The 57,671-nt window shown below is 54.5% G+C and carries 49 protein-coding genes and 2 pseudogenes (1 of these 51 running past the window's edge); 23 read left to right on the top strand and 28 right to left on the bottom strand.

Annotated features, from left to right (window positions below; genetic code table 11):
- Together CIK95_RS00015 and metG are read right to left on the bottom strand one after the other, a co-directional pair.
- Positions 1 to 694: pseudogene (locus tag CIK95_RS00015) on the bottom strand (hypothetical protein); the annotation flags it as partial.
- Positions 695 to 947: 253 nt separating this feature from the next.
- Positions 948 to 3,014: a methionine--tRNA ligase gene (gene metG / locus CIK95_RS00020; RefSeq protein WP_094465920.1), complete on the bottom strand. Its 2,067-nt coding sequence runs from the start codon at positions 3,012 to 3,014 to the stop codon at positions 948 to 950.
- A 159-nt stretch (positions 3,015 to 3,173) separates the two neighbouring features.
- Between metG and CIK95_RS12620 the strand changes: the two genes are divergently transcribed.
- Both CIK95_RS12620 and CIK95_RS00030 read left to right on the top strand, forming a co-directional pair.
- The gene (locus tag CIK95_RS12620) at positions 3,174 to 3,620 is read left to right on the top strand and encodes a hypothetical protein (protein WP_144007654.1); all 447 of its coding nucleotides are present in this window, start codon (positions 3,174 to 3,176) and stop codon (positions 3,618 to 3,620) included.
- A gap of 139 nt (positions 3,621 to 3,759) precedes the next feature.
- Positions 3,760 to 4,947 carry a hypothetical protein gene (locus CIK95_RS00030; protein WP_094385197.1) on the top strand — a complete coding sequence of 396 codons (1,188 nt, stop codon included), beginning with the start codon at positions 3,760 to 3,762 and terminating at the stop codon, positions 4,945 to 4,947.
- Between the two features lie 563 nt (positions 4,948 to 5,510).
- Here CIK95_RS00030 and CIK95_RS00035 read toward each other — a convergent pair.
- The 3 genes from CIK95_RS00035 to CIK95_RS00045 all read right to left on the bottom strand — a co-directional run bounded on the left by CIK95_RS00035 (position 5,511) and on the right by CIK95_RS00045 (position 10,590).
- Positions 5,511 to 6,830: a PKD domain-containing protein gene (locus CIK95_RS00035; protein ID WP_094465922.1), complete on the bottom strand. Its 1,320-nt coding sequence runs from the start codon at positions 6,828 to 6,830 to the stop codon at positions 5,511 to 5,513.
- Between the two features lie 6 nt (positions 6,831 to 6,836).
- Positions 6,837 to 7,856 (bottom strand): hypothetical protein, encoded by a 1,020-nt coding sequence (locus tag CIK95_RS00040; RefSeq protein WP_094465923.1) that lies wholly within the window; start codon positions 7,854 to 7,856, stop codon positions 6,837 to 6,839.
- Between the two features lie 100 nt (positions 7,857 to 7,956).
- Positions 7,957 to 10,590 carry a leucine-rich repeat domain-containing protein gene (locus CIK95_RS00045; protein ID WP_158215039.1) on the bottom strand — a complete coding sequence of 878 codons (2,634 nt, stop codon included), beginning with the start codon at positions 10,588 to 10,590 and terminating at the stop codon, positions 7,957 to 7,959.
- 298 nt (positions 10,591 to 10,888) lie between these two features.
- Between CIK95_RS00045 and CIK95_RS00050 the strand changes: the two genes are divergently transcribed.
- From CIK95_RS00050 to CIK95_RS00080, 6 genes are all read left to right on the top strand, one after another.
- On the top strand, positions 10,889 to 11,242 hold the full coding sequence (locus CIK95_RS00050; protein WP_144007655.1) for a hypothetical protein: 354 nt from the start codon (positions 10,889 to 10,891) through the stop codon (positions 11,240 to 11,242).
- A 98-nt stretch (positions 11,243 to 11,340) separates the two neighbouring features.
- A complete protein-coding gene (locus CIK95_RS00055; protein ID WP_022310580.1) occupies positions 11,341 to 11,778 on the top strand; it encodes a hypothetical protein in 438 nt (145 codons plus the stop codon).
- 512 nt (positions 11,779 to 12,290) lie between these two features.
- Positions 12,291 to 12,509 (top strand): hypothetical protein, encoded by a 219-nt coding sequence (locus CIK95_RS00060; protein WP_094465926.1) that lies wholly within the window; start codon positions 12,291 to 12,293, stop codon positions 12,507 to 12,509.
- 52 nt (positions 12,510 to 12,561) lie between these two features.
- A complete protein-coding gene (locus CIK95_RS00065; protein ID WP_094465927.1) occupies positions 12,562 to 13,011 on the top strand; it encodes a hypothetical protein in 450 nt (149 codons plus the stop codon).
- 426 nt (positions 13,012 to 13,437) lie between these two features.
- Entirely contained in the window at positions 13,438 to 13,887 is a 450-nt protein-coding gene (locus CIK95_RS00075) for a DNA-binding protein (RefSeq protein ID WP_022310575.1), read from the top strand.
- A 343-nt stretch (positions 13,888 to 14,230) separates the two neighbouring features.
- Entirely contained in the window at positions 14,231 to 14,854 is a 624-nt protein-coding gene (locus CIK95_RS00080; protein WP_371591335.1) for a DUF4294 domain-containing protein, read from the top strand.
- 82 nt (positions 14,855 to 14,936) lie between these two features.
- Here CIK95_RS00080 and CIK95_RS00085 read toward each other — a convergent pair whose 3' ends face one another.
- From CIK95_RS00085 to CIK95_RS00105, 5 genes are all read right to left on the bottom strand, one after another.
- On the bottom strand, positions 14,937 to 15,731 hold the full coding sequence (locus CIK95_RS00085; protein ID WP_094387842.1) for an ADP-ribosylglycohydrolase family protein: 795 nt from the start codon (positions 15,729 to 15,731) through the stop codon (positions 14,937 to 14,939).
- 27 nt (positions 15,732 to 15,758) lie between these two features.
- Complete coding sequence (locus tag CIK95_RS00090; protein WP_094387850.1) at positions 15,759 to 16,784, bottom strand: M28 family peptidase; 1,026 nt, start codon at positions 16,782 to 16,784, stop codon at positions 15,759 to 15,761.
- Positions 16,784 to 18,538 carry a membrane dipeptidase gene (locus CIK95_RS00095; RefSeq protein ID WP_094465928.1) on the bottom strand — a complete coding sequence of 585 codons (1,755 nt, stop codon included), beginning with the start codon at positions 18,536 to 18,538 and terminating at the stop codon, positions 16,784 to 16,786. Before CIK95_RS00095 ends, CIK95_RS00090 begins: the two co-directional genes overlap by 1 nt.
- 64 nt (positions 18,539 to 18,602) lie before the next feature.
- Positions 18,603 to 19,070, bottom strand: a complete 468-nt coding sequence (locus CIK95_RS00100; RefSeq protein ID WP_094385224.1) for an Lrp/AsnC family transcriptional regulator — start codon at positions 19,068 to 19,070, stop codon at positions 18,603 to 18,605.
- A 127-nt stretch (positions 19,071 to 19,197) separates the two neighbouring features.
- Positions 19,198 to 19,818 carry a ribonuclease HII gene (locus tag CIK95_RS00105; RefSeq protein WP_022310569.1) on the bottom strand — a complete coding sequence of 207 codons (621 nt, stop codon included), beginning with the start codon at positions 19,816 to 19,818 and terminating at the stop codon, positions 19,198 to 19,200.
- Positions 19,819 to 19,934: 116 nt separating this feature from the next.
- Here CIK95_RS00105 and CIK95_RS13385 point away from each other — a divergent pair.
- Together CIK95_RS13385 and CIK95_RS12995 are read left to right on the top strand one after the other, a co-directional pair.
- A pseudogene (locus CIK95_RS13385) lies at positions 19,935 to 20,318 on the top strand (hypothetical protein); the annotation flags it as partial.
- A gap of 78 nt (positions 20,319 to 20,396) precedes the next feature.
- Positions 20,397 to 21,299 (top strand): TIGR02452 family protein, encoded by a 903-nt coding sequence (locus tag CIK95_RS12995; protein ID WP_254045970.1) that lies wholly within the window; start codon positions 20,397 to 20,399, stop codon positions 21,297 to 21,299.
- A gap of 202 nt (positions 21,300 to 21,501) precedes the next feature.
- Here CIK95_RS12995 and fucO read toward each other — a convergent pair whose 3' ends face one another.
- Positions 21,502 to 22,656 carry a lactaldehyde reductase gene (fucO, locus tag CIK95_RS00115; protein WP_094421490.1) on the bottom strand — a complete coding sequence of 385 codons (1,155 nt, stop codon included), beginning with the start codon at positions 22,654 to 22,656 and terminating at the stop codon, positions 21,502 to 21,504.
- Between the two features lie 501 nt (positions 22,657 to 23,157).
- On the opposite strand from fucO, the gene CIK95_RS00120 reads away from it, so the two are divergent.
- Together CIK95_RS00120 and CIK95_RS00125 are read left to right on the top strand one after the other, a co-directional pair.
- On the top strand, positions 23,158 to 23,478 hold the full coding sequence (locus tag CIK95_RS00120) for a carboxypeptidase-like regulatory domain-containing protein (protein ID WP_144007656.1): 321 nt from the start codon (positions 23,158 to 23,160) through the stop codon (positions 23,476 to 23,478).
- A complete protein-coding gene (locus tag CIK95_RS00125) occupies positions 23,479 to 25,716 on the top strand; it encodes an outer membrane beta-barrel family protein (RefSeq protein WP_094465929.1) in 2,238 nt (745 codons plus the stop codon).
- Positions 25,717 to 26,512: 796 nt separating this feature from the next.
- On the opposite strand, the gene CIK95_RS00135 is transcribed toward CIK95_RS00125, so the two are convergent.
- Positions 26,513 to 27,538, bottom strand: coding sequence for a metallophosphoesterase family protein (locus CIK95_RS00135; RefSeq protein WP_254046373.1), 1,026 nt, complete (start codon positions 27,536 to 27,538; stop codon positions 26,513 to 26,515).
- Between the two features lie 21 nt (positions 27,539 to 27,559).
- Positions 27,560 to 28,063, bottom strand: a complete 504-nt coding sequence (locus CIK95_RS00140) for a low molecular weight protein-tyrosine-phosphatase (protein WP_094465931.1) — start codon at positions 28,061 to 28,063, stop codon at positions 27,560 to 27,562.
- Positions 28,064 to 28,541: 478 nt separating this feature from the next.
- Here CIK95_RS00140 and CIK95_RS00150 point away from each other — a divergent pair, with 478 nt between their 5' ends.
- Positions 28,542 to 28,910, top strand: coding sequence for a hypothetical protein (locus CIK95_RS00150; protein WP_144007657.1), 369 nt, complete (start codon positions 28,542 to 28,544; stop codon positions 28,908 to 28,910).
- A gap of 57 nt (positions 28,911 to 28,967) precedes the next feature.
- On the opposite strand, the gene CIK95_RS00155 is transcribed toward CIK95_RS00150, so the two are convergent.
- From CIK95_RS00155 to CIK95_RS00175, 4 genes are all read right to left on the bottom strand, one after another.
- Positions 28,968 to 29,351, bottom strand: a complete 384-nt coding sequence (locus CIK95_RS00155) for a hypothetical protein (RefSeq protein ID WP_144007658.1) — start codon at positions 29,349 to 29,351, stop codon at positions 28,968 to 28,970.
- Positions 29,352 to 30,436: 1,085 nt separating this feature from the next.
- Positions 30,437 to 30,664 carry a hypothetical protein gene (locus CIK95_RS00160; protein WP_094465934.1) on the bottom strand — a complete coding sequence of 76 codons (228 nt, stop codon included), beginning with the start codon at positions 30,662 to 30,664 and terminating at the stop codon, positions 30,437 to 30,439.
- Between the two features lie 786 nt (positions 30,665 to 31,450).
- Positions 31,451 to 31,678, bottom strand: a complete 228-nt coding sequence (locus tag CIK95_RS00170; protein ID WP_094465936.1) for a hypothetical protein — start codon at positions 31,676 to 31,678, stop codon at positions 31,451 to 31,453.
- A gap of 684 nt (positions 31,679 to 32,362) precedes the next feature.
- Complete coding sequence (locus CIK95_RS00175) at positions 32,363 to 32,635, bottom strand: HU family DNA-binding protein (protein ID WP_022310559.1); 273 nt, start codon at positions 32,633 to 32,635, stop codon at positions 32,363 to 32,365.
- A 228-nt stretch (positions 32,636 to 32,863) separates the two neighbouring features.
- Here CIK95_RS00175 and CIK95_RS00180 point away from each other — a divergent pair, with 228 nt between their 5' ends.
- From CIK95_RS00180 to ettA, 5 genes are all read left to right on the top strand, one after another.
- Positions 32,864 to 33,778, top strand: coding sequence for a rhomboid family intramembrane serine protease (locus CIK95_RS00180; RefSeq protein ID WP_094385366.1), 915 nt, complete (start codon positions 32,864 to 32,866; stop codon positions 33,776 to 33,778).
- A 2-nt stretch (positions 33,779 to 33,780) separates the two neighbouring features.
- Complete coding sequence (locus CIK95_RS00185) at positions 33,781 to 34,881, top strand: endonuclease/exonuclease/phosphatase family protein (RefSeq protein WP_094465937.1); 1,101 nt, start codon at positions 33,781 to 33,783, stop codon at positions 34,879 to 34,881.
- Positions 34,882 to 35,082: 201 nt separating this feature from the next.
- A complete protein-coding gene (secDF, locus tag CIK95_RS00190; protein ID WP_094465938.1) occupies positions 35,083 to 38,082 on the top strand; it encodes a protein translocase subunit SecDF in 3,000 nt (999 codons plus the stop codon).
- A gap of 456 nt (positions 38,083 to 38,538) precedes the next feature.
- Positions 38,539 to 39,621: a trypsin-like peptidase domain-containing protein gene (locus CIK95_RS00195; RefSeq protein WP_094465939.1), complete on the top strand. Its 1,083-nt coding sequence runs from the start codon at positions 38,539 to 38,541 to the stop codon at positions 39,619 to 39,621.
- Between the two features lie 32 nt (positions 39,622 to 39,653).
- Positions 39,654 to 41,351, top strand: coding sequence for an energy-dependent translational throttle protein EttA (gene ettA, locus CIK95_RS00200; protein WP_022310555.1), 1,698 nt, complete (start codon positions 39,654 to 39,656; stop codon positions 41,349 to 41,351).
- Positions 41,352 to 41,711: 360 nt separating this feature from the next.
- Here the strand turns inward: ettA and CIK95_RS00205 are convergent, their stop codons facing one another.
- The 4 genes from CIK95_RS00205 to rbsK all read right to left on the bottom strand — a co-directional run bounded on the left by CIK95_RS00205 (position 41,712) and on the right by rbsK (position 46,839).
- The gene (locus CIK95_RS00205; protein ID WP_371591337.1) at positions 41,712 to 43,175 is read right to left on the bottom strand and encodes an ADP-ribosylglycohydrolase family protein; all 1,464 of its coding nucleotides are present in this window, start codon (positions 43,173 to 43,175) and stop codon (positions 41,712 to 41,714) included.
- 143 nt (positions 43,176 to 43,318) lie between these two features.
- Entirely contained in the window at positions 43,319 to 44,821 is a 1,503-nt protein-coding gene (locus tag CIK95_RS00210; RefSeq protein ID WP_094465940.1) for an ADP-ribosylglycohydrolase family protein, read from the bottom strand.
- Positions 44,822 to 44,845: 24 nt separating this feature from the next.
- Positions 44,846 to 45,877, bottom strand: coding sequence for a GRP family sugar transporter (locus CIK95_RS00215; RefSeq protein WP_022310552.1), 1,032 nt, complete (start codon positions 45,875 to 45,877; stop codon positions 44,846 to 44,848).
- Between the two features lie 44 nt (positions 45,878 to 45,921).
- On the bottom strand, positions 45,922 to 46,839 hold the full coding sequence (gene rbsK / locus CIK95_RS00220; RefSeq protein WP_094465941.1) for a ribokinase: 918 nt from the start codon (positions 46,837 to 46,839) through the stop codon (positions 45,922 to 45,924).
- 149 nt (positions 46,840 to 46,988) lie between these two features.
- Between rbsK and CIK95_RS00225 the strand changes: the two genes are divergently transcribed.
- From CIK95_RS00225 to CIK95_RS12625, 3 genes are all read left to right on the top strand, one after another.
- Complete coding sequence (locus tag CIK95_RS00225) at positions 46,989 to 48,032, top strand: LacI family DNA-binding transcriptional regulator (protein WP_158215040.1); 1,044 nt, start codon at positions 46,989 to 46,991, stop codon at positions 48,030 to 48,032.
- Between the two features lie 54 nt (positions 48,033 to 48,086).
- On the top strand, positions 48,087 to 48,248 hold the full coding sequence (rd, locus tag CIK95_RS00230) for a rubredoxin (RefSeq protein ID WP_022310549.1): 162 nt from the start codon (positions 48,087 to 48,089) through the stop codon (positions 48,246 to 48,248).
- A 97-nt stretch (positions 48,249 to 48,345) separates the two neighbouring features.
- Positions 48,346 to 48,525, top strand: coding sequence for a hypothetical protein (locus CIK95_RS12625; RefSeq protein ID WP_094385258.1), 180 nt, complete (start codon positions 48,346 to 48,348; stop codon positions 48,523 to 48,525).
- Positions 48,526 to 48,634: 109 nt separating this feature from the next.
- On the opposite strand, the gene CIK95_RS00235 is transcribed toward CIK95_RS12625, so the two are convergent.
- Genes CIK95_RS00235 through CIK95_RS00250 form a run of 4 tightly spaced genes read right to left on the bottom strand, consistent with a single transcriptional unit; the run spans position 48,635 to position 50,956 of the window.
- Complete coding sequence (locus CIK95_RS00235) at positions 48,635 to 49,501, bottom strand: hypothetical protein (protein ID WP_094465943.1); 867 nt, start codon at positions 49,499 to 49,501, stop codon at positions 48,635 to 48,637.
- Positions 49,502 to 49,520: 19 nt separating this feature from the next.
- Positions 49,521 to 49,979 (bottom strand): hypothetical protein, encoded by a 459-nt coding sequence (locus CIK95_RS00240; protein ID WP_022310546.1) that lies wholly within the window; start codon positions 49,977 to 49,979, stop codon positions 49,521 to 49,523.
- A gap of 18 nt (positions 49,980 to 49,997) precedes the next feature.
- The gene (locus CIK95_RS00245; protein WP_094465944.1) at positions 49,998 to 50,456 is read right to left on the bottom strand and encodes a hypothetical protein; all 459 of its coding nucleotides are present in this window, start codon (positions 50,454 to 50,456) and stop codon (positions 49,998 to 50,000) included.
- Entirely contained in the window at positions 50,453 to 50,956 is a 504-nt protein-coding gene (locus tag CIK95_RS00250) for an RNA polymerase sigma factor (protein ID WP_094465945.1), read from the bottom strand. The genes CIK95_RS00245 and CIK95_RS00250 overlap by 4 nt, the downstream gene beginning before the upstream one ends.
- 140 nt (positions 50,957 to 51,096) lie before the next feature.
- On the opposite strand from CIK95_RS00250, the gene CIK95_RS00255 reads away from it, so the two are divergent.
- Together CIK95_RS00255 and CIK95_RS00260 are read left to right on the top strand one after the other, a co-directional pair.
- Complete coding sequence (locus tag CIK95_RS00255; RefSeq protein WP_094465946.1) at positions 51,097 to 52,377, top strand: serpin family protein; 1,281 nt, start codon at positions 51,097 to 51,099, stop codon at positions 52,375 to 52,377.
- A 207-nt stretch (positions 52,378 to 52,584) separates the two neighbouring features.
- Positions 52,585 to 54,966 carry a TIM-barrel domain-containing protein gene (locus CIK95_RS00260; protein ID WP_094421526.1) on the top strand — a complete coding sequence of 794 codons (2,382 nt, stop codon included), beginning with the start codon at positions 52,585 to 52,587 and terminating at the stop codon, positions 54,964 to 54,966.
- A 175-nt stretch (positions 54,967 to 55,141) separates the two neighbouring features.
- Here CIK95_RS00260 and CIK95_RS13260 read toward each other — a convergent pair whose 3' ends face one another.
- The 3 genes in view from CIK95_RS13260 to CIK95_RS00270 are tightly spaced (at most 52 nt apart) and all read right to left on the bottom strand, a layout consistent with a single transcriptional unit that may run on beyond the window.
- The gene (locus CIK95_RS13260) at positions 55,142 to 55,297 is read right to left on the bottom strand and encodes a hypothetical protein (protein WP_022310541.1); all 156 of its coding nucleotides are present in this window, start codon (positions 55,295 to 55,297) and stop codon (positions 55,142 to 55,144) included.
- A gap of 52 nt (positions 55,298 to 55,349) precedes the next feature.
- Positions 55,350 to 56,303, bottom strand: coding sequence for a bifunctional diaminohydroxyphosphoribosylaminopyrimidine deaminase/5-amino-6-(5-phosphoribosylamino)uracil reductase RibD (ribD, locus tag CIK95_RS00265; protein ID WP_094465959.1), 954 nt, complete (start codon positions 56,301 to 56,303; stop codon positions 55,350 to 55,352).
- A gap of 7 nt (positions 56,304 to 56,310) precedes the next feature.
- On the bottom strand, positions 56,311 to 57,671 hold the 3' portion of the coding sequence (locus CIK95_RS00270) for a family 20 glycosylhydrolase (protein ID WP_254046374.1). 943 nt of this gene lie beyond the right edge of the window; the window shows 1,361 of its 2,304 coding nt (coding positions 944–2,304); its start codon lies off the right edge, out of view; the stop codon is at positions 56,311 to 56,313.

The raw sequence follows: 57,671 nt of genomic DNA on the forward strand, positions 1-57,671 counted from the left end.
GGGTGCGGTCGTCGTAGACGGGGCGTACAAGGATGCCGCGCGCGGGGAAGTCGCATGTGTCGATGCGGGGCTCTATCTTGCCTTTGGGGTTGTTGTTACACCAGAAGGAGATAATCTCGGCGGGGCCATAGCCATAGTTCATGACCTCGCTCGACCAATAGTAGCTCACCTTGCCTATATAGTATTTCTTCAGCTTGTTGTTGTCGCTATCCAGCCATCCGCCGTTGGTGAGGAAGATGTGGTTGCCGTTGGGGCCGGTCACCTTGATACACTTCCTGCCATTGACTCTGTCCCACTCAAACTTGCACTTCTCTATCAGTTCGGTCCAGTCTGCCTTGTTGGGCATGCGCCAGTGGCTGCGCAGAATGACTCTGGCGGCATCGTATTGGGGCAGAAGGATGTTGTCTTTGCCCACTCGCTCGGCCAGTTGGCTACTTATCTGGCTTCTGTATATGGTCTTGTTGGGGTCCAGCTTGGCTTGGATGGCAGGGGGATAGGCAGAGGCCTTGTAATCCTGCATCCATACTCCCTTGGGCTCACCCCATTGGAAGTAGTACTTGCTCTCCCCGTCGGCGCTGCCAAGGTCGGCATCGGCCCACTTGACCGACAGACCCAGGTCTACGGCCTTGATGTTCTGCGCCTGCAGCGCGATGGCTACCAGGGCAAGAAGTGTGGTGATGATGTATCTCTTCATCGTTGTGCGGATAGTGGATAGTTACTTTTGGGTTGGTATACAGTCTCTCCGGAGCAGCAACTGGAGCACCGGGGCGGCGGCTGACGGCTGGCGGGGTGAACACACTGGCGGCTGGCAGGGCTGACAGGGCGGGGCTGATCGGCGCTGCGGCTCTGCTCATGACCCTTCTGCTCGCGTCAGGGTAAGCGAAAAGCCTCATGAGCCTTAGACTTCCCGAGGGAATGGAAGGTACATGAGGCTCTACAGTCTATATTTATCCTACCTGGCTTCCAGGCTTGACATCCTTTGATGTGGTGGTCACAGAGAGTGTGCCGTCGTAGTTGACAGCCGAGAGTATCATGCCCTGGCTTTCCTCGCCCATCATCTTGCGTGGCGCGAAGTTGGCTACAAACAACACCTGCTTGCCCACGAGTTCCTGTGGGTCTTCATAGTAGGCAGCGATGCCGCTGAGGATGGTGCGGCCGTCCTTGGTGCCGTCGTCGATGTGGAACTTGAGCAGCTTCTTCGACTTCTTCACCTTCTCGCACGATGTGACGAGACCTACGCGGATGTCCAGCTTCTCAAAGGTGTCGAAGTCCACGGTGTCCTTGATAGGCTCGGGCTCATAGTTGGCAGCCTCGTTGGCCTTCTTGGTGTTCTCGAGCTTGAGCAGCTGAGCGTCGATGACGCTGTCTTCCAACTTCTCGAAGAGCAGCGAAGCCTCTCCCAGCTGAGTGCCGGCGGCGAGGATGTCCATGCTGCCCAGCTGTTCCCACTCGAAGCTGTCCATATTGAGCATGGCGCGCAGCTTCTTGGAAGAGAACGGCAGGAAGGGCTCGAAGGCGATGGCGAGGTTGGCGCAGAGCTGCAAGCACACGTAGAGGATGGTCTCCACACGCTTGGGGTCGGTCTTCCACACCTTCCAGGGCTCACACTCGGTGATATAGCGGTTGCCGATACGCGCCAGGTTCATGGCCTCTTTCTGCGCGTCGCGGAACTTGAAGCCGTCGAGCAGCTCCTCGACCTTGGCCTTGACGTCCTTGAACTCGGCGATAGTCTGGCGGTCAACCTCGGCCAGCTCGCCACAGGCGGGAACCACGCCGCCCCAGTATTTCTTGGTGAGCTGCAGCGCGCGGTTGACAAAGTTGCCATAGATGGCCACCAGCTCAGAGTTGTTGCGCTCCTGGAAGTCCTTCCAGGTGAAGTTGTTGTCCTTGGTCTCGGGAGCATTGGCTGTGAGGACATAGCGGAGCACGTCCTGCTTGCCGGGGAAATCGACGAGATACTCGTGGAGCCACACCGCCCAGTTGCGCGAGGTGGAAATCTTGTCGTTCTCCAGATTGAGGAACTCATTGGCAGGCACGTTGTCGGGCAGGATATATCCGCCGTGGGCTTTGAGCATGGTGGGGAAGATGAGGCAGTGGAACACGATGTTGTCCTTGCCGATGAAGTGGATGAGGCGGGTATCGTCGTCCTTCCACCACTTCTCCCAGTTGCCCCAGCGGGCCGGGTCGCTATCGCAGAGCTCCTTGGTGTTGGAGATATAGCCGATGGGCGCGTCGAACCACACGTAGAGCACTTTGCCATCGGCACCCTCTACGGGCACGGGGATACCCCAGTCCAGGTCGCGGGTCATCGCGCGTGGCTGCAAGTCCATGTCGAGCCACGACTTACACTGTCCATACACGTTGGGACGCCACTCCTTGTGTCCTTCCAGTATCCAGTCCTTGAGCCACTGCTGATAGTCGCCCAGCGGGAGATACCAGTTCTTGGTGGGACGCTTCACGAGGCCGTGGCCAGGGTTGTTCTTGTTGGTGGGGTTGATAAGCTCCTCGGGCGAGAGCGTGGCTCCGCACTTCTCGCACTGGTCACCGTAGGCACCCTCGGCACCACAGCGCGGACAGGTGCCCACGATATTGCGGTCGGTGAGGAACTCGCCGGTCACCTCGTCACAGTACTGCTCCTCGGTTATCTCTTCGAGCTTGCCGTCGTCATAGAGCTTGCGGAAGAAGTCGGATGCAAACTTGTGGTGTATCTTGCTGGTGGTGCGGCTGTAGATGTCGAACGAGATGCCGAACTCTGCAAACGAGTCCTTGATGAGCTTGTGATAGCGGTCTACCACCTCCTGCACGCTGATGCCCTCCTTGCGGGCACGTATGGTCACGGGTACGCCGTGCTCGTCGCTTCCGCCGATGAATATCACATCCTTTTTCTTCAGTCTGAGATATCTTACATAGATGTCGGCAGGCACATATACGCCGGCGAGATGGCCGATATGCACACCGCCGTTGGCGTAAGGAAGCGCCGCAGTCACGGTAGTACGCTTGAAATTCTTCTCCATATTTGTTGTGATTGTATTTATTTTGGTGCAAAGTTACAAAATTATTATTAAGTAATGTGTTTGTTTACAAACAATTGCACCCCGCCGCTGCAATTATTTGCGCTGTCGCCACCCTCACGATTGCCCCCGACGCCGCCCCACATCCCCATTCCATCGCCCATGACTCCGACCAAGATAGCCCCCGCTGGCAATATACCCGAGTCCGTTGCCGCCATGCCCGAGTCCGTTGCCGCCATACCCATACCCGCAGTCGTCATGCCAGAGGCCACAGCCATCTTGTCAGCGACCATCCCCATCTCGCTCGAGTCCATCCCCATCTCGTCCGAGCCCCATCTCATCTCGTCCGAGCCCAAGCCCATCTCGCCCGAGCCCCATCTCATCCCGTCGGAGCCCACAGTAAAGTTGGGTTCGTGGCACGAAATAGTGATTGCCAAGCCCGCAATAATGACTGCAAACCCCGCAATCACTATTTCCCACCCCGCATTCAGAATAATCACCATCTCCACCCATACAGCAAGGGTCTCAGCCTTTGCTGCATGGGTGGAGAAGGTGATGAAGGTAATGGCTGTGGCACCGCTATCGGCTTATGTATATCCTTTGTCTTAACAAATTCGAGCTATCTTTACAATATCGTTGCATAGAAATCGTTAGTTAAAGAAAGGAGTATTGAATAACTGTGACAGATGTGGCAGCTATGCTTTGTAGACGCCGTAATATAGAATGATGAACAAATAACGATACATATATGACCAAAGAAGAGTTGATGGATTGGGGCAAGGCGACCATTAAAGTTTATAATGGCATTGCTGACGAGTTGGGCAGAAATAATGTCCCTGCTTTCTATTCACAATCGGACCTAAACAATATTGTTGGCACCGACTCCGTTGATGTCTTGATAGCCGGCATCAATCCTGGCTCTGGTGGTAATTATGAAGACATGATAGCCAATCCCAACTGGGGCATTGACCCTCAACGTGGAATGACCGCCGAGCAATTGGTATCGGGTAATTTCTGCAAGAACCCTAAACATGGGAATTGCACAAGCTGGAGCCTGCATTACACATGGAATTATTTCAGAAATCTTAAAATCTATTTCAGTGGTTTAGGTCATCCCAATGTTCTGGATGATGAAAGCAGATTTGTTATGGCTAATGCTACATTCTTCAATACAGCAACAGCTGCGGAATTAAACCGATCTTTATTGACCCAGACCTTTCCTCAGACATTGGAACTGATAAGACTATGCAATCCCAAGATGATTGTTTTTCTAAGTGGAAAAGATGCCTTTAGCCGATTGGCTTCTATAAATGTTGCCGGCTTCTCATTTAGATACGACAAGGACAATAATCCCGTTTTGGGTCGCATCCTTATGGGCGAGTTTAATGACATCCCCTGTTATGGCGTCCCTCATCCTGCCGCTTACTTGACCAAGGAAGAAAAGGCACTAATAGCCAGGTTCTTTGCGTATGTATATAAAAAAGACATAGACCATATCAATATCGGCGAATTAAGAGACTTTTGTGCTAAAGAAAATCAGGCATATCACAATAAGCATGAGGTTAAACGTGAAAGAAAGGACAAATTGGATTACTGCCAGATAGAGCAAGCTGTCCTTGGCAAACTATCGTCTTATATCTATGCGCATGGAACGAGAATCAGAAAGAACGAAAATGCGCAATACGGTATAACTATAGCCAAAAGCCATTTGTACATACGCCAGGCTTATGAAGACAAATATAAGACGCCTCAATATAATCCCAATGATGACAAGGTTGCAGGTATGTTGGGAGAGAGAGGTTACGCAAAAGACCATGTCTGGCTTGGAAAGAAGCACCTTTCTGAATTTGGCAAATCAGAAGAGGAGATAATACATAATGTAATCGTCGAGATAGTAACTCTTTTCGATTTACTTGACCACTCTGCATCATTTTAATACCCTATTAAAACGATGCAAAACGCATTAAAACGAACTGACATTGAATGAGTTTTTTTTGAATAATATGCAAAGATAGTACGTTGACAAGGATTATGCCGGCGGCGACAATAGCGAGGCTGCCGGCGGCAGCGAACGGTGGCGCAGCCTACGCCTTGCCAGTCGCAGCCTTACTAAAATGTATCGTTTCATCATCATGCCGCAAAATTACCACTTCCGCGCAAGCACAGGAAACAATCACAATTAGAACCCTATCATCCAGCATTAAAGATTTCTAATCGACGGCAGGCAACGGGAAACCTGGCATCCACCCCTTCACCATCTCCATGTTTCCTGGACGGGTGGGGGACGACCGGTAGACAGCCATGTGGCAGCCCTTATATATAATAATAGGTGTAAGGGTGAATGAGGTAAAGATGGCGGGGGTGATGTAGGATATGTCTTAGTGCCGCAGTGGCAATGCGGAAAAGAGAAAGAGCTGGAGTCCTCTTGCGAGAATTCCAGCCCTAATCATGGTTATGTCAGCGGCGGTCAGGCGGCAGATGCCAATCTGCTATTTTTCTTTATTTCCACATAATCTTGCGACTGGTGCCGTCGGTATAGCGCACGATGTAAATCTGGTGGCTTTCGGGAGTGGTCACTTGTTGGCCGCAGAGGTTATAGATGGCCTTTATTTCATGCTTGGTGGAGCCAGAGGCTACAGTGTTGTCTATGCCGTTGGCTACAGATGTGTAGTTGACCACTGGGCCCATCGCCATAGAGCAATAGCCTGAGACGTTGGCTATCCATCGGTCCGAATACTGTGCCAGATCCCATGTGGCGCAGAGTCCTCCCTGGTTGCGGGTCACGCAGTAGAGGGCTATCTGGTCCTCATAGCTGCTGACACCCTGATAGGGGAATGGGCCAATGGCCACGAAGAAAGGTTTGCCTTTTGCGATGGCTACAGGTTCGGCAAACTCGAAGGTGGTCTGTACGTATTCGGAGGCATTGCTCTTGAGCTCGCTTGCTTTGAGCGATGTCTTGGCGAGCACCTTGCCAGGTCCGCCATCGGCAGCCATATCGTATATCGCCAGCTCGATGGCGGCGTCGGGTTCACGAGTCTTGGTTGAGGCGATGTAGGCGTCGACGGTCTTCACGGTAGCATCGGCCAATGGTGCAGGATATTTCTCGGCAAAGCGGTCGAGGCCGAACATATTGCTGCCAGCATAGAAGCCAAAGCTGTCGTAGCTGATGGGTTTGAGATTGTCTATCTCCTGCTCGGTGATGTTCCATATCATCATTTCGCCGCCAACCTGCAGGCACTCCGCCTTGTATGCCTGATTGGAGCCGATGGCATTGGCAGTGGTGAGAGTCACATCATAGCGACCTTCCTTGGTAAAGGTAACGGTGGGGTTCTGCTCGGTGCTGGTCAAGGTCTCGCTGTCGCTGGTGAACTTCCATTCCCAAGAGGTGGGCGCCCCCTCGCTCTTGTCGGTGAACTGTACGGGTACTCCGGCGGGAACAAATGCCATGTCGGCTGCAGTGGTGTAGGTGTCGGAGGTGATGGCAAAGGCTGAGGTGGGTGCCTTACCGATGATTTCGACAAACTGCTTGATTTCCTTCACATCCTTCTCGCTCTTGCGACTGATGGTAAGGGTGACGTCGTAGATGCCCTCTTTGGGGTAAGTCACTGTGACGCTGTTGCCGGCATACTCGTTGTTCTCGCTGCCAGGGAGCGTCCATATCGTCTTGGTGGGCTCGCCCTGGCAACGGCTGATGAAGGTGATAGGCTCGTCGACGGAGGCTGTGATGCGTGTGGCAGCCTCGGGGTTGTCGCGTACCAGACGGAAGGCGTCGATGGCCAGGTTCTCACCGTCAAAGTTGTAGTTGAGCACTATCTGCACTTTGTGTCAAGCATAGGCGGCGAGGTCTATGTCTATCTTCTTCCACTGCATGATGTCGTCGGAGACAAAGTTGTTTTCCAACGTCCAGCGATAGATGTTGAACAGGGTGGTTGTCTGTCCTGTAGTAAAGTCGGTAACGTCAATCGTCCATGGCGCCCAGTTCAAATTTTTGGTCTTGAAGTAAGCGTAGAATTCCAGACGTTGCCCCTCTTTGATGTCGAAAACGGGCGAGGTGAGCGGTGCGGCGCCGTCTCCGGCTGCGTGGGTAATGGAGATAGATTTCTTGTCGCCGTCTCTGACCTCATCGAACTTCATATCGTCTATGTGCCACTCGCTGGGTACCGTCCAGTCGGCGAGGTCCTTGCAGGACTCGAAATACTGGGCGTAGTCTGCCATCACCGACTTGTCGGTAGTGAAGTCGGCCTTGAGCGGCATGCTGATGGTGAAGTCGGCTTCTATCACGGGGCTCTTGGTGCCTCTGCCGCGCGTCATCACATAGAGCTTGCAGGAGCGGTCGATACGGATGGTTCCAGTCTGCCCAGTTATCATGTAACTGGTGTTGGTGTCGCTGTTCTTGAACTCTTCGGCGCTCTTGGCCACGGTGGAGTACCATATCTCCGTGGCGGCAGCGTCATCGGTGGTGACCTGTACCTCTACGGCGTGGTCAAAGGTGCCGCCCATAGGAGTCATCTCGGGAATCTTGAGCGGCGAGCGGGGAATGATGCCTACCTCGAGGGTGGCTGTGCCGGGGCGGTATTCGTCGTTGCCGGCAAACGAGGCGGTCACAGTCACCGTGGTGGTGGTCTCGACGAGTGCCGTGCTTATCTTACCACTCTCATCCACCTGGCAGATGGACTTGTCTGATGAGGTGTAGACTATGGGCATGAGTCCGTGGGGGTTACGCAATGGGGCTTCGAGAGCCGTGCCGGCGAGGATGCCGACAGAAGAACTGTAGAACGAGAGCTCGGGGTCTTTGCGTGTGTCTTCATCGGCAAATGCAGAAAGACCGGTGAAGATAAAGGCCATGAGGAGTAAGAGGGTCTGTTTTATAATTGTTGTTGAGTTAAAGTGAAAAAGGATGCGCCACAACTTGAGTGACGCATCCTTTGATGTATTGTTGGTTGGTTTATCTCTTGACAAACTTCATGCTTACACCGTTCTTTCTTACGATGTAGATGCCAGGAGCCAGATTGCTTTCAGACACCTTGACACCGTTCAGGGTGTAGATGCCGTCGGCAACCTTGGATGTATGTCCTGCTTCGATATTGCCGATGCCATCAACGGTGCCTTCTACGATATTGGTGAAATACTTCCAGTAGGACGCGCCCCTGTAGTTGTCGACTGAGCCAGCAGGAACATGCACTGTACATGTGGGATAGATGCCGTCTTCGAAAGTACCATAGTTGGCTGTTGGTGCCTTTTCTCTCTTGGCGAAGATGTGGGCCAGCTTCTTGCAGCCTTTGAATACGTCGCCGTCGATGTAGGTCACTGTTGTGGGGAGGGTCACCTTGGTAAGTTCGAAGCAGTCTCTGAAGGCGTTGGTTCTGATACGGGTCACACCTTCGGGGATGACGATGTCCTTCAGGGCATGGCAGCCAGAGAATACATTGGATCCGAGTTCTGGCTTGGAGAAGCTCTCATACTTCAGAGCGGCAGGCAGCACGACGTGCTCAAGAGACACGCAAGCCTCGAAAGCATAGTTACCGATGCGGGTGATGTTGTCGGGGATAGTCAGAGTGCCCTTGAGGTTGTAGCAAGAACCGAATGCTCCACCCTCGATGGCTGTAGCTGTAGCGGGGAATACGAAAGACTCCAGCTTGCAGTGGTCAAACATATACTCGCTGATGATATTGGCGGTAGTAGTGAACTCGAGATTGGTGGTAGAGTTTTTGTAGTAGCTGTCTCCACCTGCCACAATGTTGGCACCAGAGAGGTCGAGGCTGACGAGCTTGCCCGATGTCTCAACATTCATCTTGTCACGTCCAGCCATCTCGCGGAGGCAGAGAATGTCGGAACTGTTGATGTCGCCAGTAACCTTGATTTCGGTCAGGTTGAACTTGTCTGCGCCTACGAGAGTAGACAGGGTGCCGGCGGTCTTGACGTCGATGGTCTTGACACCAGTCTCGGGAGTGGTGGTGCCACCCTCTTCCTTGATTTCCTTGAAGAGACTCCAGTCGGTATCGGCCTTATACATATCTGCACAGCCTGCGGGCACATAGAGAGTGATGTTTCGCTGGTCGATGCCGTTGAAAGGCTTATACCCCTTGGGCAGAGTGGTAGCAGCGATATGTATCTCGGTAACTGATGAACAGCCGCTGAACATGCCGAAGCTCAGTTCGGTAACAGTAGCGGGGATGGTTATCTTGGTCAGTGCAGTACAGTTGGCGAGTACTGAGCCGGCAATCTTTGTTACTTTGGGGAAGTCGAAAGTGACGAGTGACGAGCAGCCTTCGAATGCGTTGTCGCCCACCTCGGTAACCTCTTCGGGGATGGTGATGGCGGTCAGCTTGTTGGACTGCTTGAACGACTCGCTCTTGATGGCGCGCAGCGACTTGGGCAGCTTGATTTCCTTCAGTGTGGTCATCTCAAAGCAGTGGCTCTGCACGGTGTTCTCTGCAGCGGCAGCGTAGTTCCACTTGTCTTTCTCATAGAAGTTACCACCTCCGGCTACGAAGTTGGCGTCGGTCAGGTCGAGTATTTCGAGCTTGCCGCTGGTGGGGTCGCTCTTGATGTCGCGGCCAGCCATCTCGCGGATGTAGAGCAGGTCGTCACCGTTGATGTCGCCCTTGATGGTAAGCGAAGTGATGGTGAGTTTCTCAGCTGCATCGATGGTCGTAGAGAGTGTGCCAGCTGCGGTGAGTTCTACAGAGCGTACTACCTCGGTAGTACCGGGCTCTCCAGGATTGACGGTGGGATCATACTCTGACTCCTTCTTTACTTCCTTGAACAATTTGCAGTTATAGTCGTCCTGATACTTCTTCAGACTCTCGTCGGGTACATACAGGGTGATGTCACTCTGGGTGATGCCGCTGAAGGCAGAATAATTTATCGAGGGAACGTTGGCAGCAGCGATGTGAATCTCGGTGAGAGCAGAGCAGTTCTTGAAGATGTAGCCCTTGAGGTCGGTCACTGTCTCGGGGATGACAACCTTGGTCAGAGCGGTACAGCCAGAAAGAACGTAGGCAGAAACTATCTTGACCTTGGGGAACTCGAATGATTTGAGTGAGGTGCATCCGCTGAAAGCGCTGGCGCCAACCTCTGTCACATCCTTGGAGAAGGTAACACTGGTAAGAGCGGCGCACTTCTCGAAGGCACTGTCCTTAATCTTGGTAACAGAGTTGGGCAGTTTTACCTCTTTTAATATGGTACCGGCAAAGCAGTAGGAGCCTACAGTGGCATCGGCGGGTGAGCCCTTCTCGGTGAAGCTCTTGTCGTAGTAGTCTCCGCCGCCAGCCACAAAGTTGGCTTCGGTCAGGTCGAGCACTTCGAGTTTGCCTTCGGTGGCTACGCCCTTCTTGTCACTGCCAGCCATCTCGCGGAGAAACAGTATGTCGGCTCCGTTGAGGTCGCCCTTGACGACAAGTGAGGTTGTGGTAAACTTCTGGTCAGAGGTGACCAGTGTGTTGAGGGTTCCAGCAGTAGTCACATTGACGGTTACTGGAGTCTGTTCGCCTGCTTTGGCCTGGGCAAACGCATCGGTAGGTGCAACAGCGAGAATGCTGGCTGCCACCATACCCAAAAGGTGAAAATTGTGTTGCATAAGCATGTATTATGTAAGTTAATTATCTCTCTCCGTGGTTAACATACCTCTTAGTCAGGGTGCATAGCATAGATACAGGATGGCTCAGAAGGCGTGTTGTAACATTAATTTGCCACAAAGGTAATGGATATATTTATAATATGTATCGTTTTTTCCTTATTTTTTTTGAGTGGCGCAATATTTTTCATGATTTTTCCAACGTTTACGCATTATTTGTGTATCTTTACGCTGAAAAATGCCCGTTTTTGGGCACTTGCCTGCAACAAAGATGCAAGATTATTCATTAAAACTCATCTATATGAAAAAACATCTACTTACGTTGGTATTAATCACATTGGTATCATTGACAGCCAATGCGCAGACCGTCTACGAGTCGCTCAAGGGGCAGCCCGTGCATGTCGTTTCGGGCAACGGGACGATTGACCATTCTCTATCTGCAGCTCAGATTTCCGTGGCGGCACCTATGTGCAAGGCTGAGGGCGAGGGCGGTACAAAGGTTCCGTTGGAGTATCTCTTCGTCAATGGCGCCGATGTTCCCTTTGGCGCCGACGGCTTCCCGAAGCTCCTGGCTCTAATGCGGTCTTTGGTCGTATCACCGCCGATAAACTCAAACCCTATGCCGATTATAGCATTGTGGGTATCGCATTTATAGTGGCTTCAGACTTGGGCTCCGTTCCCAGTATCATAGCGATGGAGCGCCGTACTGATGGATAACATACTGTAGCTGGTGGAAACATCGAGAGTTATGATGTGACCAATGCCACCAATGGCATCGTGCTCAATGAGGTGGGATGTACACAGACTTATGTCATTCCCAAGGAGCCCAAGGACATTCTCTTCGGATATGGTTATACCCAGTCGGCCACTGGTACTAATGCCGACAAACCTATCTTCCTGGGCAAGACCACTGATACGGCCAACGGATATCTGGTACTGGGTACCCTCAATGCAGCCTATGGTCGTGGCATCTATACGGTGAGTAGCGCCAAGTTCCCTTATGCCGCTTGCGTGCAACTCATTCTCTCCAATGGCAGCACGACAGAAATCGTTGGCGTTGACGGCAAGCGCGACGTCAAAGTCGTAGAGCGCTATACTCCCGACGGGCAGCGTGTTTCTGCCCCTGTGAACGGCATCAATATAGAAAAACTAAGCGACGGCACTACGCGTAAGGTGTTTGTGCAGAAGTAAAGCCATACGGATAAAGGCCCCGAAGAACGCGACACTGATGGTCGTATCTTCGGGGCTTATAGTGTCCATACTTGTTCTCCATGTCTTTCTGTTGATGTCATCGGAAGGTCGGCAGACAGCCATGTGGTCACCCCTATATATAATAATAGGTGTGAAGGTGATGGGTGGTCGTACATGGCGCATCGCTTTCTCCATATTTCTTTGGAGGGTCGCGATAAATCTCATAATTTTACCGATGTTTACACATTATTTGTGTACCTTTGCGCCGTCAAAAGTGTGTTTGGGGGTATGTTTATGCGACAACCATGCACAAGTATACATAAAAAGTTAGTCTATATGAAAAGAAATTTACTCACGTTAGTATTCATTACATTGATATCATTGACAGCCGGTGCGCAGGCCGTTTGCAAGTCGCACAAAGAGCTGCCCAAAAGGATTGATTCGGAGATAGTGGACATCGCCCCGCGCTATTTAAGACTCAGCGTATCCAGTCGGCACCAGTATGCAAGGCTATGGATGATGATAGCTATCTGTCCAAGCAGAAACATCTCTTTGTCAAGGGTGCCGACTCTCCCTATATGAAAATATGCATCGGAAATAACTTGGATGCCCGGGTCTTGGGACACCTCACTCCCGAGATGCTCAAGCCCTATGCCGGTTACAAAATAGTGGGTATATCATTCGCGGTGGGTTCGACCTTGGGTAATTCCCCCCTACGTCGTAGCCTATGAATCATACGGATATGGGTACGAATTGATAGGAGAATCAATTGTCAAGGACTATATGACAGAACCTCTGTCCTACGTGTTCAACGAGGTGGAATGTACATGGAATTATGTCATTCCTAAGGAGCCCGGACATATAATCTTCGGATATACGTTTAAGCCGATAAATTTTAGTCCTATTGAAAATAATCCTACTAATGATAACGATGTCACAGTGGGTCTTACCGTTGATACGGCCAACGGCTTTCTGGTTTGGGGTGAGTTGATAAAAGACGAAGGCTATAAGCTATATCGGTTAAGCTCTAACGAGCTTCCATATGCCGCTTGCGTGCAACTCATTCTCTCCAATGGCAGCTCGACAGAAATCGTGGGCGTCGACGGCAAGCGCGATGTCAAAGTCGTAGAGCGCTATACTCCCGACGGGCGGCGTGTCTCTGCTCCTGTGAGCGGCATCAATATAGAAAAACTAAGTGACGGCACTACGCGCAAGGTGTTTGTGCAGAAGTAAAGCCATACGGATAAAGGCCCCGAAGAACGCGACTCTGATAGTCGTATCTTCGGGGTTTATTGTGTCTATCCTTGTGCTTCCCGTCTTTAGGTTGGTGTCATCGGATGATGGTCTCCTGTCAGCCCCTATATATAATAATAGGTGTAATGGTGGCCCAGATGGGGGTGAAAGCGGTCGTGACGGCGGTGGAGATGGCGACGGGCTCGGAAGGGGTGTACTACAGGGCGTTAGAGATGACTGTGGCGATGGCGTTAACTAAAGTTGGCAGGAATGGCGGCGGCTGTTAACAAAATTTTGCAGGTTATGGCGTGCGCAGATTTGGTATCGACGAAGTGCGTGACTACCTTTGCATTGTCAAAAGTACCGGAACGGATGACAACAAGCGAACACACAAACACAATGTCAAACTAACAAAAATCAATCATTATGTTGAAGTACAAATTGTATCAAGACAATCGCAGCAATGCGCAGCACAAGGGCAACTGGTATGCCCACATGAATCTCGACGGCACTATGGGCCTTGACGAATTGGCCGCTCACATGTCTGACCATGGCACCCCTTACTCCAAAGGTGTAATCTGCGGTGTGCTGAACGATATGGTGGGATGTATCAAGGAACTTGTGCTCGAGGGCAATGCCGTGAAGCTCGACAACCTTGCCATCTTCTCGGTAGGAATTGAGAGCAAGCCTGCCAACACCAAGGAGGAATTTAATGCCCGCACCCATATCACCGGTTACAAGTTGCGGGCGCGAGCCACTGGTGGCAGTATCAATGCCCGATTGAGCCAACTTGCATCCATCAATCAGATGGGCGAGTACAGCCATGACGAGGCAGAGACGGCAGAGAACAGCCAGGACGCCAATAACGGCGAATGATGACACAGGAGGCGACGCTGCCGGTCAGGCATCATGGATGACATAGGAAGAGAGGCAGACTAACCTCACTGAGACCCAAGAGTCCCCGAGGAAGGCGAAGGATGAGAATCCTACCCTGACTCGGGGATTTTTGTTGTCCTCCCTTACCGTCGCCGCGACAAGCCGGCTGATGGCGATGAGAGTCTGGGAAGGAATGGCGACCAGAGATGGGCGCAGCAGGATGATGGCTGCCGTTGGCGCGACTTTTTGCAGCCGGACAGCAAATTATAACACAATTTTTTTGAGACTTCGGATAAATATCACTACTTTTGCGGTCATGATGAAGATGTATCGTATCATAGGTATGGTGTGCCTGATGGTGGCGGCGATAACTGCTGACGCTCAGACCGCTAAGCGGGCGGGCATAAATCCAGAAGACCGACAGGTGGACATGGACAACCCCACCTTTGTGCCTATGGTCAAGGTGGGCAAGGTGCTGCTGGGCCGCGACTCGGTGCAGTATGTCGAGCTCAATAACATCTATGTATATCCCAAGCCCGTCTTCAAGAACGAGCGGCAGATGATGGCGTACAACAGACTGGTCTATAACGTGAAAAAGGTGCTGCCTATAGCCAAGGAATGTCGTGGCATCATCCTCGAGACCTATGACTATCTGCAGACATTGCCCAACAAGGAAGCGCGCGACCGCCACCTGAAACTCGTGGAGAAGGGCATCAAGGCCGAGTATACTCCCCGCATGAAGCGGCTTACCTACCAGCAGGGCAAACTGCTCATCAAACTGATTTACCGTGAGTGCAACTCGTCGTCCTACAATCTTATCCAGTCGTTCTTTGGTCCCACCCGCGCTGGCGTCTATCAGGCCTTTGCCTGGGTCTTCGGAGCCAGTCTGCGCAAGGGCTACGAGCCCGAGGGAGTAGACCGTTTCACCGAGCGCATCGTGCGCCAGGTAGAGAGCGGGCAAATCTGACGCCGCCACGCATTGCTTCAGAAAATCTTATGCTATCAATAATGCCATGGGCACCATCTTGACGGATGGTGCCCATGGCGTTTTATCGCTTGATGTGGCCCTGCAGCGTGGTATAGAACTGGTCGACTATTTCGAGCATATCTGCGGGCAGGTATTCATAGGCTTTGGTAATCATCTCTTCGGGTATCTCGTAGTAGGCTTCGGCTATGCTGCCGCAGATGGCACCCTTGGTGTCGGTGTCGCCCTGGGCGAGGATGGCTGTGCGTATGGCGTCTTCGAAGTTGTTGCTGTCGAGAAAACAGCTGATGGCCGCCGGCACCGTCTCCTGGCAGGTGGCGTCGAAGTGGCCCTCGTTGCCGAGTCTGTAGACCTCCTTGAGGTCGGGGATGTCGTAGCCGAAAGTCTGCTTGACGGTGCCTATCACCTCGTCTTTGGTGATGCGCACCGTGCGCAGCCAGTAGATGAGCGTAGCCACACACTGTGCTCCGCGTATGCCTTCCCTGTGGCAGTGGCTGGGCAGCGCCGTCTTCATCGCCTCGTCCTGCATCTGGTGGAAGTCGTCGTAGAGCCATCCTATCGGGCTCACCCGCATCGCCGAACCGTTGCCATACGAGGCCTGGGGCAGATGGTCGGCGCTCTGCAGCCACTTCAGGAACCTCCCTCCATAGCCTCCCATGGGGTCGGGATAGCGGCTGCACCAGTCTACCAGTGCGTCCTTGTACTCCCGATGGTTCATCGCCGCATCGGCTATGGCGATGGTGCAGATGGTGTCATCGGTGTAGCTGCAGTCGGGGCTGAAGAGCTTGAAGCCCGGTGTAGCCACATTTTCAAACTCGAATCGCGACCCTACGATGTCGCCAATGATAGCTCCTAACATAATGGATAGATTTAGGTGGATGATAGTTTACTCTTCGGTGTAGATGACCTGAATCATCGTCTGTCCCACGGCTTTGAGGGTGTTGCGGCTGATGTGCTCCATGTTGTCGTTCAGCGTGTGCCACGTGGGTCCGAAACTGCTCTGGGCGCAGTCGGGGTAGAAGGGGATGATGTCTATCGTGGGTATACGTGCCGTCTGGTTGAGTGGGATGTGGTCGTCGGTGACCATACCTCCCTCCTGACGGGGGAAGAAGTTGCCATAGCCGGCCTTGCGGGCTGCCCGCCATACCTTCTTGACTATCTCCGGCGCAAACTGCATTGACATTCCCTCCTTGTAGAAGCGTGCTCCCTCGCCGCCTACCATGTCGAGCAGGATGGCGTAGCGCACCTCGAAGCCGTCGGGGAGATGGCTGGCGAAGTGCTGGGCACCCAGCGCCCATGTACTCTCGCTGTCGCCGCTGTTGATCCACTGCGGGGTGCCCCAGTCTTCGGCGTCGAAGCACACGAAGTCTACTCCGATGTTGAGGGTGGTGTCGCGGTGGATGAGGCGAGCCACCTCGAGCATCACAGCCACACCGCTGGCGGCGTCGTTGGCAGCGAGGATGGGCTTGCGCCAATTGGTGGAGTCGGGGTCATTGTCTGCCCACGGACGGCTGTCCCAGTGGGCGCAGAGCATGATGCGTGTGGAGCGCTCGGGATGCGACCGGGCTATGATATTGCGGCATTTGAGCGTGGTGCCGTCATATCCCGTCACGTCGGCTTGCTGTATCTCCAGTTGGCAGCCATACTCTTCAAACTTCTTCTCTATCCACTGCGCGCAGCGGTCATGCCCCTCGGTGTTCATGGCTCTTGGGCCAAAGTCACACTGGGCCTGGGTGAAGGCGTAGGCACTGTCGGCGCTGAACGCGGGACCCACGGGGTCTATCTTGTCCATACTTTCTTCCATGTCTATGCTGTCGGCATGTCCCCATCCGGTGTTCATGCCGACGGCAGCGATGGCAACCACCACGGCGGCGGTCGCTCCTCCTATTATCATCTTCATTTTTCTGGTCATCATTGTCCTTTGTTGTATTGTTGTACTTGGTTCATCACGCGCAGCCAGTTGCCGCCCCATATCTTGGCGATGTCTTCGCGGCTGAAGCGCTTGGCGAGCAGCTGCTCGGTGAAGAGTATCGCCTCTGAGGCATCGGCTATGCCTCTCACTCCGCCGTCGCCGTCGAAGTCGGTGCCTATGCCCACGTGGTCTATGCCCATCACGTCGATGGCGTGTTGCAGATGGGCTACGGCGTCGGTGATGGTGGCTTCGGCGTCGTTGCGCAGAAATCCGTGGTACAGCGTAATCTGTGCCACGCCACCCTTGCGGGCGAGGGCACGCAGCTGGTCGTCGGTCAGGTTGCGCGGCACGTCGCAGAGGGCCTTGCAGTTGCTGTGGCTGCACACGATGGGCGTGGCGCTGAGGTCGAGGGCGTCGTAGAAGCTGGTCTCGGCAGCGTGGGAGAGGTCGACCATAAGCCCCAGGCGGTTCATCTCGGCTATCACCTCTGCTCCCCAGGGGCTCACGCCGCCATGGGTGGCTGTGCCGCGGGCAGAGTCGCAGATGTCGTTGTCGCCGTTGTGGCAGAGGGTGACATAGACGATGCCACGGTGGGCAAAGTGGCGCAGATGGCAGAGGTCGTGCTCGATGGCGAGACCGTTTTCGATGCCCGTCATGATAGATTTCACCCCGTCTTGCTTGTTCTGCCACAGTTCTTGTGGGTTTCTGGCGCGGCGTACGGCGTCGGGATGGGCGCCGAGGATTTCGTCGATGCGGTCGAATATCATGTCGGCATACTCTTGGGGCGAACCGGCAGGCAGCGGGGCTATCTCGGCAAAACTCTGTCCAGGCTTGGGTTGGGGCAGATAAGCCACCATGGTGGTGGCGTCGAGCCGTCCGTCGGTCATCTTGTGCAGGTCTACGAGGATGCGAGGGTCGCGGGTGCCGAAGTCCACCCCTTGCGGGAAGAACATGGGCGTGTCGCAGTGGGAGTCGAGGGTGAGAGTGCGTCGGTGTACGCTCTTGGCTTCGGCGAAGAGGCTTGCCCGGCAGGTGAGCCATTGGAAAAGCGGCAGTCCGTCGGCTCCGAGCCATTCGGGATGCCACTGCACGCCGATGATGCCTTTCTGCTCGCTGCTCTCTATGGCCTCTACCACTCCGTCGGCCGCTGTCGCCGTGACGGTCATGTGGGGTCCGCCGGCTATCACCGCCTGGTGGTGGAACGAGTTGACATATATCCGCTCTTCAGAGTAGATGGCGCTGAGCATCGAGCCCTTCCCGATGGTCACCGAGTGGGTGGGCTCCTGTCGGTCGGCGTCTTGCGAGTGCTTGAGCTGCATCTCGGCATGCTGCGCTACACTTCCACCGAGGGCGATGGCGAGTGTCTGCATGCCGCGGCAGATGCCGAGCATGGGTAGCTGGCGGTTGAACGCCAGGCGGGTGATGAGCAGTTCGGGCAGGTCGCGCTCGGCGTTGATGTTGCCCAGCTGCGGCTGCGGCTCTTTGCCCGTCCAGAGCGGGTTGTAGTCTCCGCCACCCGTGAGCAACAGTCCGTCGATGCGGTCCAGCGTTCCCGCGAGGATATGGCGGTCGGCGATGGGCGGGATGATGACGGGAATGCCGCCGGCAGCCTCTACCTGGCGGTAGTAGCGGTCGCGCAGCGTGGCGTCGCCCTGACTATAATTTGCAGTAATGCCTATCACCGGACGGCTTTCACCCTCGGGATAGGCAGTATATATCTTCTGGAGATGGGCCTCCAAATCGAAATGTTCCATTATTATCAGATAGGCATAAACAAATACTTACTGTGGCTGTGGCACCACTGTCGGGACTGTCGGGTCAGACCTCGTCGGGCTGGATGGTTATCTCGCGCTTGATGCTCTGCTCGAGCGAGATGAGGGTCTCTGTCGACACCACGCCGGGGATGGTCTGCAGCTTGTTGTTGAGCAGGTCCATGAGCTGCTCGTTGTCGCGGGCGTAGAGTTTCAGCAACATGGTGTATGAGCCAGTGGTGAAGTGACACTCCACAATCTCGGGTATGCACAGCAGGCGCGACACTACCTCCTTGTACATGCTTCCGCGCTCGAGGTTGATGCCCACGTAGGTGCAGGTGGTATAGCCCAGACTCTTGGGGTTGACATAGAAACCGCTGCCGGTAATCACTCCGTTGTCTATCAGATGCTGTACGCGCTGGTGAACGGCTGCACGCGACACGCCGCACTCGGCTGCCACATCCTTGAAGGGCATACGGGCGTTGGTGGATAAGATACCCAGTATCTTTTTATCCAGTTTATCTACTTTCTCCATATCTTGTAAAAGTGTTGGTTACGATTAACTCAACAAAATTACGCTTTTCTATTGATACTGGCAAACAAAATGCACGATATTTTACCCAATATCGTGCATTTTGTCAGTAATTGCCCTCTCCGAGGGGCTAATCATCGAATGGTAGGGGCAGTTCCTGCCCGGTGAGGTTGTAACTGCGACGGTGATAGGGGGTGATGCCGTGCTGGCGTATGGCCTCGCGGTGCTCGCGGGTGGGGTAGCCCTTGTTGCGTCGCCAGCCATACTGCGGGCACTCGTCGTCGAGGGCGTCCATATAGTCGTCGCGGAAGGTCTTGGCCAGGATGCTGGCGGCGGCGATGGCCTGGTATTTGCCGTCGCCCTTGACGATGGTGGTGTAGGGCAGATCGCCGTAGGGCTTGAAGCGGTTGCCGTCGACGATGACGGCTTCGGGTCTCACGCCGAGCTGGTCCAGGGCGCGGTGCATAGCCAGGATGCTGGCGTTGAGGATGTTGATTTGGTCTATTTCCTCTGGGGTGACCACGCCCACAGCCCAGGCCACGGCGTCGTCCATAATCTGCTGGCGCAGTGCATACCTACGGCTGTGGCTCATCTGCTTCGAGTCGTTGAGGTCGGGATTGTCATAGTCGGCAGGCAGTATCACCGCAGCGGCATAGACACTGCCGGCAAGGCAGCCACGGCCAGCCTCGTCGCAGCCGGCCTCGATGCAGTCTTTATAATAATGTGGGAGGAGTGGATGGCGTTTGGTCATAGGATAATCTGTTCTTGCTACAGGCTGCAAAATTACAAAAAAAAAGTGATTATCGTTTTGATACTCATTATTTTTTAGTAGCTTTGTGGTGATTAAAGATTAAGGAGGACTTGATTATGTACAATCGCAGATTTACCCCACATTTCATTACCCGACTCGAGGATAATGAGATTTTTGTTTTTGGCAGCAATCTTTCTGGTTTTCATGGTGGAGGCGCAGCCCGCACTGCCCTCGACGCCTTCGGAGCCGTATGGGGCCAGGGCGTAGGCCTGCAGGGACAGAGCTATGCCATACCCACCATGCAGGGAGGTGCCGAGACCATCAAGCCTTATGTAGACCAGTTTATTGCCTTTGCCGCCGAGCACAGCGAGCTTACCTTCCTGGTCACCCGCATAGCCTGTGGCATAGCCGGGCTCCCTGTCAGCGAGATAGCGCCCCTCTTTGCCGCAGCCATAGACATGGAGAACGTGATACTGCCCAAGGACTTTGTAGATGTCATCCACGCCACCTGCACCCCCGACCACGGATGGCAGGCCGAGACCGACTTCCTCCAGTCTTACCGCCATCTCAAGGGGTGTATGAAGAACGGCGACCGTGAGGCATACTACCAGATTAAGGGTCTGCGCACCAAGGTCTATCGCAACACCATCGACCTGGTGACCCAGGGCCACTACACCACCGAGGACGGCAAGCGCGTGGAGCTTGGCGACGGAGCGGAGATGATGAACGCCACGGTCTACTATGACCACGAGATAGAGACCGATGCGCCCACTGCCGACGAGACCTGCATCGAGGTGGTCAACGACGACTGCCTCGCCGTAGCCATGCGCCTCAAGGCCGACGGCTATACCCCCGCCGTGCTCAATATGGCCAACCGCCACCATCCCGGCGGTGGGGTAGACAATGGTGCCGCTGCCCAGGAAGAGACGCTCTTCCGCCGTACCGACCTCTATCGTTCGCTCTACCGTTTCTCGCCGCTTGCCAAGGTCTATGGTCTGCCGCCTTCGTCCCATCACTATCCCCTCGACAGTCACTTTGGCGGCATCTATACTCCCGGTGCTACCATCTTCCGCGAGAGCGAAGACCAGGGCTACCGCCTCATGGCAGAGCCTGTGAGCATGGACTTCATCTCTGTGGCAGGCAAGAACCGCCCCGACCTCACCCCCGACGGACTGATAGCGCCCCACCATGTGTCTGCCATCTGCGACAAGATACGTACCATCCTGCGCATAGGACTTGCGCATCATCACGATGCCCTTGTGCTGGGCGCTTTGGGCTGCGGAGCCTTCTGCAATCCGCCTGCCCATGTGGCGCGACTCTTCCACGAGGTGCTCTCAGAACCTGAGTTCTACCAGAAGTTCCGCTACATCACCTTTGCCATCATCGACGACCACAACGCCCACCGTCCCCACAATCCCGAGGGCAACTACCGTCCCTTCTTCGCTGAGTTCAAGGACGGAGCAAGTGCCTTGCCTCTTTGACAGTCCAGCTGCGGCTGCCGGCGAGCCCTCGCGGCATAAGTCTCGGCTGTCGGCACCGATACGCATAGCCAACGGCAACACCAGAGCCTCCAGAGCTACTGGTGTTGCCGTTGATGCTTTATCCCTGTTGACCCAGCAAAAAAATACGGCATCTGCCATGGAGACAGATGCCGTAAACCTTGAAGATTATAAGTGTCTTGTATTACAAGATGCTCTTGTAGAGGGCCACAATGTCGTCGCGTGTCACCTCGCGGGGGTTGCCCGGAGTACATACGTCGGCGATAGCCTGGTCGGCGAGTGCGTCGATGTCGGCCTCGGTGATACCCAGATCAGACAGATGGGCGGGGATGCCCACGCGGCGGCTCAGGTTCTCAATCTCGGTGCATGCAGCGTCGGCAGCCTCTTCCTTGGTCATACCCGGAGTGTATACATCGAGCGCCTTGGCGATGTCTACATACTTGTCGAGAGCGGCAGGAGCGTTGAAACGCATTACTGTAGGCAACAGGATGGCACAAGCCACACCGTGGGGCACATCGTGCAGAGCCGACATGGGGTGAGCCATGCCGTGGTCTACACCCAGACCTACGTTAGAGAAAGCCATACCAGCCACATACTGGGCTACGGCCATACCGTTGCGGCCCTCGGGGTTGGTGGGGTCTTCTACGGCTACGGGCAGGTAGCGGTGAATCATATTGATGGCTTTGATTTCAAACATATCGCTCAGTTCCCAGGCACCCTTGGTGATTAGACCTTCGATGGCGTGGGTCATAGCGTCCATACCGGTAGCGGCGGTGAGGCTCTTGGGGAGCGAGTACATCAGCTCGGCATCAACGATAGCTACACAGGGAATGTCGTTGGGGTCTACGCAGACCATCTTCTTCTGCTTGGTTTCGTCGATGATTACGTAGTTGATGGTAGTCTCGGCAGCAGTACCGGCTGTGGTGGGCAGGGCGATGATTGGCACGGTCTTCTTCTTGGTGTCGGCCACGCCTTCGAGCGATACCACGTCGGCAAATTCGGGGTTGTTGCTTACAATACCGATACCCTTAGCGGTGTCCATGGCACTACCGCCACCGATAGCCACGATGAAATCGGCCTGGGCAGCCTTGAGGGCTTCTACACCCATCTTCACGTTGGTCACAGTGGGGTTGGGTTTTACGTCGTCATACACAGCGTAAGGAATGTTAGCCTCGTCGAGCACGTCGAGCACCATCTTGGCAACGCCAAACTTCATCAGACCCTTGTCTGTTACTACCAATGCTTTGGTGAAACCCAGTCGGGCAACTACTCCAGGCAGCTCCTTGCGAGCACCGGGACCGAAGTAAGACACTTCGTTAAGGATAAATCTATTTACCATAAGTGTTTTTGTTGATAAATTGGTTAATGTTATATATATAATAATGTGTACTGGTACAGGTATCGGTAGAGACACGAGGCGGAGGGCAAAGCAACAAACTTGTTTTTTGATTTATGCTTCCTGCCCGTAGCCTATCTTTTGCAAAGATAGTGCAAACCCGAGTGCCATAAGCTCGCTTAATGGCCGAGGTGCCGCCTATCTTATGCAAAGATAGTGCAAGTCGAAGACAATGCCAAGAAAAACACGAAGTTTTTTTCAATTGGCATTGTTGAGGCGCCGCCTATCTTATGGAAAGATAGTGCAAGTCGAAGACAATGCCAAGAAAAACACGAAGTGATAAATAAGAGGTCAAAAGAAACATAGATTATGGCTATACGCACGTTAAATAACTCAAAAACACATGATATACACCCTGTTTCTGTTAAATGTTACAAACAGGAAGTGGAGGGTATTGATTTTTTAGATACATTTACAGCACCTAATATAAGGAAGGATACTACTATGGTAAGTCTAACACTCAGAAACACAGTCTATGCACTACGCTGTATGGCGCTCACCCTAATGGTGACCATGCTGGCTACGATGCAGACAATGGCGCAGGACACCAAGTCGCCCACGTGCCAGGTGACCGGAACCATACGCGACAAGGCTACCCACGAGCCCGAGCTGGCAGCCACCATCATCGTGGCAAAGCAGTCGCAGCCTAAAGTGGCGTTCAAGAAAGGCGTGACCGACACGGGCGGAGTCTTCTCGCTGACGCTCCCTGCCACCGACGCCCGATACATCCTCACCGCCTCGGTACTGGGCAAGAAGGCGGCATAGGTGAAACTGACCATGACGCCTGCCGACACGCTTATCGACCTGGGCGATATTCTGCTCGCAGACGACGCCCGGCTGCTCGACGAGGTACAGGTGCTCGCCCAGAAACCCCTCGTGACCATGGATGTGGACAAGCTGACATACGATGTGGCTTCCGACCCTGACGCCAAATACATGATGACCTCGGAGATACTCAACAAGGTGCCTCTGCTCGATGTCGACGGCATGGGAAACATCAAGATGAATGGCACCACCAACTTCCTCATCCTGCAAAACGGGCGCCGCACCGCCGTGACGCGCCATCCCAAGGAAATCCTGCGCTCGCTGCCCACCGAACTTATCAAGAGCATAGAGGTCATCACCTCGCCGGGAGCCAAATACGATGCCGAGGGCATAGGCGGCATCATCAACATCGTCATGCAGCGCCGCTACGAAGGCCACCTTACCAACCTCAACGGGGCAGTCAACAACATGGGCTTCGTCACCGGACTCTCGACCACTACCAAGATAGGCCGTTTCTCGATAGACGGATATATGAACTATAACCGCATACTCACACCCACCGGAAGCAACACCAGCCATACCTACAACTACGCCTCGGACTCCCGCGCTTACCAGCAGACCGCCAGCAGGCACAAGAGCAGAGGCAGCACGGAGTTTGCCAACATCAATGCCAGTTACGAGATAGATACTCTCCAACTGCTCACCCTCTCGCTGTCGGGGATGGGAAGCCAGCAGCGGCTGCCCGTATGGGGCAGCACCGAGATGTGGAACCGCGACCGCTCGCAGCTCGCCTACTCATATCTGCGCAGCAGCTTGGCGAAGGAGTCGTTTCTCAATGGAACGGCGGGCATAGACTATCAGCGTACAGGGCGATACAACAAGCAGCGACTTACCACGCTGTCATACCAGATAAGCACCAATCCACAGTGGATTAAGAACAACACCCAGTACGATGAGATAGTCTACAATACGCCTTCTGACATAATAGAGGAACTACAGCTCTATGCCAACCGCACCGACGCCGACAACAAGAGCGTAGAGCACACCCTCCAGGCCGACTATACCACGCCCATAGACAAACACAACACCATAGAGACCGGACTCAAATACATCGTGCGCAACAACGAGAGCACCAATGACATCTACGATGCCCGCATTGTCGTCGGCGACTTTGTCTACAACGACCAGCGCAGCAACCACTACAAGAACCGCAACGACATTCTGGCTGCCTATCTCAGTTATACTTACCACAGCGCGGCTGTCTCCCTCATGCCCGGTCTGCGCTACGAATACACCTACCAGGACATACGCTACCTCTCGGGAGCTATGGGTGCCGACGCCGATTATAGCGGACACTATGCCTATCTGGTGCCCTCGATGAAGGTCAACTTCAAGGTAGGACCCCACCAGTCGCTGCGCCTCGAATATGGCATGCGCCTGTCGCGCCCCAGCATCTATTATCTGAACCCCTACTTCAATGACCTCAACCCGCAGCGCATCACCCAGGGCAACGGAAAGCTCGATGCCGAGCGCAGCCACAACTTCGGCATCACCTATGGCAACTTCACCCGCCGGCTGAACCTCAACATGTCGCTCGGATACCGTCGTCTCGACAACGGCATCGAGCAGGTGAGCCGTATCATAGGCGACGGGGGCGAATACTTTGACGAAGGCAAGCACTATGCAGCCCCGGGCGCGCTCTACAGCACCTATATGAATATAGGCCGCACCCAGCGCACGGCTCTCGATGTGTATCTTAGATGGAATATGAACAGCCGCATCAGCTGGACCATCAATTCCAACCTGTCTTATCTGGACCTCTCTGATCCCGCGCGCCAACTGCGCAACCACGGATGGCAGACCTCGCTCAGCGGCAGCACCTTGGTGAGACTGCCTGGTGACCTGAGACTCATGGGCAGAGTGGCATACAGCAGCCGCAGTGTGATGTTGCAGGGCAACAACAATTCAATGTTGACCTATAACATCGGACTTACCCGCTCTTTCCTCAAAGACAAGAGGCTCACCTTGTCGCTCATGGCAACCGAGTTTGCCCGCAGTTGGATGACACGTAGCACCACCACCTACGGCACCAACTTCTATATGCAAAGGGATAACCAGGTGAAGCGCCAGTATTTCGGTCTGACAGTTATGTACCGCTTCGGCACGCTCCGCCAGTCGGCTACCAAGCGCGCAAGCCACGGTATACACAACGATGACCTCAAGGCGGGAGACCGCTGAAGGGATATTGGAATCTTTGTGTTAATTATTATCTGGGTCACATACCGCATAAAAGTAAATCCTAATCGGGTTGGATTCCTCTCTTGGTATCCAACCCGATTAGGATTTGCTCAATATGGATTCAGCTGATAGTAAATGATGATTATCAGGTCGTAATTAGAGCGTATGTATATGTTCTGGAGATTGCTGCTATTTATGACATTCCTTTTCTGATGGCAAAATCACGTTTCCTGTTTTACCATCCAGTTGAAGGAGTGTGCTTCGTCAAGTTGAAGTATAGACTAATAGCTATGATTACTCTCCCAGTAAAATTCTTTTTGTGTGTTTTGTCTTTTATAGACGATAATTTTATGTCGATAATGTCGTTTATAAAAGATAAAATAGGTATCTATAGGTTTGATCTTGGTCAGCACCCATATGTGCAAATTTTGCACATGTGATATTTTCATCCAATTCACATTCCTTGAAAATGTTTCTTATATGGCGCATTATTACAGTACGATCTCTTCCGAATAATTCAGCCATTTAGTTTTGTGTAAGCCACACGGTATCCTTTTCCAACTTTACTTCAAGTTGGGTATTGCCATCATCAGTCGTATATAGGACGATGGACGAACTATTATTTGCAACAATTTTATTCTCAGTCATATTCATCCTTGCTCCTTATATAGAATCCACATCTTCTTTATCTTACCAGCAATCTGTTACGTTTTTACATACATGATTACGTTGATAAAAAATAGAAGCTTAATACAGAATAATTCAGTAACTTATTTTTGGCTTAGAAAAATACTTCCTATCGCTTCTCTTTCACGGGGCGCTTGCGCCAGTCGTCCTTGACATAGCTGTCGGGATAGACGGTGACGTTCTGGCGGTCGCCCTTGAGGGTGCGTATCCAGGTGTCAAAGCGGCGCTGGCCCTCGTGGAGCACGATGACGCGTGCGCCCACGGGCAGATGGTTGTACTCGGTGTTGCCGCCCGAGAAGCGGCCGTAGCCCAACAGAATGTCGTGGTAGAGGGTAGTGTAGTCGTTGTCGTGGTCGTGACCGCAGAAGATGCCCATCACGTCGCCTCCCTCGCGCATGGCGCAGAACATGCCGCTATTGAGCAGCGGGGGGCACGATTTCTCCATACGGGTGCCTATCAGCACGTTGGCCTCGGTGGTGGCGGCTTGGGCAAACTCGGGCAGAGGGATGTGGAAGAAGGAGAGGGCTGGGAGCGGGCGCCCGCCGTTGGCTGCGGTGTAGGCACGGCTGCGCTCGCGATACCACTGCACCTGGTCGAGCGTGAGCCAGGCGTAGGTGCCGAGGCGCTTGGTGGCGGGGTAGCTGTGGGAGTCGAGGCAGTAGAGTAGGGCAGCGGGGGCGGAGCTCTTGCTGCCGGCAATCTCGAGCACATAGTCGGGCGACTCTACGCTGCCACGGTCGGGCTGTAGACAGTGGCGTCCGTGCCGGATGATGTCGTAGAGCTGGGCGCGGGTCATGCCCTGCTCGTGGTCGTGGTTGCCGAAGAGGATGACGTATGGCACGCCGTGGCGCTCGATGCGGTCTACGATGTGCGTCATGGCGGTGTCGGCAGGACGCGCGTAGATGTTGTCGCCGGTGAAGACCACCAGGTCGGGACGCTCGGCGCCGACCACGGCGTCGATGCACTCCAAGGCGGTGGCAGAGCGTGGGTTGCGGCTCTGGTAGTGGAGGTCGGTAAACTGGACTATCTTGAACTCGCCACGGGCGTCAAACTTCAGGGTCTGGGCGGTGGCATCGGTGCCGGCGGCGAGGGTAAGGAGCGCGGCGGCAGTAAGCTGCATGATACGTTTTAGCATGATCGGGTATGGTTTTGGGGGTTACAGTTGTCGTTGGAGTTGGTTGAGCAGACGGCGGCAGCCCTGCTCGATGAGGTCGAGTGCCAGTTCGAAGTCGCGGTCGCCGCCATAGTAGGGGTCGGGCACGGAGTCGTAGCCGCAGTCGGCGTCGAGGTAGTCGCTCATGCGTAGGATGCGGTCGGCCTGGGCCTGGGTGCGCGCCTTGGCGCTGATGGCGCGGTAGTTGCCCTCGTCCATCACGATGATATAGTCGAAGCGGTCGAAGTCGGCTGCCGAGAACTGGCGGGCATGATGGTCTACACGGTAGCCGCGGCGGGCTCCGTGGCGGCGCATACGGCTGTCGGGCAGCTGGCCCACATGCCAGTCGCCGACGCCACACGAGTCGACCTCAATCTGGTCGTTCAGACCGGCTTCGGCTACCATCGCTTCCATTACGGCATGGGCGGCGGGCGAACGGCAGATGTTGCCGAGACATACGAAGAGAAGCCTCTTGGGCTTGGGGGCGTCAACAGATGCTGGTGTCATAGTCTATATATATAATAATGTATATAGATATAACGCCAGCAGTGTGGTTTTATTGCCATAGGGTGGTCATAAATCGCATGGCAGCCGCTGTTGCAGCCCTTGTTGCTAAGTTGGCGCATCGTCGCTGCGCTCTTGCGCCGTGTTAGATGTTGTTTGATAAGGTCGAGTTGTAATACGCATAGTATCAATGAGTTCAGCGGAGCTGTTGTGGCGTCGTTGGCGGGAGGTCTCTTTGCTGATCATGAGGAAAGCAACTAAATAGAATATGAAAAAAATGATATTCGTACGCATTTTTATTATATTTCCAGCCTTTGTGGGCGCCAAGAGAAAAAACGAGATAGGCGCGCGTGAAAAAGTCTTGGCAGTGGGCGCGACAGTCTGTAATTTTGCAATCGCTGAGGTCGAAAGCCCAGCAAGAAAAGTATCAGACATAAAGATAAAAATCAAGCAAAACAGGGTAGGAACCCACTTTAAGGAAATGTATTCTAAATTTGATAATCTGGACATTACAGTCGACTCGTCGATTAAGAAGATTACACGTAAGGCGTGCATGTACCTTTCTGAGGCCATCGAGAATGGCATCATGCTGTCGGAGAATCCAACTGCCAACATCGTAATCTACGACGACCGCATTGATTTTGGTATGTGCCTCAATCCCACCATGGATATGATGAACGCCGCTTACTTCCCCAACTTCTATGAGGAGAACGGCAATATCGTATACCGCTTCGCTGGCAATGCCTGTTGCGAGGTCGAAGACCAAACCATCAACTATGTAGGTCACACAGACCCCATCACTGCAGATGATAACAAGGTTTTTAATATGATTTATTCGAAATACGCATAAGCAGATAGATATTCTTTACACATTCTCAACAAAAATCATACACATTAATACAATAACTTAGTAATTTTTTTGAAGCAAGAGCACGAACCCGAGGAATCTGGATGAAGACCCCCTCACGGTTCGTGTTTTTATTATCCTCACATTGGGCGTCATAATCCTCGGTTTGTGCTTTGCTTTTCTCGTGTCGTTCTTTGCCACATTCGGTTCATGCTTTGCCATCCTCGAATTGTGCTTCGCCATCAAGTTAACCCGCTCCCCAAGTTTTTTCCATATCCCCACAACCTCCGCAGGCACATGCGCCAGCGTTGGGCAGACGGCGGCATATCCCGTCGTTGCAGCCGCCAGTCCCGCCATTACAAATAATGTAGTGGTGATTGTGGTGGCTGGCTCGTGCCTATTGATACGTGGGCTCGTATCATAAGTCACGCGGCCACGTATCATAAGTTACGAGCCCTCGTATCAAATGACACGAACCAGTAGGGTTGGTCACGACATGGCGGAACATGCTGAATTACATAGTTATAGTTGATTCCCCCTTCGTTGACAATACTTTCCTGCGGTGGATGCACAATGATAAAAATCTACAAAAAGATTAGTGGCTGTTGTCGTCATGCCGTGCATGGCGTTGGAGGGTATGGCTAAAACGGTGTAGGACAATAATGACAGATTGAGTATAACGCCTTCGGCTAAGCGCAACTCTTACAGAGTAGCTAAGTAGGGTGGTGTTCATACCCAGGGTAGAGGTGCTTCGCCCCTCAACCCTGGGCTGTGTAATCGCAACTCCTTCAGAGTTGCTGCTGCTTGTGGGCCATAATTCATCGTTGATGATGCGCCCCCAAGGGTTATACATAATTGGTTTGTTGTCGATGATGTGCGCCCCTACAACCATGTATGGCTATCCCATCGTGGACGGTGCGCACCCCTGGCAATTCCTCCAGAGTTGCTGCTGCTTGCGGGCCATAATTCATCGTTGATGATGCGCCCCCAAGGGTTATACATAATTGGTTTGTTGTCGATGATGTGCGCCCCTACAACCATGTATGCCTATACCATCGTTGATGATGCGCCCCCAAGGGTTATACATAATTGGTTTGTTGTCGATGATGTGCGCCCCTACAACCATGTATGGTTATCCCATCGTGGACGGTGCGCACCCCTGGCAACTCTGAAGGAGTTGCGTTTTCCCAGCCCAGGGTTGCGGGCGAAGCTCGCTACCCTGGGTAAGCGACCTACTAATCTTGCAACTCTGACGGAGTTGCGCTTAGCCGTAGGCGTTACTTGTAATGTATATGTCAATATTCCTTGAATATACTATCGCAAGAATACACAAAAAGATTTGTGGCTTTTCCGGGCTATGCCCTATGCGTCCGTGTGTGTCGGTAAATATCTCGAGAGCATGCTCTCGGATATTCCCCGCCACCCCCATCCGCGCCTGCCTGATGGCAGGCTGAAAAGCCGCAAATACAAAAAGTCCGCCGTTGGCGGTAAAAAAAAGTCCGGCTACGCCGGTACAAAAAAGGATTACCTTATTTTCTAACGGCAGTCGTCATATAGATGGAATACACAAGCTGCTGTTTTTTTACCGCCAACGGCGGCCTTTTTTTACGGCCGCCAGCCGCTTTTTGAACCATGGTGGCTGTTGTCGTCATGCCGTGCATGGCGTTGGGGGTGACGGCGACGAGAAGGAGGAAAACTTGTTTTCCGACTGGCGTCACCGCCAACCCCCAAAAGGCGAAGCCGACAACAGTCGCCATGGATTTTTGTGTTTATATCAACCTCTAATTGAGGCAGTTATTAATTGATTAACCCCGCAATTGAAACCTTGTTTCCTGCCGTGGTAACGCCTTCGGCTAATCGCAACTCTTACAGAGTAGCAAGTAGGGTGGTTTTCTTACCCAGGGTAGAGGTGCTTCGCCCCTCAACCCTGGGCTATGTAATCGCAACTCCTTCAGAGTTGCTGCTGCTTGTGGGCCATAATTCATCGTTGATGATGCGCCTCCCATGGCTATGCATGTTTAGTCCGTTGGCGATGATGTGCGCCTTTACCGCCATGTATGTTTATCCCATCGTGGATGAAGTGCTCCCCAAAAGTTATGCATAATTAGTCCGCTGTCGATGAAGTGCGCCCCTACAACCATGTATGGCTATCCCATCGTGGACGGTACGCACCCCTGGCAACTCTGTAGGAGTTGCGTTTTCCCAGCCCAGGGTTGCGGGCGAAGCTCGCTACCCTGGGTAAGCGACACACTAACCAGGCAACTCTGTCGGAGTTGCGCTTAGCCGTAGGCGTTACTTGTAATGTATATGTCAATATTCCTTGAATATACTATCGCAAGAATACACAAAAAGATTTGTGGCTTTTCCGGGCTATGCCCTATGCGTCCGTGTGTGTCGGTAAATATCTCGAGAGCATGCTCTCGGATATTTCCCGACACCTCCATCTGCGCCTGCCTGATGGCAGGCTGAATAGCCGCAAATACAATAAGCCCGCCGTTGGTGGTAAAAAAAGTCCGGCTACGCCGGTACAAAAAAGGATTACCTTATTTTCTAACGGCAGACGTCATATAGGTGAAATACACAAACTGCTGTTTTTTTACCGCCACCGGCGGCTTTTTTTTACGGCAGACGGCCGCTTTTTGAACCGTGGTGGCTGTTGTCGTCATGCCGTGCATGGCGTTGGGGGTGACGGCGACGACACGGAGGAAAACTTGTTTTCCGACTGGCGTCACCGCCAACCCCCAAAAGGCGAAGCCGACAACAGTCGTCATGGCTTTTTGGGTTTATATCAACCATTAATTGAGGAAGCTAATAATGGATTAACCCCGCAATTGAAGTCTTGTTTCCTGCCGTGGTAACGCCTTCGGCTAATCGCAACTCTTACAGAGTAGCTAAGTAGGGTGTGGTTCATACCCAGGGTAGAGGCGCTTCGCCCCTCAACCCTGGGCTGTGTAATCGCAACTCCTTCAGAGTTGCTGCTGCTTGTGGGCCATAATTCATCGTTGATGATGCGCCTCCCATGGCTATGCATGTTTAGTCCGTTGGCGATGATGTGCGCCTTTACCGCCATGTATGTTTATCCCATCGTGGATGAAGTGCTCCCCAAAAGTTATGCATTATTAGTCCGCTGTCGATGATGTGTGCCCCTACAACCATGTATGGCTATCCCATCGTGGACGGTACGCACCCCTGGCAACTCTGTAGGAGTTGCGTTTTCCCAGCCCAGGGTTGCGGGCGAAGCTCGCTACCCTGGGTAAGCGACCAACTAATATAGCTACTCTGTAAGAGTTGCGCTTAGCCGTAGGCGTTAATCCTTTGTCGAGGTATATACGACCTACAACTGTCCATTCGCTGCTGCTCAGGCTACGGATAACCTAATGCAACGCCCTCTCCAAACAAAAAATGGCGACTCCGGATGGAGCCACCATTAATGATAAAAATCTTTTACAATATTATTACTTCACAGCGTTAGCAAGCTCTGCGCCAGCCTTGAATTTTACCACCTTCTTGGCAGCAATAGCGAGCTTCTCGCCTGTTCTGGGGTTGACACCTTCGCGAGCGGGACGCTCGGTAACGGAGTATGTGCCAAAGCCAACGAGCTGTACGTTATCACCTGCTACGAGAGCTTCCTTAACAGCCTCTACAGTAGCGTCGAGAGCCTTCTTTGCATCTGCCTTGCTCAGACCGGCAACTTCTGCGATCTTTGCAACCAATTCAGTCTTGTTCATAATGTGGATATTAAATGGTTAAAAATTATAAGAAATAATCGTTTTTACGTGACAAATATAGAGTAAAGTTTTCAATCAACAAACAAAAAAAGCAGAAAAGTGAACTTTTTCCATAAAAAAACACGTTTAAGGCCCGTTTTTGAAGCCATAACAGATATTTTTCGTAATTTTGTGACGCTAAAGAGCACTATATTCACAATTATATATAATAGAAAACGAAACAGTATGATACGCAATATTCCGCTGATTACAAAGAACTTGTTAATCATCAACCTCATAGCCTTCCTGGCTATGCTCGGGCTTAGGGGTTGGGGCATTGATCTCAACGATGTGCTGGGCCTTCACTTCTTCCTTGCAGGCAATTTCCACGTGTACCAGCTCTTTACCTATATGTTTATGCACGGAGGTTGGGAACACATCCTCTTTAATATGTTCGCCCTATGGATGTTCGGCTCAGCTGTCGAATACCGATGGGGAGCCAAACGTTTCTTGTTTTTTTACATTTTCTGTGGCGTCGGAGCTGGTCTGCTGCAGGAAATGGCGCAGCTCGGGCGCTTCTATATGATGGCTTATGACCAGATACCCCAGTTCTCGCTGAGCGACACGATGGCCTTGGCTTACAACAGCCGCGACTATCTGAACTTGTTGACCACGGTGGGCGCCTCGGGAGCCATCTATGCGGTGATGCTCGCCTTTGGCATGACGTTCCCCAACGAGCGCATTTTCATCTTCCCCATTCCTTTCCCCATCAAGAGCAAGTGGTTTGTGGTAATCTGCGTTGCCATCGAGCTGATTTCATCCATCGCTTCGTCTAACGACGGCGTGGCGCATCTCGCCCACCTCGGCGGTATGCTCTTCGGCTATATCCTCATACGCTACTGGCGTCGCCGCCCCTATGTCAACCCGCGCGGATTTACCGGTCATGAGATGTTTGACAACATGCGCCGCAAGTGGAGCCGCGACAGGAGCCACTACCAGCGTCGCCCCAAGAACCAGGCGAGCCGAGAGACCGACTGGGAATACAACGCGCGGCAGAAAGCCAACCAGGCCGAGATAGACCGCATCCTTGACAAAATCAGGAAGAGCGGCTATGAGAGTCTCACCGCCGAAGAGAAGCACCGCCTCTTCGACTTAGGCAAATAAATATGGCGAAGACGATAACCAAGATAATGCTGCAGATGATTGCCGGCGCCAATGTGGCAACCATTGTAGCGATGCTGGCCACGGGATATTCGGGGTATATCAACCCCGCGGTGTCGCCGTGGCTTGCCAATGCAGCGCTGGTCTTCCCCGTCTTCCTCTTTCTCAATTTCGCTTTCCTCATATTCTGGCTGTTCTTCAAGCCCCTCTACGCCATCATCCCCTTTGTGGGAATGGTGATAGGCTTCACGCCCATACGCACCTACTGCCCCTTCAACATCCCCAGCGCGGCACCCGAGGGCGCCATCAAGGTGATGTCGTACAACGTGTGGGGCTACGGCACCGACAAGAATGTGGACGGCACCAATATCGTGGTGCAGTATATCGCCGACAGCGATGCCGACATCGTGTGCCTGCAAGAGGCCAACGCCTCGGCTGAAGTGCAGGCGCAGATAGACTCGCTGCTCTACACCAAGTATGCCTATCACGACACCCTGCAGCGCAAGGACAAGGGCGGGCTGGCCATACTGAGCCGCTTCCCTATACGCCACAAGGAGATCATCGACTATCCCTCGGCAGGCAATCTCTCGGGCGCCTTCGAGCTCGATGTCGATGGCGACGACGTGGTGGTTATCTGCAACCACCTGGAAACGACGGGGCTCACGCTGGAAGAGCGCGAGAACTTCAAGGACATGCTCAAGGGCAATCTGGAAAGCCACACCGTCAAGACCGAATCCAAGCGGCTCATAGACCAGCTGGGCGAGTCGGCACGTACGCGCGCTCCGCAGGCACAGGCTGTGGCGCGCTATATCCGCAAGCACGCCTATCAGAGCATCATCTGCATGGGCGACTTCAACGACAGTCCGCTCTCCTATGCCCACCACACGATAGACAAGGAGCTCACCGACTGCTATGTGGCGTCGGGCAACGGCCCTGGCATCAGCTACCATCTCTCGGGATTTTACGTGAGGATAGACAACATCTTCTGCTCTGACGACTGGGAGCCATACGGTTGCACCGTAGACCGCAGCATCAAGGCCAGCGACCATTATCCCATCATGGGATGGCTGAAGAAAAAGGGCGGAAATAACCCCGAAAACCACTGAAAAACCAACAGCGTCAACGGGAACAAGCCTTTATCCCACCTTTTTATATAAAAAGTCGTTTATTCTCTTTAATAATGTAAAAAAAATAACTATCTTTGCAAGGTGATAGGCTGCGCTTAGGTGCAGCAAGGATGAGTGGGGCTATCGGCTAACGCCGTGGAGACCAGAAGAACAAGATTACAATCTAAAAATCAAATAAAAATGCAAAACAAAGGAATCGTAATTTTTACGGCCGTCATGCTGACACTTGCCAGCATTTTCTACCTGTCATTCTCAGGAGCTACACGCTACTATGACGCACAGGCAGCAAAGCTCGACGACCCAATTGCCCAGCAAGATTACAAGGACTCTGTCAAGTACCTCGGCATCTACTCTTACCAGAAGTGCCTCGAGACTCAGATTGGCCTTGGTCTTGACTTGAAGGGAGGTATGAACGTAATCCTCGAGATTTCAGTACCTGACGTGGTAGACAACCTGGCTGACCACAAGACAGACGCAGCCTACACCAAGTCAATGAAGGAAGCTCGGACAGAGGAAGAGACCAGTCAGTCAGACTTCATCACTCTCTTCATCAAGGCTTATCACAAGAACGCCCCCGGTCATCATCTGGCCGAGATCTTCGCTACACAGCAGCTCCAGGGCAAAGTAAGTCCGCAGAGCAGCGACTCAGAGGTAGAGAAGGTACTGCGCAGCGAGGTGCAGTTGGCTATCGACAACTCATTCAACGTAGTGCGCAACCGTATCGATAAGTTCGGCGTAGTACAGCCCAACATCCAGAAGCTGGAAGGTCAGGCTGGCCGCATCATGGTGGAAATGCCTGGTGTGAAGGAGCCCGAGCGTATGCGCAAGCTGTTGCAGGGTAGCGCCAACCTGGAGTTCTGGGAGACTTACAACTCTGACGAGATTGTGCCCTACCTCATCCAGATAGACCAGCACCTGGCCAACAATGGCGCCGATACCACCGCTGTGAAGGAAGAGAAGGCCGCTGCCGACAAGGCTGCTGCCAAGGCTGCTGCCGACAAACCCAAGTTCCAGCTCAAGGACAACGACGCCAAGAAGCCTGCCAAGCTCAACGACGAGGCACAGGTTGAGGCTCTCAAGAAGCAGCACCCCCTCACCGCCATGCTTCAGACTACTGGCAACGGCCAGCTGAGCCTTGTTGGTTTCGCCAGCGTGCGCGATACCGCAGCCATCGACAAGATTATCTACTCTGCTGCAGCCAAGCAGATACTTCCCTCAGACGTGAAACTGCTGTGGAGTGCTACTCCTACAGACATGTACGGCGAGCAGGTGAAGAACGTATTTGAGCTCCACGCCATCAAGGTGACATCTACCAGTGGTCGCGCTCCTCTCGAGGGTGACGTAGTAACCGACGCCAGCGACGAGTTCAACCACATGACCGGTGCTCCTGAGGTGAGCATGAAGATGAACCCCGAAGGCGCACGCCGTTGGGCAGCGCTCACCAAGGCCAACGTAGGCAAGGCCATTGCCATCGTGCTTGACAACGCCGTCTATTCGGCTCCCCGCGTAAACTCTGAAATCGACGGTGGCCAGTCTTCAATCTCAGGTAACTTCACCGTAGAGATGACCAAGGACTTGGCCAATACACTGAAGTCTGGTCGTATGCCCGCTCCCGCCCGCATCGTGCAGGAAGAGGTGGTAGGTCCTACACTGGGTGCCCAGTCTATCCAGCAGGGTATCATCTCATTCGTAATCGCCTTCGTGCTGCTGATTGTCTACATGGTGATGATGTACAACCTCATCCCCGGTATGATTGCCAACTGCGCGCTGGTCATCAACGTATTCTTCACCCTCGGTATCCTTACCTCGTTCCAGGCTGCGCTCACCATGAGCGGTATCGCCGGTATGGTATTGTCACTGGGTACTGCCGTCGACGCCAACGTGCTCATCTATGAGCGTATCAAGGAAGAGCTGCGCGCCGGCAAGATGATGAAGGAAGCCATCAAGGCAGGTTACAGCAACGCCTTCAGCGCTATCTTCGACTCTAACTTGACTTCATTGATTACCGGTGTCATCCTGCTGGCCTTCGGTACAGGTCCTATCCAGGGCTTCGCCACCACATGGATTATCGGTATCTTCTGCTCGTTCTTCACCGCTGTCTTCCTGACACGTCTGGTTTACGAGCGTCAGCTCAACCACGACAAGTGGACAAGCCTCAAGTTCTGGACTCCCATCTCCAAGAACCTCGTGCAGGGCACCAACTTCAAGTTCATGTCTATGTACAAGCTCACCTTCATCATCGCTGGTGCAGCAGTGGTAATCTTTGGTGCCAGCCTTGGTGTACGCGGTCTCGACAAGAGCATCGACTTCACCGGTGGTCGCAACTACGTGGTACAGTTTGAGAAGTCTATCGAGCCCGAGCAGGTTCGCGAAATTCTCGACCAGGCCTTCCCTGGCTGCACCAACAGCGCCCTCTCTCTGGGTACCGACAACAAGACTATCCGTATCTCTACCAACTATAAGATAGAGTCTAACAGCCCCACCGTGGACGACGAGGCTGAGACCATGCTCTACAAGACTCTGAAGGCTAACGGTCTGGTAAGCCAGACTTCTGTCAAGGACTTCAAGAACCCCGACATCCGTCAGGGTGGTTCTATCATCAGTTCTTCTAAGGTAGGTCCTTCGGTAGCCAAGGATGTTACCAATGGCGCTTTCATCAGCGTGGGTATTGCCCTTGTCGCTATCTTCCTCTACATCCTGCTCCGCTTCCGCAACCTCGCCTTCTCTGTAGGTTCTACCGTTGCGCTGGCGTTCGACGCCCTCACCGTTATCGGCCTGTTCTCTGTGCTCAAGGGGATGCTGCCCTTCTCGCTCGAGGTCGACCAGACCTTCATCGGTGCTGTGCTTACGGTTATCGGTTACTCTATCAACGATAAGGTGGTAGTATTCGACCGTATCCGTGAGAACCTGAAGCTGCACCCCAAGCAGGACTATCAGATACTGTTCAACAACTCTATCAACCAGACTCTGGCCCGTACCATCAACACCTCTGTTTCTACACTGATTGTGTTGCTGTGTATCCTGTTCCTCGGCGGTAAGAGCATCCAGCCCTTCGCCTTCGCCATGACTCTGGGTGTTGTATTCGGAACTCTGTCGTCTATCTTCATCGCATCACCTATCGCTTACCTCACACTGGGACGCAAGATTCGTGACCGCCGCATTGAAGCAGACCCTGAATAAAGCATAATCACCAATCTCTATACGAGCCGCAACACTTGCCAACAGGTGTTGCGGCTTTTTCTTTGTCCGCCGCCAAGCCCCGCCCGCCTCCCGCAGGTCGCAGACAGGGCTTAGCCACCTCCCTCCATCCCATCGCGCACGCACGCGTATATATATAAAGGTGGAGTAGGGGACTTTTGCCGATGCCTTTAGCCCCCTCCCATGTCCTTGGCGGCGCTCTGCGCTGCCTCCGTGTGCAGTCACATCGGTGGTGCGACAGCCCCTGTGGGTCCAAAAGTATGGCGAAAGATTATTTTTGCGGCAAAAACGCATTTTTTAGACCATTCATAGCCATTACATCGTTTTTTTTGACTAATTTTGAATAGGTTTAGCCGTTTCCTATGGATATCATTACCTCCACGGCGACAGCGACGGTCAAGCCATAAAGCCCAAATACGACAACAACCATACGACAATATGAAATACTACCACTATCTGATTGCGTTGATAGGCATGATGTGCCTCGTCACGGGATGCAAGAAGACGCCCCAGCAAATCTTCAGCGAGCAGAAGTCGGGCGTAGTGCTCATCTGCAATAAGTTCTACTACGAGATTACGCTCAACGACACCCATTTCTATTTCTCCGGCCTCGACGAGGATGGCGATTTCAGCAACCTCACCGCCGACCTCAGCGAGATAAGGCAGAACGCCGGCGTGCTCAACGGCACCGGGTTCTTCATCGACAACAAGGGCAGCATCCTGACCAACCGCCACGTGGTGGCGCCCGAGGTCGACAAGGCCACCGTGCGCAAGAACATGAACGCCATCATCATGGGCTATGCCCAGTATATCGAGGTGCTGCAAGACTCGATGAACCAGCGTTACCAGGCGCTCCAGGCCTACGCCCAGGACCAGGTCTACACCGACTACGACGGCAACAGCTACACCAGCATGAGCCAGGAAGAGTATTTTACCATCAACTCCGAGCTCGAGAGCCTCAAGGAGCAGTATCGGCAGGCCCAGGAAATCAAGCAGCAGCTCCAGGAGAACATCCTGAACTACAACTTCGATGTCAAGCTCCACTCCCAGTTCGGCATTGCCTATGACGGCAGCAGCGTGGCTTCGTGGGACGACTTCATGAAGACGCCCTGCACCCTGAAGCGCGTCTCCCAAGACGCCAACTCCGACCTCGCTCTGCTCCAGCTCGACCGCGGCGTCACCCCCGATGGCAAGTACATCTTCACCATCGACGAGACCAACATCAAGGTGGGCGACAAGCTCGAAATCAACCAACCCCTCTACATGATAGGTTACAACCATGGCGTGACCCTTGCCCAGACCACCAGCGGCATCAGTGCCCAGTTTACCAGCGGCACCGTCACCCAGCAGCCCGATGGCAACCGCGTGATGTACAGCATCCCCGCCATGCATGGCTCCAGCGGCTCGCCCGTTGTCGATGACCACGGCCGCGTGGTAGCCGTCAATTTCGCCGGCACCAATGGCAGCGACAACTTCAACTTCGGCATCCCCGTGCTGCGCGTGGCCACATTCCTGAAATAACAATAACCCAATACAAGTTTTTTAATACAACTATGGCAACAGTTGACGACAAGAAGATTATTTTCTCTATGGTGGGAGTATCCAAGATTATCCCACAAAACCGAAAGCAAATCCTCAAGGACATTTACCTTTCATTCTTCTATGGTGCCAAGATAGGTATCATCGGTCTGAATGGCGCCGGTAAATCTACCCTGATGAAGATTATCGCCGGACTGGAACAGCCCACACAGGGCGAGGTGGTATGGAGCCCCGGCTACAGCGTGGGCTATCTGCCACAGGACCCACCACTCGACGAGACCAAGACCGTCAAGCAAAACGTGATGGAAGGCGTGCAGCAGGTCTATGACGCGCTCGCCGAATACGAAGAAATCAACCGCAAGTTTGGCGAAGAGGAGTACTACAGCGACGCCGACAAGATGGACAAGCTCATGCAGCGTCAGGCCGAGGTCCAGGACATCATCGACGCCACCGACGCGTGGAATATGGACTCCAAGCTCGACCGCGCCATGGCTGCCCTGCGCTGTCCGGCTGGCGACCTGCCCGTCACCAACCTCTCTGGTGGTGAGCGCCGCCGCGTGGCTCTCTGCCGCCTGCTCCTTCAGAAGCCCGATGTGCTGCTCCTCGACGAGCCCACCAACCACCTCGACGCCGAGAGCATCGACTGGCTCGAGCAGCATCTGCAGCAGTATGAGGGTACCGTCATCGCCGTGACCCACGACCGCTACTTCCTCGACGACGTGAGCGAGTGGATACTCGAGCTCGACCGTGGCGAGGGCATCCCATGGCACGGCAACTACTCTTCATGGCTCGACCAGAAGACCAAGCGTATGATGCAGGAAGAGAAGCAGGCCTCCAAGCGACGCAAGGCTCTCGAGCGCGAGCTCGAATGGGCACACATGGCTCCCAAGGCGCGTCAGGCCAAGGGTAAGGCCCGTCTCAACGCCTACGAGCAGATGCTGGGCGAAGAGCAGAAGGAGCGCGAGGAGAAACTCGAAATCTTCATCCCCAACGGACCCCGCCTCGGCAACAAGGTCATCGAGGCACAGCATGTCAGCAAGGCCTTTGGCGACAAGGTGCTCTTCTCCGACCTCAACTTCATGCTGCCTCCTAACGGCATCGTGGGCGTCATCGGCCCCAACGGCGCCGGCAAGACCACCCTCTTCCGTCTCATCATGGGACTGGAGCAGGTCGACGGCGGTACCTTTGAGGTGGGCGAGACCGTCAAGCTCGCCTACGTAGACCAGCAGCACAAGGACATCGACCCCAACAAGAGCGTATACGACACTATAGCCCAGGGCAACGAGACCATCCGTATGGGAGGCCGTGATGTCAACGCCCGTGCCTATATCTCGCGCTTCAACTTCTCCGGAACCGACCAGAGCAAGCTCTGCGGAACCCTCTCCGGCGGTGAGCGCAACCGTCTGCAGCTCGCTATGGCGCTCAAGCAGGAGGGCAACGTGCTGCTCCTCGACGAGCCTACCAATGACATCGATGTCAACACCCTGCGTGCCCTCGAGGAAGGTCTCGAGAGTTTCGCCGGTTGCGCCGTGGTCATCAGCCACGACCGCTGGTTCCTCGACCGTATCTGTACCCACATCCTCGCTTTCGAGGGCAATGGCGAAGTGTTCTACTTCGAGGGCAGCTACTCCGATTACGAGATCAACAAGGCACGCCGTCTCGGCAACGAGGAAATCAAGAAGGGCCGCTATCGCAAGCTGATGGAGGACTAATCCTCCCTCCTTGCGCCGTCGCGCCCCCTACGGCGAGAGCCGCGCCATCCCCGTCGCCCCTCGCCGTATAGTCCACCATAGATTACGCCCTGAATGGGAAGAGAGCAGTCTCTGTCACTGCCTTTCCCCATTCAGGGCGTAGCTTTTGTTTGTTTGCCAGTGCTGTTTGTGGTCTATCCAGAAGAGCAGAATGGCAGCGCCTCCTTATAGTCCGCTGTTTGTAAATCGTCCGCCATCGGCGGGCGATTTATCATTCTGCACAGTTGCTCTTTTCGGCCTACTGACCAGCTGCTGTTTATGGCTGCGGGCCACAAGAGCCGCCCTGCGGCATCGGGCATTGCGACCGATGCCGCAGGCGGCCTATTTCTTCTTGTAGACCACGATGCCGTAGACGCGGCTTTTCACGTTGTCTTGCGGGTTTACGCGGCGCAGCGTGATGGTGTGGTCGCCGTCCTCGAGGTCAAAGTTGCAGTAGATTTCGTTGGCACGACTGTGCTTCGAGGCAGGCATCTTGACGGTCTTCACCACCTTGCCGTCGAGCGTCACTTCGACCAGACCCACATAGTCCTGGTCGTCGGCAGTGAGTTCGCCACGCACCACCACGCCGTTGCCGTTGAAGCGTATGGCGCCCACACGGTCGATGGGCTTGTTGCCCAGTCCGCGCTTGCCCACGGCCTGCATGCCCTCAAACGATTGCTCCAGACGCACGGGTTTCACCCCTTGGGTCTTTATCTTCACCGTCTTGGCGGTTGTTTTGCCCCCGTTGAGGGCTATCACCTTTAGCGCATGGCGGGTCGAGAGTTCGGTGGCGCGGCGCAGCGAGATGTCGGTATACTCGAACGGACGGTCTTCGACGAGGTCTATGCAGCGTTTCCAGTTGTCGGGGATATTGCTGTAGCCCAGCATGGTACCCAGGATGCCGCCGGCGGTCGATGGGTTGCAGTCAGAGTCCTGTCCGCAACGGGTAGATATGTCGATAGTGCGCCCGAAGTCGCCCTTGCCGTAGAGCAGACCCATGATGACGTATGCGCTGTTTACGGTGGCGTCTATGCTGGCCTTACCCCTGAAGTTGTCGGGGCAAGCCTTGTGGCGGCCATACGTGTTTTCTATCTCGCGCCATGTGTCGCGCCAGTCGGCGTTGGTCCTGCAGAGTTTTATCACGTCGCTCATGAACTTGTGGTAGTACGACTGCTCGGGGATGGCCTTGAGCGCCTCGGTCACGATGTAGTCTACATCGTTGGAGATGAATGCCAGCGAGAACATCGTTGCCACATACACGCCGCCATACCATCCGTCGCCGTAGCTCATGATGTGCCCTATGCTGTCGGTGTAGTAGGCGGCAGCCTGGGGCATGCCCGGCGCCATCAGTCCGGCATAGTCGGCCTCGATCTGGAAGTCTATGTCATCGGCATGGGGATTGTTCTTCCAGTAGCCCGTAGCCGGAGGCTCCATACCCTGCAGGATATTGTAGCGTGCGCCCTGGTTGGCAGCCCAGAGGGGATAGCCCGCATGGGCGAAGGCATGGGCAAACGCCGAGGTGGGCGCGTTGAGCCCCAGCCGTTCATAGACCTCCACAAAGGTCAGGTCCATGTAGATGTCGTCATACAGTCCGGGGAACGTGTCGAAGTAGTGGCGCACCAGGGTGTCGTTCCAGGCTATGGCCACCGAGTCGGGAATCATGCGGCCGGGATATTTGAACTCAGTGGGTCCGCCATAGGCTACGCCGATGGTCTTGCCAGCCCATCCGCCCCTGATTTTGTCTGTCAGGGCCGAGCGGCTCAGCGTCACGGTCTTGGCTCCTGCCCCCACGGCCACAGCCGTCATTAGGGCGATGAGCGCTATTCTCATTTTGTTTGTCATAATTGGTGTTATTAAGGATGTCGTCTGAAATGAAAAGACGGAATGTAACGCCCCTCTCATCAGGATAGAGCATCACACCCCGTCTTTGGGAAATATTAAGATAAAAACTACTTAGCCTTCTTCTTGAAAGTGAGATAGCTGTATACATTGCTCTCCACGTTGTCTTCGGGGTTGAGACGCTTCATGGTGAGCACGTGGTCGCCGTCCTCAAGGTCAAAGTTCCAGTAGAGGTCGTTAGAGCGTGCGTGGTTGTTGCCAGGCAGCTTGACGATAGGCATCTTCTTGCCGTCGATGGTTATCTCCACCTCGCCCACGTAGTTGGGGTCCTTGGTGCGCAGATGACCGCGGATGACGATGCCACAGCCGTTGAACTTGATGGCGCCTACCTTGTCGATGCCCTTGTTGCCGAGTCCTATCTTGCGTACAAACTCCATGCCCTCAAACGACTGCTCCAAGCGTACGGTCTTGATGGGCTGTGCCTTGATCTTCACAGCTTTGGCTGTCACCTTGCCGCCGTTCTTGGCTATCACCTGGAGCGCGTGCTTCATGCCCAGCTCATACACCTTGTTCAGTGAGATGTCGGTGTAGATGAAGGGGATGTCCTCTACAGACTTGAGCGAGTTTTTCCAGTAGTCGGGGATGTTGCTGTAGCCCAGCATGGTACCCAGGATGCCGCCTGCGGTCGAGGGGTTGCAGTCTGAGTCCTGTCCGCAGCGTGTCGATACCTCCATAGTCTTGGTATAGTCGCCGCCGCCATAGAGCAGACCCATGATGACATAGGCGCAGTTGATCTTGGCGTCGATGTTGAAGGCGGCCTTGACACCGTCGGGGCAGAGGTCGGTGGTTCCCCACTTCTTCTGCATCTCGTGCCAGAGGGTCTTCCAGTCCTTGCCAGCCTTGAAACCGGCGATGACGTCGGCCTGGCACTGGTAGAAGGTAGACTGCTCGGGGATAGACTTGAGGGCTTCGGTCACGATGTAGTTGACATCGTTGGAGAGAAACGCCAGCGAGTACATGGTAGCTACATAGACACCGCCGTACCAGCCGTCACCATAGCACATCATGTGGCCGATGGCGTCGCTGTAGTGTGCGGCTGCCTGGGGCATACCGGGAGCCATCAGACCGGCATAGTCGGCCTCAATCTGGAAGTCGATGTCGTCGGCATGAGGATTGTTCTTCCAGTGGCCCGAGGCGGGAGACTCCATACCCTGCAGGATATTGTAGCGGGCACTCTGGTTGGCGTGCCACAAGGGGTATTTGGCATTGGCGAAGGCGTGGGCAAACTCGCTGATGGGAGCGTCCAGCCCTTTCTTCTCAAATACCTCTACGAAGGTGAGGTCCATGTAGATGTCGTCATACAGACCGGGGAACGTGTCGTAGTAGTGTTTCACCCGGGTGTCGTCCCATACTATCTTGGTCTCGTCGGGGATTATCTTTCCGTTGTACTTGAACTCTGTCGGACCACCAAAGGCGCAGCCTATGGTCTGTCCTGCCCAGCCACCCTTGATTTTGTCCTGCAGGGTGGCACGGCTCATGGTTACGGTCTTTGCCGAGGCTGCGACAGCGAGAAGCGACGCAAATGCGAGGGTGCAGACTTTCATTGTTTTCATGCGTTATATATTAATGTGTTTAGTTTATGACTTGGCTACGGCGATCATGCCCAGACCCACGATGAAGAGCACGAACATGAGAGAGAGCAGGATGTTGACGATGCTCTTGCTGCCCTTGAACTCCTTCCAGATAAATACGCCCCAGAGAGCGGCAATCATAGGAGCGCCCTGGCCGAGAGCGTAAGAGATAGAGGCACCTATCTTGCCACTGGCGATATAGCTGAGCACAGTACCCAGGCCCCAAACGCAACCGCCGAGCACACCTACCATGTGGGTCGACAGCTTGCCCTTGAAGTAGGTGTCATAACCTACAGGCTCGCCCTCGAAAGGCTTCTTCATCACGATGGTGTTGAAGAGGAAGTTGCTCACAAAGATACCCACTGCGAAGAGGAAGAAGGCGGTATAGGGAGTAGCCAGACCCTCGGCGGGGTTCTCAAAGTTGGTCACGTCCATAGCGCGGGCCACGAGTGCATAGAAGGTAGACATCAGCACACCGGCGATGATGGCGAGCACCACACCCTTCTTGGCTGTCGAAGCCGCATTGCCAGTCTCCTTGGATGCTTCGCCGTTGCCCTTCTTGGCAGCAGCTACGCCGTTGAGTATCAGGGCTACCATAACGAGAGCCACACCCGAGAAGATGAGCACGGGGTCGCCCTGGTCACCACCTACGAAGAGGTAGTTGTTGACTACACCCAGCACCAGAGCCAGACCGCAACCCACGGGGAAGGCGATAGACAGGCCGGCAAGCGAGGTAGAAGCCGAGAGAAGGATATTGGACAGGTTGAAGATGATACCACCGGCAACGGCAGAGAGCACGCTGGCCGAAGATACCTGCTTCAGGTCGTCGACAAAGCTGCGGCCACCCTCACCAAAGCTACCCAGAGTGAAGCCGATAAGGAGAGAGAAGAGCAGAATACCGATGACATAGTCCCAGTAGAAGAGTTCGTAACGCCAGGTCTTGCCGGCAAGTTTCTGGGTGTTACCCCACGAGCCCCAACAGAGCATCGTAACGACGCAGAGCACCAGGGCTACTGCATAACTGCTTACTATAAACATATTTGTATAAGATTTAGATTGTTAATAATTGCGCGATTGACTGATTAGAGTTCCACTTCGTCGAGATGAGGCATAGACATCTGGGCGCCACGACGGGTCACAGAGATGGATGCGGCCTTGTTGCCGAAGAGGATGGCATCGGGCAGCGACTTACCCTGCGACAGAGCCACACAGAGCGCACCACAGAAGGTGTCGCCGGCAGCGGTGGTGTCGACAGCCTTCACCTTGAAGGCAGGCACACGGATGAGCTCGCCGTCGAGACGGGCACACACGCCCTTGCTGCCCACGGTGATGATGACGTCCTTGACGCCCAGCTTCTGTATCTCGTCCATAGCGGCGGGGATGTCATCTTCGCCCTTGACCTCGATGCCCGCGATGTAAGAGGCTTCGGTCTCGTTGGGGATGAGCAGGTCCACATTCTTCAGCAGAGCCTCGGGCAGCGGTTCCTTGGGAGCCGGAGCCGGATTGAGCACCACATAGGCTCCCGCCTTCTTGCCCAGCGCGGCAACCTCGACGAGCGCCTCGACAGGGGTCTCCAGCTGCATCAGCACGATGCTGGCATCGGCAAACAGCGCCTCGGCCTCGCGCACATCAGCAGCGGTCAGACAGGCATTGGCGCCCGAGTCGAGCACAATGTTGTTTTCACCTGAGTCGATGGTGGTGATGATGGCCACTCCCGAGGGTGCCTCGGCAGTCACCTTGAGTGCCGATACGTCGATGCCCTCGCCTCGCAGCATGTCGATGGTGGAGTTGCCAAACTGGTCGTCGCCCACCTTACCTATAAATGCGGTGTCTCCACCCAAGCGGGCTGCGGCTACAGCCTGGTTGGCACCTTTACCGCCATGATTGGTCATAAATCCATGGCCAAACATAGTCTCGCCAGGTAGTGGGAAGTGGTCGGCTGAAATCACTAAGTCCGTGTTGGCACTGCCCACGACGAGAATTTTTTTGTTTTCTTTCATTATCATGGTAAACCTGGTTATAATTTGCAAATTGACAGTGCTAAAGTAAAAAAAAATTAACCAAGCGCAAAATAATTATGGCTATTTTTTCGCAAGAGGCAAAAAAAGCGTATCTTTGGGCAGTCAAAACCATAACGTCTATAAGGCTCATGAAAAAAGAAACATTGGAAGACCTGTCCCGGATAACCGGATACTCGAAAACCACTATTTCTCGGGTACTCAACGGAAAAGGCAAGGAATTCCGCATCAATGACGAGACGTGCCAGCAGATAATTCAGGCTGCCAAGGAGCTCAATTATCGGCCATATCTCGTTGCGCAATTTTTGCGCAAGTCCGAGGGCCGAACGCTCGGAATTGCCGTACCGTTTCTCAGCAATCTCTTCTTTGCCCAACTGGTGTCGACCATCACCATCGAGGCCAAGAAGAACAACTATAGCGTCATGCTCTTTGACACCCAGGAAGACGCCAACATCGAGAAGAAGTGCATCTCGGCGATGGTAGAGTACGAGGTCAACGGCATCATCATCGCCCCATGCTCCGAGACGCCCGACCTGCTCGAAATCATCAGCAAGAACATACCCGTAATCCTCATCGACCGATATTTCAGAGACTCCTTCCTGCCCTATGTCTCGACCAACAACTACAAGGGTGCCTACGACGCCATGATGACGCTCCTCAACGCCGGCCACCGTGACATCCTCTGCATACGCGGTCCAGAGACAGCCGTGACTACCCAGGAGAGAGTCAAGGGATGTCGCAAGGCGGTGATAGACTTCGGACAGCCCGTGCGCCTGCAGATGCTGGGCAACGAGTTTTCCATCCAGAACGGATATACCGAGACCAAGGTGGCGCTCATAGGTCCCCGCGTGCCCACAGCCATCTTTGCCATGAGCACCAATATCCTGTTGGGCACCATCAAGGCGCTCCGCGAGCAGAACATGGACATCCCCAACGACATCTCGGTAATCTCCTTCGACGACAGCGTCTTCCTCGACTACATGAACCCGCCCATCACGCGCGTGGCACAGCCCACTGAGCACATGGCGCTGGCTGCCGTCAAGATGATGATCAACTGCATCAACGAGGGGAAGCAGTTGCAGTCGCGCATATTCATGGCGCCCACCGTCATCGCCAAGGAGTCGGTCAAAATCATCAACCCCCTTGTCGTCCCCACCGACAACAGAGAGAAATAACCCCAAGACTGGCCGGAAATGGTTCCGGTCAGAACCCTTAAAACTATAATGAATATGGACAAGTATGTATGTGATGTCTGCGGATACATCTACGACCCCGCCGTAGGCGATCCCGACAATGGCATCGAACCAGGTACAGCATTTGAAGACCTGCCCGAAGACTGGCTCTGCCCTCTCTGCGGTGTAGGCAAAGACGAATTCAGCAAGGTGGATTGACTCCGCCTCTCTATCGGATCAAGACCGACGGCCGGCGACCCTATATACAGGGCTGCCGACCGTCGGTCTTTCTGTTGCGGTATGCGTATTGTTCAATATGGATTACTCCAGCACTCTGCTGATGACCTCCGGCAATTTTCTGACCATCTCCAGCACTCTGCTGATGACCTCCAGCAATTTTCTGACCATCTCCAGCACTCTGCTGATTATCATCGTCGGCTCGTGCCTATTGATACGAGCCCTCGTGCCTATTGTTACGTGGCTTCGTGCCTATTGATACGTGGTCTCGTGACTTCCGTTACGAGCCGCCGACGATGCCTCCGGTGTCGCCAAATGTGGTGACGGCGAGCGCTGTGGCCCACACTGGCCTTGGCTTCGTGCCCGCGTCAGAAACGGATGCCCATTCCTATCGACACGGGATAGCACTTGGGGGCGTTGGCGGTCTTGAGCAGCGGGGTGAGCGCCGTGCGGGTGTAGACGACTATGGCTCCGTAGCCGGCGCGCAGGTCGAGGCTCAGTCCCACGGGATTGAGATTGATGTCTGAAGCCGATGTGCGCTTGTCGCCATTGACCACATAGCGCGACCGCTCGTGCCAGCGCAGTTCGAGCGATGGTCCCACGGCCACGAAGGCATTAAGACCGAGCCGCTTCTGCCATTCCAGCATCACGGGCAACCGCACAAAGTCGTACATGAGATAACTCTTCTCCACGTTTTCGTCATCGGGGCGGGTGGCAAACGAGGTCTTGCCGTCGCTGGTGGCAAGCACGGTGTTGCCCTTGAGGTGGTTGAAGACCTGTCCCACTGACAGCGACGAGGTCAAAGCCAGGTTCTGGTGCATGCGGAAGCCTACGCTGGTGAGCGTGATGCCCCATTCCCACGACTTGGCGTCGCGTGTGGGCAGATTGTCGCCACTGCTCAGCGACATGGCGCTGCTGCCCAGGAGATTGTAGCCGAAGTAGAGCCACGGGTAGTTGTTGACGATGCGCCCCTTCTTCTTGCCCAGCGACGAGGGGATAAACGGCGAGGTCACGTAGACCTGCTCGATGTCCTGGCCGTCGACAAAGCGGGTCTCCGACACCTTCTTCATCTCCTTCTGGTCTTTGCCGTAGACGGTGACGGTGGTGTTGGCGTCGGTGCCGCTTACTACGATTTGTCTGTTGCCCACCACGATGGTGGTGTCTTTCTGTTGTGCTGCGGCATAGTGGGGCATAGCCATGAGCGCCACTGCCGCGATGATGTGCTTGATATTCATTGTCGTGTGTATTTATGTCTTATTTTCTTCTGGAGTAGCACAGCGTCATGATATCGTCGGGCGAGAGGCGCCCCTCGATGTAGATGACCGTGCCGCGCTGCCCTGCGCCGTTGCTGAAGAGTATGTAGCGGTTCAGCCCTTCAGCTGTGGGTTGCATCATGTAGTATCCGCCGGTGACGAGTCCGTCTTCGACCACCTCGCGTATCTTCCTGGCGCGCTTGCGGTCGGCCTGCAGATAGGGCGCCACGTCGTCGGCGAGGTGCTTGTACACCAGACTCTTGTATATGTTGAGCTTGTAGCCCTTCAGGGTGGCGTTGCGCATGGATACCATCTTGCATCCCTTGGCGTGGCCGTACCTCGTAAAGACCTCGTTGACGCTCAGCCCCGTCTGGGCGATGGCTGCGAGGTGCATCATCAGCGCAAGCGCCACCGCCATGAGGGTGCGCCGGGCTGTAGTCGTTATGTGATATTGTGCCATAGTCGTATTGTTTGTTCTCTATTGTCTTTCCATCATGCCGAGAGCCGCAAAGGCATCGTCGTCGTCCTCGAGCTGTATGGTCTGCAGGGCGCTGAGCGCCTCGGCTCTCACCTCGCTGCGGTCGGTGCATACCTTGCCGTCGATGACGGCATAGGTAGAGGCGCTGGGGCGTGGCCATACCATCACTGCCACCGCCACGACGGCTGCCGCCGCTGCAGCCCCTATCCACAGGCGGCGCACCATCGGCGTCGGGCGCCGGGCGGTGTGTCGGGGCGCGGTGGGGGCAGTCGAGAGAGAGTGGGCTGTCTCCATCCGTTGGCCATCGACGTAGCCGAAGAGCGCCTTGTATATCGCCCATTCGGCGGGGATGTCGCTGGCTGTGGCGAAGTAGGCGCGCAGTCGGGCTTCCTCGTCGTTGGTGGTGGCGCCTGCCATGTAGCGGTCTATCAGCCGGGTTATGTCTTGATGATTGTTCATATACTGTTACCTCCTTGTCGTGTGATATGGATAAACTGGGTGCGGATGGCGATACGTGCCCGAGAGAGGTTCTTGCGCAGATTGGCTGCCGAGCATCCCGTGATGCGCATAATCTCGTCGGCGGTGTAGCCTTCAATCTCCTTCATACGGAAGAGTCGCTGCTGCAGAGGCGGCAGGTGGTCGATGATGTCGCTCACCAGACCTATCTGGTCGCGCGCCTCGACCCGCAGGTCTTCGTGCCCCATGTCGTCAGCGGTAGAGAGCCGTCGGCTGTGGCTGGCGTGGCGCTGCTGGTCGTAGAACCTGTTGCGCAGCATGGTCACGGCCATCGCCCTGAGGTTGTCGCCGGCATCGAGACGCTCGCGCATGTCCCAGAGTCGCAGCAGGGTCTTCTGGGCCAGGTCGTCGGCGTCGTCGCTGCTGGCCGTCAGACTGACGGCGTATCGCAACAGGTCGTCGCGCAGCGGTATGATCGTATGATAGAAGTCTTCTGTAGTCATATCCTTTCACACTAATAACGTATGAAAAGCCAAAATAGGACATAACAAGCGTGAAAAAAACTGAAAAAAGCGGGAAAATCGTCGCCGCCATGCAATCTTTCGTCACCTTATACATTATATATATAATAAAACGAACAAAGATGAACAAGACAACCAATGTAATAGCCGCCGCCGTCATGGTGATGACCGGCCTCGGCTCGTGTGCCACCAGCAAGCAGCCCGCTGCCAAAGACGCAGACATGAACGCAAGTAAGATCGTGGAAATAGAAAAACTCGACAGCGAGTATCTCGTACTCTCCGACGCCCAGCAGTCGGCTCTGCGGAGCATCAACGGCATGGCGTTCGACCTGATGCGTACCCAGGCGGGCATGGACTCCAAGGTGGTTTCGCCCATCAGCGTGTCGTATCTCATGGCGATGCTCGCCAACGGCGCCAACGGCACTACCCGTGCCGAAATCATGAAGACCCTCGGCGTAGACGACAGTCAGATGGATGCGCTCAACGAGGTCTGCAAGTCTCTCATTGACAAGGCGTCGCGTCTGGACAGCCAGACCCGCATCAATGTGGCCAACTGCATCGCCGTAGACCGGCAGGCGAGTCTCAACCCCGACTATGTGACCACGATGAAGAACTTCTACGACGCCGAGGTGACCAGCCGCGACTTTGGCAAGGCTTCGACGGTAGACTATCTTAACGGCTGGTGTCAGCGACAGACCCACGGCATGATACCGCGCATCATCGACCAGCTCAGCGCCGATGATGTGGCTGTGCTGATGAATGCCATCTACTTCAACGGTACCTGGGCCGACAAGTTTGATAAAGCCGACACCCGCGTAGAGCCTTTCCACGGCTATACCCGCGACATCAAGCGGGCACCGATGATGCACCGAGAGGGCAGGATGTACTATGCACGCATGCAGGGATATGGTGCAGTGGTGCTGCCCTATGGCAACGGCAACTTCACGATGACCGTAATGCTGCCCTATGAGGGCAAGTCGGTGACCGAGGTGATGAACTCTCTCGACGCCAGCGTCATGGACAGCATCTGGCGCGCTGCCGAAGAGTGCAGGGTAGACCTGAAACTGCCACGCTTCACTATAGCCACCGAGACCCGGCTCAACGAGCCTATGGCACAGCTCGGCGCCGCCACCATGTTTACCCCCGGTCAGGCAGACTTCAGCCAGATGACCGCCCAGCCCATCTACATCTCGGGCATGCTGCAGAAAGCCAAAATCGAGGTGAGCGAAGAGGGTACCAAGGCTGCCGCCGTGACCTCGGTGATGGTGCGCACCACCGCGCTGGAGCCTCAGGAGCCCTGGTACGTCAACTTCCACGCCGACCGCCCCTTCATCTACATGATTACCCATCGCCCCACGGGAGCCATCTTCTTCGTGGGCCAGTACACAGGCGACGACCTGTAACCTTCGTCATACCCAATGTAGTCTCTGGGCTTGTCTCCGCGAAGGAGGCAAGCCTTTTTTCGTTCCCGTCGACCCGTGCAAAAACCGAGAGGTTGGCCCAAAAAACCATAAAAAATGCTCTGCGCCGTTTTTTTGTCCACTCCGATACGGCCTATCTTGATAATTATCAGTATCTTTGTGGCAGAAACAATCACAATGCTACAAATCATGAAAAAACTGTTTATCTTCCTGCTGTTGCTGACAGCCATCCCCATGATGGCGCAGAACACCACCGAGTACGAGGTAAAGCTGAAGAACAAGATGCACATGAACGTACAGGTATGTACGGACGGCATCTTCCGCGTACGCTTCTCGCCTCGTGACAAGTATGCCGAAAATCTCATGCTGCGCTACAATGTGCAGAAGAAAGACTGGCAGCGCGTCGACTGCAATACCACCGACAAGGGTGGAGTGATGACTATCACCACCGGACTCTACTCCCTGACCATCGACAAGAAGGACGGCTCTATCAGCGTAGCCGACAAGTCGGGCAAGAAGATAGTGGACCGCGTCAACTACCTCAAGGGCACCGACCCGCTGCTCGCCTCGCTGGGCAAAGACATCAATGTGAAGTTTGCCGACATGAAGGTGGCAAAGAATAATGGTATTATCGGCGACGTCAAGACCTCGGCTGCCGCCAAGGATACTGCCGAGACCGGCGAATACAAGAAGTGCAGCATCATCAACTTCACCCTGCGTGAGGGAGAGCGCTTCTACGGCGGTGGCAGCACCAGTCGCGAGCACATCCAGCACCGAGGAGAGTTGCTGCGTATGTGGACAACATACCAGCACACCGAGATACCACAGCCCATGCTCATCAGCAGCAACGGCTGGGGCGTCTTCAACAACACCACACTGAAGCACTTCTTCGACATCGGCCGTCACCAGAAGGACATCATGTCGGTCTACAACACCACCGACGAAGCCGACTTCTACCTGATGCTCGGCAAGGATATGCCCGCCATCATCGACGCCTACACCCTCATCACCGGCCGTCCTTACCTGCAGCCCAAGTGGGCCTACGGTCTCTGCTTCGGTCCCAACATGCTCGAAAACCAGTTTGACATCCTGCGCGACGCCGTCGAGTTCCGTCGTATGGAGGTGCCTTGCGACCTGCTCTGGCTCGAACCCCAGTGGATGGAGAAGCGATACGACTTCTCTACGAAGAAGAAATGGAACTACAAGCTCTTCTCGGCAGAGGCTTACTGGGACTCATGCAAATACCCGAAGAAGGAAAACCATCGCCTGCTCGTCGGACGCCTCAAGAACATGGGCTTCAAGCTCGGCCTCTGGCTCTGTGAGGAATACGACCTGAGTATCGCCGAAGAGGACGCGCTGGCAAAGGCTGCCGGCAAGCCCGAAAGCGGCAAGGAACACTGGATGGACCACCTGCGCAACTTTGTAGACAATGGCGTGCGCGGCTTCAAGATGGACCCCGCCCGTACTATCGATGAGCATCCCACACGCGACTACTACAACGGTTACACTGACAAGGTGATGCACAACCTCAACCAGATACTGCTGCCCAAGCAGATGGAGGTGATGATGCGCGACCATACCGGCCGACGCAACTGGCATCACTACACCGCCGGATGGGCTGGTACACAGCACTGGGGTGCATCGACCAGCGGCGACAATGGTGGCGGCAAGACTGCGCTCTTCGACCAGCTCAACCTGGGTATGAGCGGCTTCCTCAACACATCGTGCGACGTGATGTCAGTGCCCAAGGAGCAGGAGATGCAGAGTCTGCACTTCGGTCTCTTCCTCCCCTGGGTACAGATAAATAGTTGGTACTCGCTCCTGCAGCCCTTCTACTTCTCTACCCATGACAAGGCTATCTACAAGTATTATGTGCAGCTGCGCTACCGTCTGCTGCCTTACATCTACACTGCCGCCATCGAGGGTGCGCAGACTGGTATGCCTATTGTAAGGTCGATGCCGCTCGAGTTCCCTGCCGACCGCAATGTCGACGATGCCTGCTATCAGTATATGTTTGGCAAGAACTTCCTCGTAGGAATATTCAGCAATGAGGTTTATCTGCCCAAGGGCGAATGGACCGACTTCTGGAATGGTGAACGCGTACAGGGTGGACGCACCGTGAAGCGCGATATCCCTGAAGGTCGTGCCGGTCTGCTCTTCGTGCGTGAGGGCTCTATCATCCCCATGCAGCGCGACATGAACTTCGTGGGCGAATATCCCATCGATACCCTTACCGTCAAGGTATTCCCCAAGGGCAAGTCTTCTTATACCCTCATGGAAGACGATGGCGAGAGCTATGACTACGAGAAGGGTGCCGTGGCTCGTACCACTTTCGACTGCGCCCAGAACGGTCAGCGCGTCGACTTCACCGTGCAGCCCGTCAAGGGTCAGTACAAGGGTATGTACACCAGCCGTACCTATAAACTCGAGGTCTATACCCACCGCCGTCCTACCGCTGTCAAGGTCAACGGAGTGGCTACCAAGGACTTCACCTATAGCCCCGAGGGCATCGTCAGCGTTACCCTCCCTCAGAAGGACGTCCATGCCAAGGCTACTGTAAGCATCCAGTAAGTCTGCCGGCATAACCCATATCTCCGTAGGGATACCCGCTTCTGGTGCAGAGTCAGAGGCGATGCCCTCCGGAACACCGATTATCCATATACACTACGCCCTGAAGGGACCGAAGCAGCCGTTTGGCTCAGCTCTCATCCCTTCAGGGCGTAGTGTGTATCATGGCGTGAGTCGCCTAATCCTCCAGATACCCCTTGGTGAAAAGGTCGTAGGAGATAGCTTCAAGTTCGGCTACGCTCCGCTGGCTCAGCGCGCGCTCTATCTTGTCTATGAGTTCGCGGCGCCGCATCTCGTCGTCGCCGTCCAGCCGTCGTGTATATCTATTGGTCATGGAGTTTCAGGAGTGAATGGTTATGGTAAATGCGATAGTCATTGTTGCTTGTCTATTGGTCGTGGAGTTTCAGGAGTGAATGGTTATGGTAAATGCGATAGTCATTGTTGCCATACATGCGGTTGATGTCGAGCCGTGCCGTGGCTGGCACCTGTGGTGCCTTGGTGCCTTCGCCTACCACCGCAGTACCCGTCTCTACTCGCAGTTCATCCCAGAGGTCGCGGTCTATGAATGACTTGAGCGTAGAGGCACCCCCTTCCACGATGAGGCTCTGCCGCTGCTCGGTGTAGAGACGCTCCAGAATAGCGTCGATAGTCGTGTTGTGGCTCAAGACAATCCGCTCGGGCGCCGGGCCAACCCAGTGGCGCACATTGAGCTGTGGCTTGTCGCGCTCGGCAGTCACCCTGCCCACGAGGATGGCGTCGCTCTCTGCCCGCAGACGGTGCGAGACCATCTGGGTCATGGCGTTGGATATCATCGTGGGCTTGTAGTGGTCGTCGAGGAAGCCATCAGCAGTCTGCGCCCACTTCAGGATGATGTAGGGACGATGATGGGTGTGCATAGTGATAAAACGGCGGTTGAGCCAACGACATTCGCGCTCGAGCACACCCACTCTGACCTCGATACCGGCGTCGCGGAGACGCTGGATGCCACGTCCGCTCACACGGGCGAAAGGGTCGATGCAGCCCACCACAACGCGCTTGACGCCCTTGGTCACGATGAGGTCGGCGCAGGGAGGAGTACGGCCGTAGTGGGAGCATGGCTCCAGGCTGACATAGAGTGTGGCGCGGCCGAGGAGCCCTTCGTCTTCGGGCTTGACCGATGCAAAGCAGTTGACTTCGGCATGGCCCTCGCCGCAACGCACGTGGTAACCTTCGCCGATGATGCGGTCGTCGGCCACGAGCACCGCGCCCACCATGGGGTTAGGCTTGGCGTTCTGTTGTCCACACGCTGCCAGTTGCAGACAGCGTTTCATGTATCTTTCGTCTATATCCAGTGTTGTCATCATTGTCTTATTTATGCCAGTATTTCACTTCCACCTTCTTGCCATGCTTGTCCTTGACGGTGAGTCTCAAGTCGCCGCCGTTGTGGTCAAAGTAAGTGGCGCGTAGGGGGTGCAGACCAGCCTTCATGGCGTGTTGGCCAGTCACTTCCATAATGTCGTGCATGCCGTCGCTGTCTACCACCATCTTGTCGTCGATGATGAGTTGGCTGCCGTCATCCGAGTAGAGCGCGAAGGAGTAGATGCCGTCGTGGGGCACCTCGATATACCCCGTGATGACCAGTCCGATATTCTCACGGGCCTCGCGAGGAATGACCACGCCATCGGTGACATATTCGCCCTTAATCTGAGCTTTCTCGATGCCGGCACAGTTGTCGCCGCCATAGTCATACCACACATTGCGCAGCCCAGGCAGCAGTTTGCCGTCCACGCCTACCGCCTCTGCCATAATCGTCTTGACCAGCGAGGTGCTCACGGCGTCGCCTTTGCGTCCGTCGGCGCCAAAGGGCCTGAAGATGAAGTGCGTGGTCTGGCTCACCGCAATCGGACCGGTATATTTGGGCGACGATACCTGTGGCATGGTGCCGTCGGTGGTATAGTGTATGCTCACCGAGGGGTCTATGCAAGCCACGCTCACCGTGTCGCTGTCGGTGAAGACGGCGGTGCGGATGAGTCCGGTCACATCGGGCAACCTGTACTGTATGCCCATCGCCTCCAGACGGGGCAGATGCTTGAGCATACGACGGCTGAAGTCTTCGTAGTCCATACGTTCAGGACGGCTCCAGGCGCGCTCTGCCACCGCCATAAACCGTGGAAAGAGCTGGTACCACATGCGTTCGGCGCTCGCTATGCGCTCTCCCCACAGACAGGAGTGGATGCCACGCACGTGCTGACTCTCTTCGGCGTTGAGGGTGGCGTAGGGGTCAAAGCGGTAGATACCTTCCATCTTGCTGGGGTCATCGCGGCCACTGAGATAGAAGTAGGAGACGGGCACGTCGATAAGGTCGTTGCCGTGGCTGGTAGCCCGCTTGGGCCCCTTGGGCAGCCACGAGCGCCACCACATCACGGTGGTGTAGGGCGAGAGACCTCCGTCGACGACGTCGTCCCAAGCAATCATCTTGCGACCATGTGCGCGGAAGAAGTCTTCCATATAGTGGTTGAACCAGGTCTGCAGTTGAGGCTCCGAACTGAGTCCGTTGTCCTTCATGCGACGCTGGCAGTCGGCGCAGGCACGCCAGTTCTTCATATCCACCTCGTCGCCACCGATGTGTACGTATTCATAGGGGAAGAGACCAAAGACCTCGGTCCAAACGTTCTTGCAGAACTCCAGCATGGTGTCCTTGCCGGGGCACATAGGTGTCGAGAAGAGTC

Origin of the sequence: Prevotella sp. P5-108, assembly GCF_002251385.1 — a bacterium.
Classification (GTDB): Bacteria; Bacteroidota; Bacteroidia; order Bacteroidales; family Bacteroidaceae; genus Prevotella.

Excerpts from the sequence above, each read along its gene's own strand:
- CIK95_RS00235 (WP_094465943.1), bottom strand. The coding sequence starts at position 49,501 with ATGAATATCAAGCACATCATCGCGGCAGTGGCGCTCATGGCTATGCCC.
- CIK95_RS00225 (WP_158215040.1), top strand. The coding sequence starts at position 46,989 with ATGAAAAAAGAAACATTGGAAGACCTGTCCCGGATAACCGGATACTCG.
- CIK95_RS00195 (WP_094465939.1), top strand. The coding sequence starts at position 38,539 with ATGAAATACTACCACTATCTGATTGCGTTGATAGGCATGATGTGCCTC.
- CIK95_RS00260 (WP_094421526.1), top strand. The coding sequence starts at position 52,585 with ATGAAAAAACTGTTTATCTTCCTGCTGTTGCTGACAGCCATCCCCATG.
- CIK95_RS00060 (WP_094465926.1), top strand. The coding sequence starts at position 12,291 with ATGGATGATGATAGCTATCTGTCCAAGCAGAAACATCTCTTTGTCAAG.
- CIK95_RS00150 (WP_144007657.1), top strand. The coding sequence starts at position 28,542 with ATGTATTCTAAATTTGATAATCTGGACATTACAGTCGACTCGTCGATT.
- CIK95_RS00045 (WP_158215039.1), bottom strand. The coding sequence starts at position 10,590 with ATGCAACACAATTTTCACCTTTTGGGTATGGTGGCAGCCAGCATTCTC.
- secDF (WP_094465938.1), top strand. The coding sequence starts at position 35,083 with ATGCAAAACAAAGGAATCGTAATTTTTACGGCCGTCATGCTGACACTT.
- CIK95_RS00155 (WP_144007658.1), bottom strand. The coding sequence starts at position 29,351 with ATGATACGTGGCCGCGTGACTTATGATACGAGCCCACGTATCAATAGG.
- CIK95_RS00095 (WP_094465928.1), bottom strand. The coding sequence starts at position 18,538 with ATGGAACATTTCGATTTGGAGGCCCATCTCCAGAAGATATATACTGCC.
- CIK95_RS00205 (WP_371591337.1), bottom strand. The coding sequence starts at position 43,175 with ATGACGGCTGTGGCCGTGGGGGCAGGAGCCAAGACCGTGACGCTGAGC.
- CIK95_RS12995 (WP_254045970.1), top strand. The coding sequence starts at position 20,397 with ATGAAGAACGGCGACCGTGAGGCATACTACCAGATTAAGGGTCTGCGC.
- CIK95_RS00255 (WP_094465946.1), top strand. The coding sequence starts at position 51,097 with ATGAACAAGACAACCAATGTAATAGCCGCCGCCGTCATGGTGATGACC.
- CIK95_RS00215 (WP_022310552.1), bottom strand. The coding sequence starts at position 45,877 with ATGTTTATAGTAAGCAGTTATGCAGTAGCCCTGGTGCTCTGCGTCGTT.
- CIK95_RS00245 (WP_094465944.1), bottom strand. The coding sequence starts at position 50,456 with ATGAACAATCATCAAGACATAACCCGGCTGATAGACCGCTACATGGCA.
- CIK95_RS00140 (WP_094465931.1), bottom strand. The coding sequence starts at position 28,063 with ATGACACCAGCATCTGTTGACGCCCCCAAGCCCAAGAGGCTTCTCTTC.
- CIK95_RS00185 (WP_094465937.1), top strand. The coding sequence starts at position 33,781 with ATGGCGAAGACGATAACCAAGATAATGCTGCAGATGATTGCCGGCGCC.
- CIK95_RS00250 (WP_094465945.1), bottom strand. The coding sequence starts at position 50,956 with ATGACTACAGAAGACTTCTATCATACGATCATACCGCTGCGCGACGAC.
- CIK95_RS00175 (WP_022310559.1), bottom strand. The coding sequence starts at position 32,635 with ATGAACAAGACTGAATTGGTTGCAAAGATCGCAGAAGTTGCCGGTCTG.
- fucO (WP_094421490.1), bottom strand. The coding sequence starts at position 22,656 with ATGGTAAATAGATTTATCCTTAACGAAGTGTCTTACTTCGGTCCCGGT.
- CIK95_RS00170 (WP_094465936.1), bottom strand. The coding sequence starts at position 31,678 with ATGACGACTGTTGTCGGCTTCGCCTTTTGGGGGTTGGCGGTGACGCCA.
- CIK95_RS00240 (WP_022310546.1), bottom strand. The coding sequence starts at position 49,979 with ATGGCACAATATCACATAACGACTACAGCCCGGCGCACCCTCATGGCG.
- ettA (WP_022310555.1), top strand. The coding sequence starts at position 39,654 with ATGGCAACAGTTGACGACAAGAAGATTATTTTCTCTATGGTGGGAGTA.
- CIK95_RS12625 (WP_094385258.1), top strand. The coding sequence starts at position 48,346 with ATGGATTACTCCAGCACTCTGCTGATGACCTCCGGCAATTTTCTGACC.
- CIK95_RS00085 (WP_094387842.1), bottom strand. The coding sequence starts at position 15,731 with ATGTTAGGAGCTATCATTGGCGACATCGTAGGGTCGCGATTCGAGTTT.
- CIK95_RS00075 (WP_022310575.1), top strand. The coding sequence starts at position 13,438 with ATGTTGAAGTACAAATTGTATCAAGACAATCGCAGCAATGCGCAGCAC.
- CIK95_RS00040 (WP_094465923.1), bottom strand. The coding sequence starts at position 7,856 with ATGGCCTTTATCTTCACCGGTCTTTCTGCATTTGCCGATGAAGACACA.
- CIK95_RS00050 (WP_144007655.1), top strand. The coding sequence starts at position 10,889 with ATGAAAAAACATCTACTTACGTTGGTATTAATCACATTGGTATCATTG.
- CIK95_RS00210 (WP_094465940.1), bottom strand. The coding sequence starts at position 44,821 with ATGAAAACAATGAAAGTCTGCACCCTCGCATTTGCGTCGCTTCTCGCT.
- metG (WP_094465920.1), bottom strand. The coding sequence starts at position 3,014 with ATGGAGAAGAATTTCAAGCGTACTACCGTGACTGCGGCGCTTCCTTAC.
- ribD (WP_094465959.1), bottom strand. The coding sequence starts at position 56,303 with ATGACAACACTGGATATAGACGAAAGATACATGAAACGCTGTCTGCAA.
- CIK95_RS00105 (WP_022310569.1), bottom strand. The coding sequence starts at position 19,818 with ATGACCAAACGCCATCCACTCCTCCCACATTATTATAAAGACTGCATC.
- CIK95_RS00100 (WP_094385224.1), bottom strand. The coding sequence starts at position 19,070 with ATGGAGAAAGTAGATAAACTGGATAAAAAGATACTGGGTATCTTATCC.
- CIK95_RS00160 (WP_094465934.1), bottom strand. The coding sequence starts at position 30,664 with ATGGCGACTGTTGTCGGCTTCGCCTTTTGGGGGTTGGCGGTGACGCCA.
- CIK95_RS13260 (WP_022310541.1), bottom strand. The coding sequence starts at position 55,297 with ATGACCAATAGATATACACGACGGCTGGACGGCGACGACGAGATGCGG.
- CIK95_RS12620 (WP_144007654.1), top strand. The coding sequence starts at position 3,174 with ATGACTCCGACCAAGATAGCCCCCGCTGGCAATATACCCGAGTCCGTT.
- CIK95_RS00135 (WP_254046373.1), bottom strand. The coding sequence starts at position 27,538 with ATGCTAAAACGTATCATGCAGCTTACTGCCGCCGCGCTCCTTACCCTC.
- CIK95_RS00030 (WP_094385197.1), top strand. The coding sequence starts at position 3,760 with ATGACCAAAGAAGAGTTGATGGATTGGGGCAAGGCGACCATTAAAGTT.
- rd (WP_022310549.1), top strand. The coding sequence starts at position 48,087 with ATGGACAAGTATGTATGTGATGTCTGCGGATACATCTACGACCCCGCC.
- CIK95_RS00080 (WP_371591335.1), top strand. The coding sequence starts at position 14,231 with ATGGTGTGCCTGATGGTGGCGGCGATAACTGCTGACGCTCAGACCGCT.
- CIK95_RS00120 (WP_144007656.1), top strand. The coding sequence starts at position 23,158 with ATGGTAAGTCTAACACTCAGAAACACAGTCTATGCACTACGCTGTATG.
- CIK95_RS00090 (WP_094387850.1), bottom strand. The coding sequence starts at position 16,784 with ATGACCAGAAAAATGAAGATGATAATAGGAGGAGCGACCGCCGCCGTG.
- CIK95_RS00065 (WP_094465927.1), top strand. The coding sequence starts at position 12,562 with ATGACAGAACCTCTGTCCTACGTGTTCAACGAGGTGGAATGTACATGG.
- rbsK (WP_094465941.1), bottom strand. The coding sequence starts at position 46,839 with ATGAAAGAAAACAAAAAAATTCTCGTCGTGGGCAGTGCCAACACGGAC.